This is a genomic window from Ruegeria arenilitoris (assembly GCF_013035425.1).
GTDB classification, from domain to species: domain Bacteria; phylum Pseudomonadota; class Alphaproteobacteria; order Rhodobacterales; family Rhodobacteraceae; genus Ruegeria; species Ruegeria arenilitoris_A.
This window is the reverse complement of record NZ_WQHX01000003.1, coordinates 1-57,671: the sequence shown is the minus strand read 5'-3', so window position 1 is coordinate 57,671 and position 57,671 is coordinate 1. Positions and strand designations below refer to the sequence as shown.

At 52.1% G+C, this 57,671-nt stretch carries 41 protein-coding genes and 1 tRNA gene (1 of these 42 running past the window's edge); 26 read left to right on the top strand and 16 right to left on the bottom strand.

Going from position 1 to position 57,671, the window contains the following annotated elements:
- The 3 genes from GOV45_RS09250 to GOV45_RS09240 form a co-directional block, all read left to right on the top strand.
- Positions 1-110, top strand: the 3' portion of a protein-coding gene (locus GOV45_RS09250; protein ID WP_170476712.1) for an extracellular solute-binding protein. The gene continues 907 nt to the left of window position 1, outside the view; 110 of the gene's 1,017 nt are visible here — the last part of the coding sequence; its start codon lies beyond the left edge, outside the window; its stop codon occupies positions 108-110.
- A 116-nt stretch (positions 111-226) separates the two neighbouring features.
- Positions 227-781: a helix-turn-helix domain-containing protein gene (locus GOV45_RS09245; protein ID WP_170476710.1), complete on the top strand. Its 555-nt coding sequence runs from the start codon at positions 227-229 to the stop codon at positions 779-781.
- A complete protein-coding gene (locus tag GOV45_RS09240; protein ID WP_170476709.1) occupies positions 778-1,296 on the top strand; it encodes a GNAT family N-acetyltransferase in 519 nt (172 codons plus the stop codon). The genes GOV45_RS09245 and GOV45_RS09240 overlap by 4 nt, the downstream gene beginning before the upstream one ends.
- Positions 1,297-1,338: 42 nt before the next feature.
- On the opposite strand, the gene GOV45_RS09235 is transcribed toward GOV45_RS09240, so the two are convergent.
- Positions 1,339-1,593 (bottom strand): BolA family protein, encoded by a 255-nt coding sequence (locus GOV45_RS09235; protein WP_170476707.1) that lies wholly within the window; start codon positions 1,591-1,593, stop codon positions 1,339-1,341.
- Between the two features lie 108 nt (positions 1,594-1,701).
- On the opposite strand from GOV45_RS09235, the gene GOV45_RS09230 reads away from it, so the two are divergent.
- Positions 1,702-2,328 (top strand): J domain-containing protein, encoded by a 627-nt coding sequence (locus GOV45_RS09230; protein WP_170476705.1) that lies wholly within the window; start codon positions 1,702-1,704, stop codon positions 2,326-2,328.
- A gap of 6 nt (positions 2,329-2,334) precedes the next feature.
- On the opposite strand, the gene GOV45_RS09225 is transcribed toward GOV45_RS09230, so the two are convergent.
- Together GOV45_RS09225 and GOV45_RS09220 are read right to left on the bottom strand one after the other, a co-directional pair.
- The gene (locus GOV45_RS09225; protein ID WP_170476703.1) at positions 2,335-3,225 is read right to left on the bottom strand and encodes a Hint domain-containing protein; all 891 of its coding nucleotides are present in this window, start codon (positions 3,223-3,225) and stop codon (positions 2,335-2,337) included.
- 652 nt (positions 3,226-3,877) lie between these two features.
- A complete protein-coding gene (locus GOV45_RS09220) occupies positions 3,878-5,413 on the bottom strand; it encodes a glycosyltransferase family 39 protein (protein ID WP_254447969.1) in 1,536 nt (511 codons plus the stop codon).
- A gap of 219 nt (positions 5,414-5,632) precedes the next feature.
- On the opposite strand from GOV45_RS09220, the gene cobS reads away from it, so the two are divergent.
- The 10 genes from cobS (at position 5,633) to GOV45_RS09170 (ending at position 24,572) form a co-directional block, all read left to right on the top strand.
- Positions 5,633-6,619: a cobaltochelatase subunit CobS gene (gene cobS / locus GOV45_RS09215; RefSeq protein WP_170476700.1), complete on the top strand. Its 987-nt coding sequence runs from the start codon at positions 5,633-5,635 to the stop codon at positions 6,617-6,619.
- Positions 6,620-6,631: 12 nt separating this feature from the next.
- Positions 6,632-7,333: an aspartate/glutamate racemase family protein gene (locus GOV45_RS09210; protein ID WP_170476698.1), complete on the top strand. Its 702-nt coding sequence runs from the start codon at positions 6,632-6,634 to the stop codon at positions 7,331-7,333.
- On the top strand, positions 7,330-9,207 hold the full coding sequence (gene cobT, locus GOV45_RS09205; RefSeq protein ID WP_170476696.1) for a cobaltochelatase subunit CobT: 1,878 nt from the start codon (positions 7,330-7,332) through the stop codon (positions 9,205-9,207). The genes GOV45_RS09210 and cobT overlap by 4 nt, the downstream gene beginning before the upstream one ends.
- 243 nt (positions 9,208-9,450) lie before the next feature.
- The gene (locus tag GOV45_RS09200; RefSeq protein WP_170476694.1) at positions 9,451-11,241 is read left to right on the top strand and encodes an aminopeptidase P family protein; all 1,791 of its coding nucleotides are present in this window, start codon (positions 9,451-9,453) and stop codon (positions 11,239-11,241) included.
- Between the two features lie 62 nt (positions 11,242-11,303).
- Entirely contained in the window at positions 11,304-11,648 is a 345-nt protein-coding gene (locus GOV45_RS09195; RefSeq protein WP_170476693.1) for a DUF427 domain-containing protein, read from the top strand.
- A 245-nt stretch (positions 11,649-11,893) separates the two neighbouring features.
- The gene (locus GOV45_RS09190; RefSeq protein ID WP_170476691.1) at positions 11,894-12,880 is read left to right on the top strand and encodes a glycosyltransferase family 2 protein; all 987 of its coding nucleotides are present in this window, start codon (positions 11,894-11,896) and stop codon (positions 12,878-12,880) included.
- Positions 12,881-13,076: 196 nt separating this feature from the next.
- Positions 13,077-14,402, top strand: a complete 1,326-nt coding sequence (locus tag GOV45_RS09185) for a nucleotide disphospho-sugar-binding domain-containing protein (RefSeq protein WP_170476689.1) — start codon at positions 13,077-13,079, stop codon at positions 14,400-14,402.
- Positions 14,403-15,019: 617 nt separating this feature from the next.
- On the top strand, positions 15,020-16,267 hold the full coding sequence (locus GOV45_RS09180) for a HupE/UreJ family protein (protein ID WP_170476687.1): 1,248 nt from the start codon (positions 15,020-15,022) through the stop codon (positions 16,265-16,267).
- A gap of 378 nt (positions 16,268-16,645) precedes the next feature.
- Positions 16,646-20,752: a non-ribosomal peptide synthetase gene (locus GOV45_RS09175; protein ID WP_170476685.1), complete on the top strand. Its 4,107-nt coding sequence runs from the start codon at positions 16,646-16,648 to the stop codon at positions 20,750-20,752.
- 1 nt (position 20,753) lies between these two features.
- Complete coding sequence (locus GOV45_RS09170; RefSeq protein ID WP_170476682.1) at positions 20,754-24,572, top strand: non-ribosomal peptide synthetase; 3,819 nt, start codon at positions 20,754-20,756, stop codon at positions 24,570-24,572.
- Positions 24,573-24,589: 17 nt separating this feature from the next.
- Here GOV45_RS09170 and GOV45_RS09165 read toward each other — a convergent pair whose 3' ends face one another.
- The 3 genes from GOV45_RS09165 to GOV45_RS09155 form a co-directional block, all read right to left on the bottom strand.
- Complete coding sequence (locus tag GOV45_RS09165) at positions 24,590-24,973, bottom strand: carboxymuconolactone decarboxylase family protein (RefSeq protein WP_170476680.1); 384 nt, start codon at positions 24,971-24,973, stop codon at positions 24,590-24,592.
- A gap of 72 nt (positions 24,974-25,045) precedes the next feature.
- Complete coding sequence (locus GOV45_RS09160; protein WP_170476678.1) at positions 25,046-26,128, bottom strand: aromatic ring-hydroxylating oxygenase subunit alpha; 1,083 nt, start codon at positions 26,126-26,128, stop codon at positions 25,046-25,048.
- The gene (locus GOV45_RS09155) at positions 26,125-27,012 is read right to left on the bottom strand and encodes a MurR/RpiR family transcriptional regulator (RefSeq protein WP_170476676.1); all 888 of its coding nucleotides are present in this window, start codon (positions 27,010-27,012) and stop codon (positions 26,125-26,127) included. Before GOV45_RS09155 ends, GOV45_RS09160 begins: the two co-directional genes overlap by 4 nt.
- Positions 27,013-27,077: 65 nt before the next feature.
- On the opposite strand from GOV45_RS09155, the gene GOV45_RS09150 reads away from it, so the two are divergent.
- The 10 genes from GOV45_RS09150 to speB all read left to right on the top strand — a co-directional run bounded on the left by GOV45_RS09150 (position 27,078) and on the right by speB (position 40,802).
- Positions 27,078-29,531, top strand: a complete 2,454-nt coding sequence (locus GOV45_RS09150; RefSeq protein WP_170476674.1) for an FAD-dependent oxidoreductase — start codon at positions 27,078-27,080, stop codon at positions 29,529-29,531.
- The gene (locus GOV45_RS09145; protein ID WP_254447968.1) at positions 29,528-30,610 is read left to right on the top strand and encodes an alcohol dehydrogenase family protein; all 1,083 of its coding nucleotides are present in this window, start codon (positions 29,528-29,530) and stop codon (positions 30,608-30,610) included. Before GOV45_RS09150 ends, GOV45_RS09145 begins: the two co-directional genes overlap by 4 nt.
- The gene (locus GOV45_RS09140; protein ID WP_170476672.1) at positions 30,607-31,713 is read left to right on the top strand and encodes a mandelate racemase/muconate lactonizing enzyme family protein; all 1,107 of its coding nucleotides are present in this window, start codon (positions 30,607-30,609) and stop codon (positions 31,711-31,713) included. The genes GOV45_RS09145 and GOV45_RS09140 overlap by 4 nt, the downstream gene beginning before the upstream one ends.
- On the top strand, positions 31,710-32,816 hold the full coding sequence (locus tag GOV45_RS09135; protein ID WP_170476670.1) for a mandelate racemase/muconate lactonizing enzyme family protein: 1,107 nt from the start codon (positions 31,710-31,712) through the stop codon (positions 32,814-32,816). Before GOV45_RS09140 ends, GOV45_RS09135 begins: the two co-directional genes overlap by 4 nt.
- On the top strand, positions 32,813-33,916 hold the full coding sequence (locus tag GOV45_RS09130) for a mandelate racemase/muconate lactonizing enzyme family protein (RefSeq protein ID WP_170476668.1): 1,104 nt from the start codon (positions 32,813-32,815) through the stop codon (positions 33,914-33,916). The genes GOV45_RS09135 and GOV45_RS09130 overlap by 4 nt, the downstream gene beginning before the upstream one ends.
- A gap of 3 nt (positions 33,917-33,919) precedes the next feature.
- A complete protein-coding gene (locus tag GOV45_RS09125; RefSeq protein ID WP_170476666.1) occupies positions 33,920-35,191 on the top strand; it encodes an aspartate aminotransferase family protein in 1,272 nt (423 codons plus the stop codon).
- A 393-nt stretch (positions 35,192-35,584) separates the two neighbouring features.
- Entirely contained in the window at positions 35,585-37,474 is a 1,890-nt protein-coding gene (gene speA / locus GOV45_RS09120; protein WP_170476664.1) for a biosynthetic arginine decarboxylase, read from the top strand.
- A 24-nt stretch (positions 37,475-37,498) separates the two neighbouring features.
- A complete protein-coding gene (locus tag GOV45_RS09115) occupies positions 37,499-38,710 on the top strand; it encodes a saccharopine dehydrogenase family protein (protein ID WP_170476662.1) in 1,212 nt (403 codons plus the stop codon).
- Positions 38,711-38,793: 83 nt separating this feature from the next.
- Positions 38,794-39,963: a carboxynorspermidine decarboxylase gene (gene nspC, locus GOV45_RS09110; RefSeq protein ID WP_170476659.1), complete on the top strand. Its 1,170-nt coding sequence runs from the start codon at positions 38,794-38,796 to the stop codon at positions 39,961-39,963.
- Positions 39,960-40,802, top strand: coding sequence for an agmatinase (gene speB, locus GOV45_RS09105; protein WP_170476657.1), 843 nt, complete (start codon positions 39,960-39,962; stop codon positions 40,800-40,802). The genes nspC and speB overlap by 4 nt, the downstream gene beginning before the upstream one ends.
- On the opposite strand, the gene GOV45_RS09100 is transcribed toward speB, so the two are convergent.
- The 9 genes from GOV45_RS09100 to GOV45_RS09060 form a co-directional block, all read right to left on the bottom strand.
- On the bottom strand, positions 40,799-41,389 hold the full coding sequence (locus GOV45_RS09100) for an HD domain-containing protein (protein WP_170476655.1): 591 nt from the start codon (positions 41,387-41,389) through the stop codon (positions 40,799-40,801). The genes speB and GOV45_RS09100 overlap by 4 nt on opposite strands.
- Before the next feature lie 110 nt (positions 41,390-41,499).
- A complete protein-coding gene (gene lptF, locus GOV45_RS09095; protein WP_170476653.1) occupies positions 41,500-42,636 on the bottom strand; it encodes an LPS export ABC transporter permease LptF in 1,137 nt (378 codons plus the stop codon).
- Positions 42,637-42,705: 69 nt separating this feature from the next.
- A complete protein-coding gene (gene qhpG, locus GOV45_RS09090; RefSeq protein ID WP_170476652.1) occupies positions 42,706-44,112 on the bottom strand; it encodes a flavin-dependent monooxygenase QhpG in 1,407 nt (468 codons plus the stop codon).
- Positions 44,113-44,127: 15 nt separating this feature from the next.
- A complete protein-coding gene (locus GOV45_RS09085) occupies positions 44,128-45,438 on the bottom strand; it encodes a radical SAM/SPASM domain-containing protein (RefSeq protein WP_170476650.1) in 1,311 nt (436 codons plus the stop codon).
- Positions 45,435-47,198 carry a ferritin-like domain-containing protein gene (locus GOV45_RS09080; RefSeq protein WP_170476648.1) on the bottom strand — a complete coding sequence of 588 codons (1,764 nt, stop codon included), beginning with the start codon at positions 47,196-47,198 and terminating at the stop codon, positions 45,435-45,437. Before GOV45_RS09080 ends, GOV45_RS09085 begins: the two co-directional genes overlap by 4 nt.
- Positions 47,191-48,876, bottom strand: a complete 1,686-nt coding sequence (locus GOV45_RS09075; RefSeq protein ID WP_170476647.1) for a hypothetical protein — start codon at positions 48,874-48,876, stop codon at positions 47,191-47,193. The genes GOV45_RS09080 and GOV45_RS09075 overlap by 8 nt, the downstream gene beginning before the upstream one ends.
- 39 nt (positions 48,877-48,915) lie before the next feature.
- Positions 48,916-50,475 (bottom strand): FAD-binding oxidoreductase, encoded by a 1,560-nt coding sequence (locus tag GOV45_RS09070; RefSeq protein ID WP_170476645.1) that lies wholly within the window; start codon positions 50,473-50,475, stop codon positions 48,916-48,918.
- Between the two features lie 119 nt (positions 50,476-50,594).
- Positions 50,595-54,071 (bottom strand): adenylate/guanylate cyclase domain-containing protein, encoded by a 3,477-nt coding sequence (locus tag GOV45_RS09065; protein ID WP_254447967.1) that lies wholly within the window; start codon positions 54,069-54,071, stop codon positions 50,595-50,597.
- 65 nt (positions 54,072-54,136) lie between these two features.
- Positions 54,137-54,212: transfer RNA gene (locus GOV45_RS09060), tRNA-Trp, on the bottom strand.
- Between the two features lie 142 nt (positions 54,213-54,354).
- Between GOV45_RS09060 and GOV45_RS09055 the strand changes: the two genes are divergently transcribed.
- Positions 54,355-55,059, top strand: a complete 705-nt coding sequence (locus GOV45_RS09055) for a lysophospholipid acyltransferase family protein (RefSeq protein ID WP_170476643.1) — start codon at positions 54,355-54,357, stop codon at positions 55,057-55,059.
- Between the two features lie 92 nt (positions 55,060-55,151).
- Here the strand turns inward: GOV45_RS09055 and GOV45_RS09050 are convergent, their stop codons facing one another.
- Positions 55,152-56,018, bottom strand: a complete 867-nt coding sequence (locus GOV45_RS09050) for a transferrin-binding protein-like solute binding protein (RefSeq protein WP_170476641.1) — start codon at positions 56,016-56,018, stop codon at positions 55,152-55,154.
- A gap of 183 nt (positions 56,019-56,201) precedes the next feature.
- Between GOV45_RS09050 and GOV45_RS09045 the strand changes: the two genes are divergently transcribed.
- On the top strand, positions 56,202-57,458 hold the full coding sequence (locus GOV45_RS09045; RefSeq protein ID WP_170476639.1) for a tetratricopeptide repeat protein: 1,257 nt from the start codon (positions 56,202-56,204) through the stop codon (positions 57,456-57,458).
- Positions 57,459-57,671: the final 213 nt, after the last annotated feature.

The following is a 57,671-nucleotide window of genomic DNA, read 5'->3' as shown; positions in this document are numbered from 1 at the left end:
ACTCAGTCAAACAAATGGGCGAGTTCAAAGCTGATGAAGTAAGCTTGTCAGATGTTGCAAAGAACATCCCCGAAGCTCAGAAGATTTTCAACGAAGTTGGTTGGAAATGAACCAAAGGTAGTTATCAGTACCATTAGGGTGCAGTTTTCTGCACCCTTTTTTTGTTGTATATTTATTATTTTTAATCAATAATCTCGAATGCGAACATGATTCCCATTTTTGAGATATGCAAGATTCACTTTCTAATAGATTGGCCTCACGGCTTGGCGAATTACGCAAATCACGTGGCTGGTCACTCGAGCAACTCGCCGCACTTAGCGATATCAGCCGAGCTACATTGTCGCGCATGGAAAAGGGCGACGTCAGTCCGACCGCTGAAACTCTGGGAAGACTGTGCGCAGTATTTGAACTGCCAATGTCCCGATTGCTAATGATGGTTGAAGACAGCTTTGCCCCGCGCGTGCCTTTTGACAAGCAGCCTGAATGGCGAGACCCCGAGACGGGGTTCACCCGCAAGTCGGTTTCACCGCCAGCAACTGGGCTAACCGGCGAGGTTCTGGAATGTCACTTACCGCCCGAAACGGTTATTGCTTACGATGCACCTCCGAAACCAGGGCAAGAGCACCATCTGATAGTTCTGGATGGATTCTTGATTTTGAATGTTGATGGCATCGCCCATGAACTCGGTGCCGGAGATTGTCTGCGCTACCACCTGTCCGGTCCAACGAAGTTTGAAACAAACGCCTCCAGAGGCGCTAGATACATGATGGTATTGATATGATTACACAGCTCTTTGAAAAGTCTTTCGACGCCGCGTTGGATGATCTGACTGAAATTCTGCACGGGTGTGTTCATACCGGAGCAAGCATTGGGTTCGTTCTACCGTTTTCACAGGATGACGCCAGAACATATTGGGAAGCCACTGTTCGACCTGGCCTAGTGAGAAAATCGCTGGATCTTTTTGTTGCCTATGATAGCGGCGGAATCGTCGGCACGGTACAGTTGATCCCGGCCGGAATGCCTAATCAAACACACCGCGCAGATGTGGCCAAATTGTTGGTGAATCCCAACGCAAGACGTAGAGGAGTGGGGCGGTCATTAATGACGGCACTGATAAAGCGAGCATCCGAATTGAAAAGAACCCTGTTGGTTCTCGACACGCGCAGTTCAGATCCTTCGCGCATGCTTTACCAGACCATGGGATTCGAAATCGCCGGAGAAGTGCCGGATTATTGCCGAAATCCATTTGACGACAGGCTGGAACCAACAACTTTTATGTACAAGCGACTGGATTAATGCAGATCGTCGCCTTTCCGATAGAGTTTCTCACCCAGCCTCTCAAACATCGATGTCCAAGGCCAGCGCATGAATGCGCGGAACCACGTCCCCGAGCGCGGCGTGTACGGCTCGATGACGGGCGACACGTGATTGACCTTGAAACGCCTCAGAGCGAATGCGGACATTGAAATGGCTCTCGCCACCTTCTCGAAACCCTGCGTGGCCTCTGTGGCTTTCACTGTCATCGATCACATCCAGCTCGCTTGGGTCAAAAGTCGCCTGTAAGCGAGCGCGAATTTCGTCAGTAATGCTCATTTTTTTGCTTGGCAGCAAAAAATTTTGCCGCTTCCCTCTTCTACTCTCTGGCCCTTACGTTAAACTGCTGCCTCCGAGTCGAAAAGACGCGTTCTCAGGAGCAGGCCAATGGAAAAATCAGACCCGTTTGGATTCGATATGTCCGTATCCAGCGCTAAGAAAAAGAAACCGCGCGGGCGTCGGGGCATGTCGGGTGCGTCCGAGACTTCAACCCGAATCTGCGATCACGAGGGATGCGAAGAGGCGGGAAAGTTTCGTGCACCCAAGGCGCCGGATGTTCTGGATGATTTCTATTGGTTCTGCCAACAGCATGTGCGTGAATATAACCAAAAGTGGAACTTCTTTGACGGCACAACCGAGGCTGAGTTGAATGCTCAGCGATCAAAGGACAAAGTGTGGGAGCGCGAAACCAAGCCAATGGGAGACCCCGAAGCACGCGCTTGGGCCCGGTTGGGCATTGAAGACCCGCATCAGGTTTTAGGTGCAAATGCGACAAAAAATCCTGGGCGTACCGCCGGTGGAGGCGGCCGCCGGCTGCCCCCAACCGAACGCCGTGCAATAGAGATACTGGACGCAAACGACAGCTGGACCAAAGCCGAAGTCCGCAAAGCCTATAAAAAGCTAATCAAAGTTCTGCATCCAGATATGAACGGCGGCGATCGATCGCAGGAAGAACAATTACAAGAAGTTGTTTGGGCTTGGGATCAAATTAAGGACAGCCGCAACTTTAAGTAATCTGCTTTAGTGAGGGAGCATGCCTTGAAGGGCTATAACCTCCGGGCGCTTGAGACAGCGTAGCCGAGTACGTTGCGCACCAGTCTCTTGCCCAATTAGCTCTGGAAACAGCGCTCGTAATTCTTCGATGTCACAACGGTCAAAAGAATTTAAGGCCCTGCCACCTAAAAACAGACTCTCACTCTTTAAACCATGAGATCTTAATATCGCGTGCCGCGGGCATGCGATATGATAGTATTCCACCGGTGCAGCCGGCTGCACCTGCCGGATCGTATTGTCATTGACCAAATGAACCGCGGCTGAAAAAACCATCGGCTCACCAAACAAAAGTTCGGCCCGCCAGCCATCCAGCACGATCCTGTGCTGTGGCGATACAAATAAATCCCTGTTAGGAAGTCCTGGTCCGAGCGCATCACGCCGAATGTGAACAGGCCTGAATTTCGGATTTGCGCGTAGAACATCTGCGTTAAGGGTTTTCTTCCCGACCCAAACAATCGGCAAAGTTTCATCGTTTGAAACGCAGACCCTGTCACCAACGACCAAATCTTCGACCGCACGTGGGCCTGACTCCGTCTCGATCAAAGTTCCTGCTACAAAACAGGGTGGGTCCGTTGGATCAAGTTCAGTTTCACCAATTTGCCAGTTACCCGTGGTCATTGGGCCTGTGGGATTGTCAGTATCCCAAGCATAGATTTGACCACCTACCTGAATGAATTCACCGGATTCGCCTGATCCGCGGTAGTTGCCTTGCCCCAAATACGTATAAGGCTGGAAAGTTACGCCCCCATCAAACGACACAGTCAGACCGGAGATAATCGCGGGCGTAGTCGAGCCTTGTACAACCAGATCTCCGCCACCAGTGGTGTTCACAGTATGTAGCGTTGCGTCAAACGGCATCAGCTAACCCTTTTAGCATTCAGCAAAATTAAGCTGATAAACCCAGCGTAAGACTGGGTTGAGACACCGCTCATGACTTTGGCTTTCATGTACTCTTCACCCAGATTCTTTGCAAAATGCCTGCACCAACACCTTACGCGATAGGGTGCGCAATTCTATAAGATATATTATTTTATGAATTTTAATTCTCGTTGAAGAAAAACCATTCGATTGGAATTCTTGACTGCCTTTCATGTTACAAAAAAGCGACATGGCAAACTTCATGAGTCGATCAGAAGACCCCGTCGGTTTGCCTGCAACTCCATCACTTATCTGTTCCCATTCATTGAAAAATCGGACCGCCGGCTAAGGTTGGCGCAATATTTCAAGCGCGATAAGAGCTTTCAGAATAGGTGTTGTTGAGGTGGACACACTTCAAAGCATCACCTCGGCCGGTGGCTTTTTTCGGACGTCAGATATATCCTAAACAGTTACTTTTCCGAAGTAATTTTCCGCTTGGCAAGTTGCTTTGACGCGAACGTGGCGGTTTTCATTGGCCACACCAATTCCAAAGTACCACCAGAGGATTCAACGCCTCACTACAACAAACCTGCTTTTCCGTTCACGACTAAACTGCGGTATCTCTTGGCTGTTCAGCCATCAGAGTAATTTTCTAATTGGAAAATCCAAAACCGTTCTGATCACCGGATGATATTGCAGAAACACCCATAGACTTTCTTCGCTGCATCAGAATGCTGCGGGTCCCACGATGTTCTTTTGCCTCTATCTCATCAAAATTATCGCTCAAGTATTGCAGAAACACTGGGTTAGGCTTTCTGTGCGCGCTTATGTACCAAAACCGTTCAACATCCATTTCACTGAGCAATTGCTTGACGTTTTGAACGTCTCCAGCAGATCCGAATGGCCCAACCAACTTTTCTGCCAAATCACATTCATCGTCGTAGTATTCCAGATAGCGTGCCTCCAACGCATAAAAAAGCACTGGCTCTCTTTTGTATCTTTCACAAACAAATTCAATGGCTTCTCTAAATTGCGTCTTTTTTGTCTTGCTGTAATACCTACCTTTGAATCCGACGCTGTAGAATGCTGAAAGCAGAACCAAAACAGATAGGACAGTGGTGACTGATCGTTTGGGAAGCGACCAAATGGAAGCTGCAACCATTAAATAGATTGGTGGAACGACTATTATCAGATTTCGCTTATGCCAGACTGGCGTTATCAAATGAGAAATCACCAACGCCATAAGAAATGGTAAAACAAACCAAAGCACTAGGAGTAAGTCCCGGTAATTCGCTACAAATCCAGAAACTTCTGGACCTTCTGGTGTTTTCTGCGTCCACAACAATACTGGAAAAGACAGAATTGCCAGTACAGGTATCACAGAGAAAGCATTTGTCCGATCAAAGGCAAATTTCATAAAATCTTGCAATGCCGCCCAGGAATTCGGCGCGGCAAGATGCGACATTTCCTTGCCGCTATGCGATAGCATTACTGGAACCCAGGGAGCGAAAGATATCAAAACCACCAGCGATAAAGCAAAAGCAGAAAGTTGTAACTCTCTGTGTCTCCATCCGATAAAAAAGGCTCCTAAAACCTGTATACCAACAAGTAAAACGCCAAAGTAATGCAGGTAGACCATTGCAACGGACCACACGGCGAGACATACAACATCGTATGGCCGTACTTTTTGACCGCAGTAGCGTGTTTCAAAAAATACTTTCACCCAGTAATAGCTTGTCGCAATCGCGCCTAGCATCAAAAGGCTGTAGGCCCGGCCTTCTTGTGAGTAGTATATCGGGGTCCATGAAACTGCGAGCAATAATGCCGAAAGCCCGGCGACCTGTGGTGTGTAAAGGCGCCGACCCAACAATAGCAAAAACGCTACGGCCCACACACCAGCAATTGCAGCTGGCAACCGTAACGCGATCTCGGTGTCGCCAGCAAGTTTGATCCAAAAATAAAGAAAAACTTGATAAACCGGAGGGTGGACGTCTCTTTTTGTCAACTCAATAACTTGGCCCAAGGAGTCAACTTTACTGAACGCCCAGCTGGCAAGCTCATCATTCCACAAGCTTTCACTTCCCAAATGAAAAAGCCTCAGCGAGGTCGCAACAATAATCAATGCGCACCAAAAAAGAGCGTTGGAGTCGAAAGAAATCCTTTGTAAGGCCGCTTTTGTTGAACGCATAGAGTACACAGAAAATTTCCGTTTAAGTTGCATTACGGCAAAGAAAGCAATTTTAACAGGTGTTCAAGAGCAATCGACCCAAACGACGTAACTCGTGGATCAGGTCAGCTTACAGTCACTATGTCGAATGCGCCGCTTTCCCTTGCCCTTCCCCGCAATATGTTGCACCACACACAGGTTCAAACTCCCTGAACGGGCCAAAGGATAAGGACTAGGCGCATGGCTGACGGATCGATCGACATCAACGCAAAACCGACCGAAGATATCTCGGTCCGTGAGGTGTTTGGTATTGACAGCGATATGACTGTCAAAGGTTTCGCAGAAGCAAGCGACCGCGTGCCCGTCATTGACCATACCTATAAATTCGATCCTGAAACCACATTGGCGATTCTGGCTGGCTTTGCGCACAATCGCAGGGTGATGATCCAAGGTTACCATGGCACTGGTAAGTCGACCCACATTGAACAAGTGGCCGCGCGTTTGAACTGGCCTGCAGTTCGTGTGAACCTGGACAGTCATATCAGCCGTATCGACCTAATCGGTAAAGACGCGATCAAGCTACGCGATGGCAAACAGGTCACTGAATTCCATGAAGGTATTCTGCCTTGGGCTTTGCGCAATCCAGTGGCGATTGTCTTTGATGAATACGATGCAGGGCGCGCCGATGTAATGTTCGTGATCCAGCGCGTGTTGGAGCATGATGGGAAGCTAACCCTTCTTGATCAGAATGAAATCATTACGCCGAACCCGAACTTCCGCCTGTTCGCCACAGCAAACACGGTGGGCTTGGGCGACACCACCGGCCTGTATCACGGCACACAGCAAATCAACCAAGCTCAGATGGACCGTTGGTCGTTGGTCTCGACCTTGAACTATCTCAGTCACGACGCCGAGACGATGATCGTGCTTTCCAAAGCACCAAACTATAATACCGAAAAGGGCCGAAAAACTGTTAGCCAGATGGTGACCGTCGCTGATTTGACGCGAACCGCTTTCATGAACGGAGACCTGTCTACGGTTATGAGCCCCCGTACGGTCATTAATTGGGCGCAAAACGCCGAAATCTTTCGCAACGTGGGCTACGCCTTCCGTCTGTCCTTTCTGAACAAATGTGACGAACTGGAACGCCAAACCGTGGCAGAGTTCTATCAGCGATGCTTTGATGAAGAGCTGCCGGAAAGCGCGGCCAGCGCGAGCTTGGGGTAACAGGAGGCCGCCGTGCATATTGGCTTAATCGGCGGAATTGGAGTTGCAGCGACAGTAGTGTACTATCAACGGCTGAGTACTGCGGTGGCTTCGCGAGGTCGATCACTGGATTTGACCATTGTGCATGCGGACGTTCAAGAATTGATCCGAAACAGTTTGGCTGATGAAAAAGTCAAACAGGCCAAAGTCTATTCGGAGCTAATAAACCGACTCAAGGCTGCAGGAGCTGACTGCGTTGCAATTACCTCGCTGGGAGGACATTTTTGCTATGATGAAACCGTCAAACGCTCATCGTTGCCGATGATCTCAGCCGTGAAACCTTTGGACGGTTACTTTGCCTCAAAGGGTTATGACACTGTGGGGCTTTTAGGTACTCGTGTCGTGATGCAGACCAAACTTTATGGCCAGCTCCAACAAACGCGTGCTTTGACTTTTGAAGACGAGATTGAGACTTTGGGACAGATCTATCAGGATATGGCTGTTGAGGGTCGCTGCTCAGATCAGAATCGCGAGCTGTTTTTGGACGCTGGTCGTCGAATGGTGGATGATCTCGGAGCTGATGCGATTGTATTAGCAGGAACAGATTTGAATCTCGCATTTGATGGTCAAAAACCCGGATATAAGGTGATTGATGCGCTTGATGTACATGTCGATGTACTAGCGCGTTTGGCGACCGACGAAACAACGTTGAAAGAAGCAGGGGCCGACATATGAGCAAACCGAACGACAACCCTGCCGATCCTTTCAAGAGAGCGTTGGCCGAAGCCACCAAGGTCATGGCCGATGATCCCGAGCTTTCGGTCACATATACGGTTGACCCGTCTGGTATGTCGGGCGAGTCGATGCGCCTGCCCCAGGTTAGCCGCCGAATGACGCGCGAAGAGGTGTTGTTGGCCAGAGGAACCGCCGACGCCCTTGCATTGCAGCGTAAGTACCACGACGACGCGACCCATGCTCGCTATGCGCCTCCGGGTGACATGGCCCGTGATTTGTACGAGGCAATGGAAGTTGCCAGGTGCGAGGCTATGGGCGCCCGCGATATGCCCGGTACGGCGTCGAATATCGACGTCAAAATCGGCAACGAAGCGATCCGTCGAGGTTATGACCAATGCAAGCAGCCTGCCGACGCACCACTGTCGGTTGCTGCGGGGTATCTGATCAGGCATCTCGCAACAGGGCGCGATTTGCCTCCTGCGGCAGAAAACATAATGAACCTGTGGCGCGGCTTTATCGAAGAACAAGCCGGCGGCACTTTGGACAACTTGCAGGACATTCTCTCGGATCAGACCGAATTCGCGAAGTTCGCACGGCAGATGATCAAAGATCTGGGTTATGGCGACCAATTGGGCGAAGACCCCGATGAATTGGATGACGAGCAGGAAGACCAGGCTGAAGATGATGCTGAAGAGCAACCTGATCCAGACAGCACCGGTCAAGATGATCAGGACGAACAAGACGCCGACGCAAATCCAGAACAGACGCAGGAAGAGCAGCAAGATCAGTCTCAGGCTCAGGTCTCGATGGATGAGATGGCCGAGGATGAAATGGGAGAGGAAGCCGAGATGCCCGACGGTGAAGCACCGTTGGAACCGCCTGCTCCACCACCGGCTTCCGAAGCTGATCCGGACTACAAGGTTTATTTGAATACCTATGACGAAGAAATCGCTGCTGAAGATTTGGCAGAACCTGCCGAGCTAGAGCGGTTAAGGGCTTATCTTGACCAACAGCTTGAGCCGCTTAAGGGAGCCGTCAGCCGGTTGGCGAACAAGTTGCAACGCCGCTTGCAGGCTCAGCAGAACCGCAGCTGGGAATTCGACCGCGAAGAAGGTATTCTGGACGCTGGCCGCCTAGCCCGTGTTGTTGCAAACCCGACCACGCCGCTAAGCTTCAAGGTCGAGAAAGATACCGAATTCCGCGATACTGTCGTCACGTTGCTTTTGGACAATTCGGGTTCGATGCGTGGCCGTCCGATCTCGATCGCTGCAATTTGCGCCGACGTTCTTGCGCGGACACTGGAACGGTGCAACGTAAAAGTTGAGATTTTGGGCTTTACCACACGCGCCTGGAAAGGTGGACAGGCGCGGGAAGCTTGGTTGAATGACGGCCGCCCACAACAGCCCGGACGTTTGAACGACCTCCGCCACATTATCTACAAAGGTGCTGATGCACCTTGGAGGCGGGCGCGACCCAACCTTGGCCTGATGATGAAGGAAGGCCTGCTAAAGGAAAACATCGACGGTGAGGCACTGGAATGGGCGCATCGGCGAATGCTGGCACGTCGTGAAGCACGGAAAATTCTGATGGTGATCTCTGATGGTGCCCCAGTTGATGACTCTACCCTCAGTGTCAACCCGGCAAATTATCTGGAGAAGCACCTGCGGGACGTGATCGCTATGGTGGAAAAACGCCAAATGGTGGAATTGCTGGCCATCGGCATCGGCCATGACGTGACGCGGTATTATGACCGCGCCGTCACGATCACCGATGTCGAACAACTTGCAGGGGCCATGACCGAACAGCTGGCTGCACTTTTCGACAGCGACCCGCGTGCTCGAGCACGTGTCATGGGGATGAAACGGGCGAGTTGAATCTTTCTTGTCTGTGACTTATTTTCCTTAGTTTTGCTGCCTTTTTAACTGGTTGCGCGACTACAGGCGAACGATCTGTTGGCACAAGAAAGAAAGATGACCGCGAGCTTACCTAACATGGGTCAGGCGCTTATATTTGGCAGTCAAATACGCCCAAATTTTGATGCATGTCAGTATCTCAATCTGGACTTTTTGCCGAGTACCCCTCAGTTTCCAACACATTAGATTTAAAGGAGACCCCCAATGTTTCAGTCATTTGCGGCGACCGCGCGACCTGACCAAGGCCCCCCACGGCTGGCTGCATTGCGGGACGAGATTTCGAATGAGGAGCTTGACGGTTTTCTGGTCCCACGCGCAGATGCCCATCAAGGCGAATACGTTGCGCCAAGGGACGAGCGTCTTGCGTGGTTAACAGGGTTCACCGGATCTGCTGGATTTTGTGCTGTTTTATCCAAGGTCGCCGGGGTTTTTGTCGACGGGCGCTATCGAACACAGGTCAAAGCGCAGGTAGCGGGCGATTTCACACCTGTGCCTTGGCCCGAGGTCAGCCTGAGTGCTTGGCTGAAACAACATTTACCTGATGGTGGTAAAGTAGGATTCGACCCGTGGCTGCACTCGGTCGGCCAAATCTCGGGCGCACAGAAAGAGCTGGATGGCACAGGCATTGAACTGGTTCGCTGCAGCAATTTGGTGGATCGCATCTGGAAGGGTCAGCCGGCGCCACCGATGCAGCCAGTTAAGTCTCATCCCATCGAGTTTGCTGGCGAAACCTCGGAAAGCAAAATTTCCCGGCTGGCATCAAGCCTTCAAAAAGCAGGGAATGTCGCGGCCATCATAACTCTGCCGGACTCGATTATGTGGCTGTTGAACATCCGTGGCGCAGACATTGCCTACAACCCTGTTGCGCATGGATTTGCTATTCTACGCGCAGACGGGCATGTCGATCTGTTTATGGCACCAAAAAAACTCAATAATCTCGACGGAGCATTGGCTCCCCGCATTCATCTTCACGAGCCGGACACTTTCCTTGATGCAGTTGGTTCACTGACGGGTAACGTGCAAGTTGATCCGGGAACAGTGCCTCAGATCGTTGGAGATATTCTGGGAGATCGGATGGTGGACGGCGGCGACCCATGCGTTCTTCCAAAGGCGCGAAAGAACGAAGCCGAGATCGAAGGAACGGCAGAAGCACACTTACGCGATGCTGCGGCAGTGGTCGAGTTGCTGTGCTGGCTGGACGCGCAACCGCCCGGCAGCATAACAGAGACACAGGTGGTCACCCGATTGGAGGAAAGTCGCCGCCGCGACAATGCTCTGCAAGACATCTCGTTCGACACGATTGCTGGCACGGGTCCGAACGGAGCTATCATGCACTACCGGGTAACTGAGGATACAGACAGTCGCCTCGAAGATGGTCACCTGTTAGTGCTCGACAGCGGTGGTCAATATCTCGACGGCACTACGGATATTACCCGCACAATCGCAATCGGCGACGTCGGTCACGAGGAGAAAACCTGTTTTACTCGCGTTCTGAAGGGCATGGTCGCAATGTCAATGTTACGCTGGCCCGTAGGGTTGGCAGGGCGGGATATCGAATGTATCGCACGGATGCCTCTTTGGCTCGCTGGTCAGGACTTTAACCACGGCGTAGGTCATGGCGTTGGAACTTACCTGAGTGTGCATGAGGGCCCGCAACGCCTGTCCCGGATCAGCCATGTGCCGTTGGAACCGGGAATGATCCTATCAAATGAACCGGGCTATTACCGCGAAGGCGCATTTGGCATTCGTCTTGAAAACCTGGTTGTTGTGGAAAAGGCTCCTACCCTGCCCGGAGGCGACGTTGAGCGTGCGATGCTGAACTGGCGCACCTTGACATACGTGCCAATCGACCGTCGTTTGATCGTTGCCGATATGTTGTCGGGCGATGAACGCGCGTGGCTCAATAATTATCACAGTGACGTAGCAAAAAAAATTCGCCCAAGGCTGGGAGGTGACGCACAACTGTGGTTGGATGCCGCAACCGCAACTATTTGACACAGAAGTGACACATATACTGGGCATGGAGAACCCCAGAAGAAACGAGGGAAGGAGCAGATATGGCCAAGCACATTACAATCCGCAAGGCACCGGGAAAGTGGAGCGTGCGTTCCGGTGGAGCAATACTGGGCGAAACAACCGACGCGCTAGAGCTGGTAGAGGGCGACAAGGAACCAGTGATTTATTTCCCTCGCGCTGACATAGCGATGGCATTCCTTGACCGAACAGACAAAGTGACCCACTGCCCAAGTAAGGGCGACGCAACGCATTTTTCGATTGTCAACAAATCCTCTGTGACCGAGAACGCGGTCTGGAGTTATGAGGACCCAATTGCAGCAGTTTCCAGCATAAAGGAATACCTTGCTTTCTATCCAATGGACTCGGTCAAAGTTGAACAGCTTTAACCTCGCTTAGACTGCCCCAAACGCGTCGTAATAAGCCCTCTAACCTGTGTTGGGTATTGCGAGGAAAATATCGTCCAGACACTGCAAATGAACAGGTCCAATCGATTGTGCAGTGAGTGCTGGCGTGCTACCAAAGGGCCAATCTGCGTAAGGCAAATTTCGTTGGCCTAATCATTGATTGTACGTCCCAACGAGTGTCTCTGCCGCGGCCACATAATGGGATTTAGTACTCGCCAGGGATCTTAATGAAGATTGGGCTGTTTTCATGCGCCAAGGACGAAGGTCCCTTCCTGCTGGAATGGGTTGCCTATCACAAACTCGTCGGATTTACAGACATTGTCATATACAGCAATGACTCGACCGATGGCACAACTGAACTGTTGGACGCCCTGGACGCAAGCGGAGCTGTATCCCACGTTCTTCAAAATCTGGCAGATGACCAGGTACCCCAAAACCAAGCCGCAGAACTAGGCTTTGACCACGAGGCTTTTGAACATGCTGATTGGCTCATGTGGTTGGATTCTGACGAATTTCTGTTCTGTGCAAACGCAGAAAACAGCGTGGTTGAACTGATCAAGAAAATCGAACCTATTGCTGCTGGCATGGCGGTGAATTGGCTGAATTTCGGCGACAGTGGCTTCGCGCAATGGTCTGAAGGTCTGATCACGCAAAAGTTCTTGCATCGTAGCGAAACGAACAGTAGCCGCACCTTCCGTTTTAAAACGTTGTTCAAGAAAACCGACAAAATTAGGGGGTTTGGGTTGCACCGCCCCTTCTTTACGTGGGGCTATGAGGAAAATGATGGAAAATTCATCAATGCTTCTGGCCATGGAATGCACGAACTTTTTTATCGCGCCGTCAGGCGTGGGCGACACAGGTTAGGAGACTCCCCGCCGGAACTGGTTGCCCACGATTGGGCGTCTGTGTGTCACTATGCTGTAAAAACAAAAGACTGTTTCGAACTCAAAAAAAAGAGAGGTCAGGGCACTAAGCCAATCGGCGCCGAAAATCGCTCATCCAGATTTCGCGACAAGTATTGGGACATATTCAACCGCAACGAAGTTTATGATCCGCGAATGCTGGAATACGGGGGAAAGTTGAAGGCTAAGATCAGCGACCTGTTAGCTGATGAGACAGTATACAAAGCTCATGAAAATTGCATCGAGCATTACCGCAAAAAACTGGCTCAATTGAAATCTGAAAAAGCGACGTCTGAAAACCGAACCGCTTGAGCTTGCACCAACCTTAGAATTGCATTGATAGTAGTGGGACGCCTCGAGTACGGAGTTTTCAGCAAAGTCGTCAAACCGATGCAGCGTCGGTTTGGATCTGTCGATCTTTTTGCAACTCATGAATATCCTTAACCGATGCAAGAAACGCGATAGGTGCGAAGTTAATGAAAGCAAAAAGAAAATGGACTGAATAGTGATGGCAAGACGGGTGGCCATCATCGCAAGTGGTATCTACAGCCCGCTCAGCAGTGTCGTCGAACTTGCCAGACGAGCGCGGGCTGAGGGTTATGACATAAAGGTGTTCGCCCCAAAATCTGCGGCTGAGCTATTGTCGCTGAACGGATTTAGTCATCACAAAATCCGCAGGCCAAAAATCCATACTCTCACACCCTTGCTATCACCACTTAACACGGCTGAAGCGGACAGTAATGCATTCCAAGATAGATTGAATGCAGCAGTTACCGAGCTTGGCGTCGGTGGTCTGAAAATTGCGCTTAGGCAGTTTAACCCTGACGCGATCTTTGTCGATTGCGAGATGCATGCGCATATTATTGTAGCCCTGTCGATGGGGTTGCCCGTTGTTCAATACAGCAACATGTTCTTGTCACCGCCCGGGCTACGCGCACCTCCCTTGCATAAAAGGTCTTATCCCGGATCGGGATTGAGGGGCAGCAGATTGGCCGTAATGTTGACATGGGCCCTATACCTTTCAAGCAAAAGAATACGGTTTTACCGAAATAAGCGATCTGATCTAGGCGCGGACCACCCAACAGCCCTAACCGAACTTGCCCGCAGGCAAGGTGTACCAATCAAGACGATCCGGCGCATCAACTGCTGGCAAATGCCTTGGACCTACAAAATTCCGACCGTGTTGTTGCTGCCCCAAGCTTTGGACCTGCCGACGCGACCATACGCAGAAATGGAATATTTAGGCCCGATGATCCTGACAAGCCGTCCAGAAGGCGTAAGCGCACATTCCGCAGTTGAACGTTTCTGCAACCCAAAAGGGCAAAGGAAGCGAATTTTCGTTGGCTTCGGCTCAATGATGAAGCCAGACAGCCATTTGGTACGGCATTTGATGGAAATCGCCCGCCGCCGAACGGAATGGATTTTCCTCGGCGCGGCAGGCAAAAAATGGGGAGACATACCCCTAGAGGACAAACCCGACAATATCGACTTTGTGCCTTGGGTGCCGCAAACCCAAATTCTAAGACACGCTGACCTTGCTATAATGCATGGCGGGACCGGCGGTCTGGTCGAAGCGGTTGATGCGGCCACGCCGATGCTAATTTTCCCGCATGTCAATGATCAGAAAGGCGGCGCCGCCAGAGTGATCTTTCACGGTATTGGACGGGCAGGCCGAACCACGGATCCTGTCAATCTGATTGAGAAGAACATCGACGAGCTGCTTCGAAGTGACCGCGTCCTAAAAAACTGCAGGGCGATGCAGGCAGCCTGCCGCGTCGAAAAAGACGGACAAGTTCTTGAACGTTACTTGCGGCGATTGACCGAAAAACAATGACGCACACAAACAGACAAGCCCTGAAAATCTGCTGACCAACGCTTCATATAGATAAATTATGATCCGTTAAAGACAGCCCGGCGTAAATAGGTTAGGAATGACTTATTGACCAATGCCAGTGAACACATCGGGTATATCCACGTGCAGCGCTTCGCCGAACGGTTGCAAAGATTTTGCGATCTTCTTTCGCTTTGAGTGCTCAACAGACCCGAGCTCTGCCCGGCGACTGGAAGCACTTCGAGGATTGTCTTTATTTTTCCCTCCTCAGGGTGACGACGGAGCGTTGGATTCTACCGGACCCGTTTCAGTGTCTGATGTCTGCCAAGATAAGACCACAGCACATGTAACTGACCACTGCTATGCTTATGGTAAGACATCACAGTTTTCCTTTGTGCCTTTGGTAAGCAGTGCCAACGAGCAACCCCAAAGGCCAAGTACGGATGCCATGTGCACTTTTGGCGGGTGCCCGTACTCATACCAAGTTGCGGCGATCAACGGCCCCAAGTGTCCAGAAGATTGTCCGTTCTGTTCGGTCACTTCGGGCTTTCAACGAACGAGAATCGTCAAATTGGAAATCGGGCAATGGCCCCGCCCTTTAAAAATGGAATTCAAAGCTCATGAGATACGACTTTCCTGAACGCACCGAGAGCCGGTCGCCTATCAGTTTTCACAGCACATTTCTTGCGCTGGTAAATTGGTCTTGGATGTGGCTGTTGGTCGTATTTGCTTCGATGGCGCACGCTCACAGCTTTAACGAAAGCTATGTCTATTTTGACGTGACCGAAGACACACTTGCGGGACGTATCGAGGTAACGCTGACCGACCTGACCCGGATACAGCAAAACTCCAAAGATATCGAAACGTCTCTATCAGAAGACGAAGTGCGCGCCGCAGCAGACGAATTCTATGCGTATTTTCAGGAGCGGATGCAGCTATCGCATGAAGGACAGCCCTACCAAATTGAGTTTGACGACCTGACATTCTTTGGCACGAAGGTCGATAAATTTGCTCAGTTCCACTTCAATGTTCTGGGTATCGAACAAACCCCAACGACCATCGACATGTCATACGACGGTTTGTTTTCGGACGTTGACCCTACACATCGAGGATACGCGCTGATCGGCAGTAACACCCGCAACGATATGGATGAAAACGAGCGCTTTATTTCATTGATTTTTGCTCCGGGCGACGGTGTCAAAAGCCTGTATCTTAATGACGAGCCAACCAAGGATATTGCACGCACGTTCTTTGAACATGGTGTCTGGCACATCTGGTTGGGGTTCGACCACGTGCTGTTTTTGCTCACGCTTTTGCTCGGCGCGGTCATGCGCATCGAAAACTCTCACTGGGTTCCTTCGGAAAGTGTCCGAGAGAGCCTGAAAGAAACTGTCAAAATCGTGACGGTGTTCACCGTCGCTCACACTATCACTTTGTGTCTGGCGACCTTCGAAGTGATCACCCTGCCCATCACGCTGGTTGAAGCCATTATTGCAATTTCTATTGCAGTTGTCGCCTTGGGTAATCTGATCCCACGCTTCCACGCCAGTTCATGGAAAGTGGTATTCCTGTTCGGTATTTTCCATGGGTTTGGATTTGCCAATGTGCTGGAACCTCTCGGCCTCGATCCAGCCCGCAAGGCTTTGGGCCTGGCCACGTTCAACATCGGCGTCGAGGTTGGACAGTTGGCAATTGTGTTGGTGGTGTTTCCGATATTCTTTGCCCTGCGTCGGCTCACTGCTTACCGCGTCATCGGGCTTCAATTCGGGTCCGTCGCGTTGATTGCGATTGCTCTTTTCTGGTTTATCGAGCGCACGGTTGGAGGGTTTCCGGGACTTGGCATAGCGACGGCAGGATTGGTCAACTGATGCAGTGTACGAGTACCCTGAATCCTTCGCGTTCGCCCGGGATTAACGTTGGCGTAGTCGATACATTGTTCTTGGATCGGCCTAGCGTTTCGAGCGAATTGGATCCAGACCATGTGTCGGAGCGTAACGATCAGCCGATCAAACGTCTTACGGAGTTTTTCCATGTCGCCCGAATGGGTAGCGATTGCCTCCCAGCAACTTCGGGATCGATCACCCCAATCGGTTCCTCTAAGTTTATTTCACCGCCGTTGGTTATCGAACATATATACAGAATGGAAAGACCGTTTGAGGCAGGGACACCCGAAAATTTTGGATTAGAAAAAATAGCTGCCCGTGCCGGCGCCCACCGCGCAATCCCAAGCTAGGTGGATCGTACTAATGCACCGTCTTACCGAGAGCCAAAAACGTTTCTGGAGAGGGCACCAATTGAACCCAGACGTGCCGCTGTACAACGTGGCATGGCGTTTTGATCTGCGGTTCGAAGTAAAGCCAAATGTGTTCTATCAGGCGTTTTTAGAGACGCTGCAACAAAATGAAATATTAAGAACCGTTTTTCGGGATGACGGTGACGGCCCATTTCAAATTGCTAGCGAAGCCACAATGGATTTGCTGGAGATTGGGGATCTAAGCAGTGAAGCCGACCCAAACAAAGTTCTAGAGCAAACCTTACCAGCATGGGTTCAGAAAGCATTTGATCTGGGTCGGGCCACGCTAAGAAGTAAACTGGTAAAACTGAGCGACAATCATTGGGTCTGGACCGTGTGTCAGCATCACATTGCCTGTGACGCCCAATCTGGGTCAGTGTTGTTCGAGCAGGTTTCTCAACGTTATAAAGCTCTGACAGAAACTGGTTTCAGCGACGTAGAACCGGCACCAAGCTATTTCGAAAGTGCCGTATACAGAGACGCTCAGACAAAAAGTCAGCCTGCATCGACGCCAAACCCATCCTCGCCGCCATATGGCAGCCCAGCACAACGCACCTCTTTTTCGACCCGTATTCGCGTTCCGTTCACAGACATAAACGCAGAGATGTTAGAGGCCGCTATAGGCCAGCCCGAATTTCGACTTTTCACGCCGGACTTGTCACGCATGGCCCTGTATTTGACGGCCTATTTCGCGTATCTGCACAGAGTTACTGGCGATGAGGTAATCACTATTGGCCTGCCGTCCCACAACCGCGCATCTGACGCAGATCGCAGAAGCCTGGGTTTGTTTGTAGAGGTTCTGCCATTTCGGATCGAAATAGAGCCTTCAGACAGTTTGCTGACATTGCACGGTAAAATCAAAACTGAACTGGGCGAATTTCTGCGGCAGGTTCGTTCATATGCCGCCTCCGACCGGCAGGATGGTGGCATCAGTGCTGTCTGCAATTTTATCCAGTCTCGGTTTGGAATGTTTGCCGGTCATCCGGCTTCCATACAATGGCTGCACAGCGGCGCGCATGACGCCGCTCATGCCATTCGGTTCCACATTACCGATTTCGAGGGAACAGGCCGAGCCGATCTGTTTTTCGACGTACACAACGAAATTCTGCACGAAGTTCCAGCAGAACGTTTAGTTTCGCATTTCGCAAAGATGCTGACGGCGACACTATCCTGTGCCAATTCGAAAATTCCCGAAGTTGATCTAGGCGGCCCACGGGATGATCGCGCAATCCTTTACGGTCCGGCCGAAGCCCCAAGTCCCGTCCGAACGATACTTGATGCCATTGAAGAGCAAGTGAAAAACACGCCGGAAGCCGTGGCAATCATCGACGGTTCTTTCTCGATGACATATGCGCAGGTGCACAAGCACAGCAATCAAATTGCTGCGCACATCACGCATCTTGGTGTTGATACAGGATCCCGGATCGCAATTCACTTGCCACGTTCCCCAGAATTTGTGTTGGCAGCATTGGGCATCCTCAAGGCTGGTTGCTGCTTCATTCCAATTGCGGCAAATACGCCCAGTGCCCGTGTCGAACGAATTTTGACCGAGTCCAAATCTGCCGCTGTTGTAACCGCTTCGGATTTGCCGCCAGTTCAAACCTGCCAAAGCATCACAATTGACTCCATTACGGAAATCAGTGAGGCAGCATTACCGACGGTTACCAGGTATGACATTGCGTACGTTCTGTTCACTTCAGGTTCGACAGGAACGCCAAAGGGTGTCGCGGTCGATCATGGCAATTTTCATCGATATATCCGTTGGGCCGGTTCCACGTTCAGCAAAGATCGTCCCGCCCATTATCCATTTTTCTCGTCAGTATCTTTCGACCTGACACTTACATCGTTATTTGTGCCTCTATCTTCTGGCGGTTCGATAACAGTTTATCCAGAACGCGGGGAGCCAGATTTGGCAGTCCTGGATGTCTTTAACGATGATAAAGTGGATATTGTTAAACTGACGCCATCTCACCTTGCTTTGGTATGCGCACAAAACCGCCCCGTGCGCAGAATCAAGACACTTGTTTTGGGAGGCGAAAATCTGACCAGTCGGCTATGCCGATCGGCTCTGGACGTTTTGTCGACTGATTTGAGTATATTTAATGAGTATGGCCCGACCGAGGCAGTTGTCGGAGCCATGCAACATCTGTTTGACCGTGAAATCGACATTGAGCCATCGGTGCAGATCGGCTGTCCAGCCTCTGGTGTTTCAATCAGTGTGCGTGACAGTGCACTTAGCATCTGCCCGTTTAGTGTGACCGGCGAAATTGTAATTGGGGGCCGGTTGGCCCAAGGCTACCTCAATGCATCTTCTGGCATGGATCATAAATTCCCGGATCAATCCGAAGATGAGCAGGGGCGCATATACAGAACTGGTGATCTCGGGCGCATCAGGCGCGACGGTTCGGTTGAATATCTCGGTCGGGCAGACGAACAAATTAAGCTTGGCGGGGTTCGCCTTGAAGTCGCCGAGTTCGAACACGTTCTGCAGAAACTGCCGGGGGTGGACTCGGTCCACGTCGCATTTGAGGCAACAAAACAACCGTTGCAAACCCGCAATTGCCGTCAGTGCGGGCTACCCGACAACCTGCCAGAACTTGAATTCCCAGAACCTGATCTCTGCGCAATTTGCGAAGAGTACGACACGTACAAAGACCGCGCTCAGGCATATTTCAAAGATGAGTCCGAGCTAGATAAACTGATTTCTCGTGCCGGCCAAGCGCGCACCGGAGATTATGATGCCATAATGCTTCTTAGCGGTGGCAAGGACAGTACTTATGCAGCCTATCGCTTGGCAGAATATACTTCTCGCGTACTCGCCGTGACGCTCGACAATGGCTACATCTCCGACGGCGCAAAGGCGAATATTCAAAGAGTCACAGAGGATCTTGGCTGGCCGCACCGCTATCTGCACACCGACAAGATGAACCAAATCTTTGTTGACAGCCTCAAAACTCACTCCAACGTTTGTCAGGGGTGTTTCAAGGCTCTGTATACGTTGGCGTTTCGAACGGCGCTTTCAGAAGGCGCTCCGATGATTGTAACCGGCCTGTCGCGGGGGCAATTCTTTGAGACCAGGCTAACACCTGACTTGTTTCGCTCAAGCGCTCCGACATGCGCCCAACTGGATGCAATGGTAACGCAGGCGCGAAAGACTTATCATGCCGAAGATGACGCATTGTCCAGACTGCTTGAAACGCAGGACTTACAGGATGGTCAATTCCTAGACCAGATCGAAGTTCTAGACATTTACCGGTACATTGATGTGCCCGTATCTGATATTTACAATTTTCTAAAAATGCGGACTGCATGGGTGCGACCGGACGATACTGGCCGATCGACCAACTGCTTGATCAATGACGTCGGAATTCACCTCCACAATGCCCGGGAAGGTTTTCACAATTATGCGCTGCCGTATTCGTGGGATGTGCGCATGGGGCATAAGACGCGTGCGCAAGCTCTGGATGAGTTAAACGACGAAATTGACGAACAAAAGGTGTCTCAAATCCTGGACGAGATCGGTTTTGACGAGCCACTGGATCGTCCACCAACCCTTACCGTTTATGTGGCCGGGCGGAACCTGAGGGAAAGCGATGTATGGGAAATGCTTGCCGCCCATTTTCAGCGCGAAATGTTACCGGATAGCGTGGTTATACTGGATGAAATGCCGCTGACGACAAATGGCAAAGTCGACAATGCCCGTCTGCCAAAAGGCAGCAGGCGGGCGGCGGAAGACACAGTGATCGTCGCCCCTTCGTCAGCAATGGAACACCACCTGACAAAAATATTGTCACTCATTCTAAAGAAAACCCAAATCGGAATAACACAGGACTTCTTTGATCTTGGGGTCGACAGCCTGACGGCAATTCAAATCGCAATAAGGGCAAATGAGGATGGGCTGCCGCTGCCGCCATCTTCGGTATTTGAACACCGAACCGTAAAGGCTCTTGCCGCTTATGCAGAGGGTTTGGCAACCGCCGAACCGGACCAAGATGATTCTGCCTCTCTGATTGATTTGGACCACGAAGACTTGGCCGCAATAACGCAGGCGCTACGCTGACATGGGACATCCCAAGGGCATAGCGGATATTCTGCCTTTGACCCCATCACAGAAGGGTATGTTGTTTCATGTTGTCGATCCCGACAGTGTCCCCGGTGCTTATGTAGCTGTGGTATCGTGCACTCTTGAAGGTCCGCTTAACGCCGAACGATTGCGTTCCGCAATGCAGAAAGTTCTGGATGCACGTAACGCGCTGCGAACAGGTTTTGTGTGGGAAGGTATCAAACAACCCGTTCAGATCGTTAAAGAAAATTCCGCCTTGCCTTGGCGCCAGCTGGATTGGCGAGGTTTTGATGATACTGATACCCGACTACGCGATCTGGTACGGTTGGAACAGACCCGGCGGTTCGACCTTAAGTCTCCACCGCTGATGGCAGCGACACTCATTCGTGTTACTGACACCTCTTGGCGACTTTTGTGGACAGTGCATCATCTAATCAGTGATGGCTGGTCCACCCAAATCGCACTTCGAGACACCTTAGAAAATTACAATGGTATCCCCCATTCACGCACGCAGCCCCCTGGGTTCAAAAATTATCTTAGCTGGCTGAACAAACATCCGAACCTGACCGACACAAGCTTTTGGACCGAACAGTTCAAGGGTCTAGAAGAACCTTGTCTTCTTCCGCAAAGCGATACATCCCAAAGTGGATTGGTGCAAGAGTCCAAATCTGTGTTCCTGGGTGATGACCTGCTTACACAGGTCAACAACGTTGCACGCAAATTGAAAGTTACCAGCAACACGGTCTTGTCAGCGAGTTGGGCTTTGGTAATGCGCCACTTGTTGCAGCAGGACGATGTAATATTTGGCACGACTACCGCTGGCAGACCTGTGGATATCCCCGGAATTTCCGAAGCCGTCGGTCCATTCATTAACACGTTGCCAGCGCGCGTGAAAATTGACCCATGGCAAGCTGTAGAAACTCTGTTGCAAAGTCACGCCAAGGCAGAAATTGCGCGGCGCGAACATGAGTTTGCTTCGTTGGCCGAAGTTCAAGCCTGTGCCCCGTTTCCAGCGGGGACAGCTTTGTTCGACACGTTGTTCGTCAATGAAGGTGTTGCCCAGGAAAATTTTGATGTTGGTGATATTCGATTATCCAACCTTAGAACTGTCCAGCACAGCTCTTACCCTCTTGCTCTTTTGGTGACACCCAACGGACAGTTCAGAGCAGAAGTATATTTTGACCCAAACAGGTTAAGTGTCGGGGTCGACGAACTACTTTCTTGGTATGAACATGTACTGTCTGAAATGGTACGCGACCCCAAGCTCCGTATCAGAGAAATCTTCCGTTCCCGACAGGTACCTGAAATCGTACCCTACGATCCAAACTATCAAGACGTTGTACAGCGGATTTTGAGTCATGCGAAGGCAGAACCCAACGCCGCGGCCGTTTCTGATGAAAAGGGGACCCTAACCTACTCCGAACTTTCCTTTCGGTCCCGGCAAATCGCCTGGGCCTTGAAACAATCCGGCGTGGGCCCTAGCGATATTGTTCCTGTTGCCGTCTCTCGAGGGTTCGAAGCGATAGCGGCTTTTATCGGTATCATGATGACAGGCGCGGCCTATGTTCCGTTGGACATGAACTATCCGACGCGCCGTATATCGCAAATACTTGAGGCTACCTCTCCACGTTTCATTGTCACCAGTTCCACTTGTCTCGAAAACCTGCCGTCGAATACGGCAAGCATAATATTGTTTGATGGGTTGAATACAGCGATTGACGACACCGAAAGTGTTATTGGCCAGCGAGCCTACGTCATGTTCACATCTGGTTCGCAGAACCGCCCAAAGGGCGTCGAGATCACTCGGAACGCGTTAGCCATCTCAACATCTGCGCGCGAAGCTGTTTATAGAGCCCCGCCAGAGTCGTATTTACTTCTTTCATCTCTAGCATTCGACAGCTCGGTAGCAGGCATTTACTGGACACTGTCTACTGGTGGGCACCTTGTCATTGCGCCCCACCGAGTTGAACAGAACCCGACAAACTTGGGCAAATTGATCCGACATCATCGAATTACTCATACTTTGTGTCTTCCGAGCTTGGCACAAGCCTTGCTAAGCACAGTCGAAAGACGAAGCCTTCACAGCTTGCGTGTTTTGATTGCAGCGGGCGAGGCGGTACCTGCTGCATTGGTCGCCCAGTGCAAATCCGTGTTGCCAGACTGCCGAATTGTCAATGAGTATGGACCGACCGAAGCAACCGTGTGGTGTACGTCTTACGACACCACCGAGTGGAACGGGGAGGATAACGTGCCGATCGGCACCGCTATTCCCGGTACCTGGGTGGGCATCGTGGACCAAGACGACAACACGATCCCAGAGGGTAAAGTAGGAGAAATCGTTGTAGCTGGCAGCACAGTGGCAAAAGGTTATCTTGACGACCCGGCCCAGACTCGAGATCGGTTCTTTGCATTGGGTCCGGACGAAATACCGGCCTATCGAACCGGAGATCTGGGTATCGCGGATTCGTCGGGAAGCATTACGTTTCTGGGTCGAAAAGATAAGCAGGTCAAAATCCGGGGACACCGTATCGAGTTGTCTGAAATCGAAACTGTCGCCCGCTCGGTCGCTACGGAAACGCGCATGGCAGCACTGGTATTGGACTATGGCGGAGTTCAGGCAATTTCTGTTGCAGCCGAATGCCCTGATGGTGACCCTTTGTGCAATCAGGTCAAACAGACAATCGAAGAGACACTGCCCGCGCAATTTCATCCTAGATCCGTCAGGGGGGTTGCGTCGTTCCCCAACTTGCCCAATGGGAAACTGGACGAACGTGCATTGGCAGAGCTACTAGAAAATTGGTCTGAAGTACCTTCTGGCGCACCTCCCCAAGATGACTTGGAAAGAAAGATTGCTGACCTTTTTAGTGAAATCCTAAAGGTGCCCTACCCTGCGCGGGACGCAAATTTCTTTGATCTGGGCGGAGACAGCCTCATAACACTCAAAACTGCTGCCGAGGCGAAAGAACGAGGCATTACATTCGAGCCGATGGACTTGTTCAGCTTTCCAACTGTGGCCGAATTGGCAAATCGCGTTCGAGTCGCAGATGCAGGTCGACCCAGCCAAGAAAAATGGAAAGTTTATCACGCAGCCAATCAAGGTGGCGACAAAACCCCTGTGGCTCTTGTTCATTGTCTGATGCCGTTTTTTAAGTATGTCGCGGAAAACTTAGGGCCGGATCACACTGTTGTTCACATGCCCGGCCACCGCCTGCCGAGAATGCCGGTACCTTTTGACAAGTCGCTCGAAGATTTGGCGGATGAGGCTATCGCCACGCTCAAAGATGTTACCCCGGACAAGCCAATCGTGTTGTGCGGATTTTCGGCTGGATGCGCTTTGGTTTTGGCGGTTCTCAAACAATTGGGTCCCGACAAAGTTGCGGGATTGGTATTACTCGACCCTCCTTACAAAATGATAGGGGCCGAACCCTCGCTGCAACCATTGTATTACCGGACATACAAGCGGTGGAGGTACATGTTCCGTCGCGCAAAGCATGCCCGAAAAGCCATAAAATCGGTACCTCAGGCGAAGGCGCTGATGGCCAGTGAAAATTGGACTGAAGAGCAGAGAATCGAAGCTGTTTCTTTAGCTTACGGCTTAGCAATCAACGATTTCGAGGTGCCACGCTTTGATGGAAAGACCCACGTTTTTCTGACGCCGGGCAATCCTGCAATGACCAAGGGCGACGCCCTTGATACCCATCTGACAAACAAGACATTGCACCGGGTAGAGACAAAACACCGGCAGCTGTTGCGCCTGCCAGAATCCCAAGCCCTCATTTCTAAGTGCATCAAGTCAGTGATTGCCGAAAACTTCTAAGCTTCGCGCGCGGCATTCTAACTCGTTTCCTCAATTACCTTTCGAGCCACTCGAAAGCACTCCAGCGCCTGTGGGACGCCGCAATAGATTCCGATGACATGAATTATTGCTCGGATTTCATCAACGCTGACGCCATTGGTAATGGCACCCCGGCAATGGGTTTCCCATTCGGTCATTTTTCCCAAAGCGCCGATCATAGAAAGGTTCATCATCGACCGCGTCTTTGCGTCAATGACATCGTCGCCCCAACCAAATCCCCAGCACCAGGCTGTCATTGCTTCTTGAAAGGGTCGGGTGAAATCATCTGCTGCGGCCAGGTTCTTTTCGACGTATTCGGCACCTAGCGTTGCCTTGCGTTGTTCAAGACCTGTAAGGAACAGGTCTTCGTCAAATAAGCTCATTTCTTATTCCCTTTTTCCCGAAAGTTACCCGATCCCATAGGCACACTAGGTTTGATAGGTTTTTGCGAGATATCATACGCCATCGACAGCTTCGCGCATCCACTTCTGTAGGTGCATGACCGGATGTTCAGAATTTACGCCGCCCTTGGGATCGATCACAAGCGGACCCGGTCGGTACCCACGCGAATGCAGGCCGCGCTGAACGGATTCCACAAGGCGAATGTCCTCTTCAACCGTCGTCGCCCTGTCCTGTGCCGCCAGTTGCCGTATCTTCGGATCGTCGATGCCGTCGACCGAGTACCAACCCCGCCAGACCACGACATGATCGGCGTCCACCGCCCGCCAGTGATAAGTGTTTAAAACATTCCCAGGGTAGACTTGAAAGGAAAACATTGGCCATAGAAACCAACTGGAATATTCGTCGAAATGTTTAAAACCCGACCTGATATCGTATGTCATGTTTTCAAGGCTTTGGCACTCAGTCGTATGACGCAAGCACATCCCCTGAGGTTGAATGTCGTAGGTTTCCGGCTTGACCACTCCATTTGCGAAAGTCGGGTGGTTTAATGAACAATGGTAGCATTCTGAATAGTTTTCGACCGATACTTTCCAATTGCAGAGTTCAGGAATTTCCACCCACTCCAGCGGCTTTAAATCTGCCCAGTTTGGAACCCATTCTTCAAGCTCAGCCCGCGCATTCGGAAACCAATCATCCATTGGCGATGCGTTGGGGTCAAGATTGACAAATACAAACCCCAAAAACTCTTCGGTCCGAACTTCGTTCAAGCAAACAGTTGATTTGTCGAAACCTTCTACGGCTTTGAGGTTTGGACCGGCACGCAGTTCGCCCGTTAGTTCGTAAGTCCAGGCGTGATAGGGGCATACAACAACGCGAATAGTTCCGGTGCCACTGACCAGTTGATGTGCCCTGTGCTGACAGACATTGTAAAACACCCGTATTTTGGAATCACGCCCGCGAATAGCAAACAGGTCCTGCTCCGCCACTTCGAACGATACGTAAGCTCCCGGCTCGGCCAGCTCAGAGGCGTGACAACCGAACTGCCAGGTACGTGCAAGCAGACCATCATTTTCAGCCCGGAAAACAACCGGGTCCGTGTAGTAACGGGCTGCAAGAGATTGAATTGGTGCAGTCACGTTTCCTCCGAATGATAAAGGCCTAATTGGTGGCGGCGCTTGTGAAAAGTTTCGACCCTCTCGACGATCTCATCGCTCGAAACAGCGATCACAAAGGACAACAATGTTTCCAGCAACGCTATCGTGCTAACAGAGGATGGGAAAAACTGCGGCGTGTCAGCCGAAATGACAAAGCCATGTTGGGTGTTTCGCAGAACAGGGCTGGCCGGACTGTCAGACAAGCCAACTATAGTCATTCCCTGCTGGCGTGCTACCTCAACCGCTTTAACGACCTCATTTCGATATGGCCTGCAGGTCATTGCAATCAGCACATCACGTTCGTCAGCCCAAGCCAGATCATCAATCGGATTGGACCCTGGGCGAGGGATCGCGTGGAATTGCACCATTCCAGTCGAAGCCAAGTAAACAAAGTTTCTCGCGTTCGAGTTATTCACACCAACGCCCAAAACGAAAACATTGCGCGAATTCCAAATATCCTCTGCCGCGGCCCTGAGTTGTTCGGCAGATATGCTGGCAAAGGTTTCTTCGACGTTGCGAAGGGCGTCCTGAACCATATCCGCGTACAGACCACCCATGTTTCCAGACTTTCGAATGTCTTGCAGCCACCGGGCGCGCTCTGGGAAATCCGCCTGCCCTCTCCGGATCGCTTCGCGAAACGGAACGCGGAAATCGTCGTAACCATCAAACCCTACCTGCCGAGCCATGCGAACGATGGTGTTGGGCTTTACGTTTGCGGCTTCGGCAATTTCCCGCACGGTAGAAATGCCCACATCCCGTGGATTCTCTAGCACGTATGTAGCTGCTTTACGGGCTTCGGGCGTCAGCTCCGGCAGTTCGTCAGCTAACCGTTCGAGAATCGAATTTGATACATTTGTCCCATTCATGATTGACGATGGTATTTTTGTTTGCTTACGGTGTCGAGAGAAAATCGACTCGAAGGAGTGATCCGATGACATCTGAATTCCCGACCCACGCGCGTGTGGTTATCGTGGGTGGCGGCGTCATGGGTGTCGGCCTTGCCTATCACCTCGGGCACGAGGGCTGGGGTGCGGACACCGTCCTGCTGGAAAAGGCAGAGTTGACGAGCGGAAGTACATGGCATGCGGCAGGCCAGATCACGCATTCCACATCCAGCTTTGGTTTGGGAAAGTGCGTAGACTACAACATTGATCTCTATTCCGGCAAACTCGAGTCCGAGACGGGACAAGCAGTTACTTGGCATGGTTGCGGTTCGTTCCGGTTGGCCTATACCGAAGACGAAATGGACTGGTTGCGCCACACGCTTTCCGTAGGTCGATCTCTTGGTTTCAACATTGAACTGGTCGGCCCTGAACGGATCGCAGAGTTGCACCCATTCTACAATCTTGACGGTGTGTTAGGCGCGCTGCACACACCCGACGACGGCCACGTCGACCCAACCAATGTGACCATGGCGATGGCCGCTGGCGCCCGCCAAAAAGGTGTTCGTATAATCCGCAATTGTCGTGCCACGAATATTACCCAGTCTGCAAACGGCGAGTGGATCGTAGAGACGGAAAAAGGCACGATCGTATGTGAACATGTGGTCAATGCAGGCGGCACATATGCGCGCCAGATGGGCGAATGGTCCGGGTTGCAACTGCCTATGACATCGATGACCCACCACTACTTTGTAACCGAACCGGTGCCCGAGTTTGAAGGTCTGGACAAGGAACTTCCTGTAATCCGAGACGACAAAAAAGTTTCGGGTTATATCCGGATGGAACAGAAGCGCGGATTGATTGGGATCTACGAGAAAGAAAACCCGAATTCAGTCTGGCACGATCATTGCCCTTGGGACTATGAAAACTGGTTATTTGATGCGGATTACGATCGCGTAATGCCGTGGCTAGAAGAAAGCCTGAACCGCATGCCCATCTTTGCTGAACTTGGCATTCAACGAGAGGTGCATGGCGCGATCAGCCACCCGCCCGACGGCAACCCGTTGATAGGCCCAGCGCCCGGCGTACGGAACTATTGGTGCTGCTGTGGCACTCAAATTGGCATAGGCTGGGGGCCGGGTCTAACCCGCGAATTGGCCAGATGGATGGTTCACGGTGCCGCCGATATTTCCATGCGCGAATATGATCCGCGCCGCTTTGGCACCTACGCAGATAAAGAATGGCAAGTGACCAAGGCGCACGAGGACTATTGCCTCCGCCACGAAATCCCGTTCCCGCATTTTAACCGGCTCGCCGGGCGGCCGATCAAACCATCTCCATTGCATGAGCATTTGAAATCCAAGGGCGCTGTGCATGAGGAGGTCTATGGGTTCGAACGACCCCGATGGTTCGCGCGTAACGGCGTGCTTCAACAAGATAACTATTCCTTTCGGCGCAACGTAGTTGACGAAATGGTTGGGCGAGAGGTCAAAGCTGTGCGTGAACGGGTCGGAATAATGGACGTGACCGCGTTTACCAAAGTCGAATTATCAGGCGCCGACGCATATGCTCTGCTAGATCGTCTAACGGCTAACAGAATGCCACAAAAAGACGGGTCAATTACATTGACGCATATGCTGAACCGCCGGGGCCGTATCGAACTAGAGACTACGATCGTACGTATGGCTCACGACCGGTATTACCTTGTTTGCGCAGCCTTTTTCGAGCAGCGCCTGCTAGATCATTTGGAGCACAATCGCGTGGATGAGGAAGTGACCGTCAACTCGCTGTCCGCCGAATGGTCGGCCCTTTCATTGAATGGACCAAGGTCGCGCGACGTCCTAAGCGCCTGCACTGACGCAGACCTTAGCAATGCGAGCTTCCGGTGGCTCTCAGCGCAGGAAATCAAAATCGCCGGTCACACTGTGTGGGCGTTTCGCATGTCCTACGCGGGTGAGTTGGGTTGGGAACTTCACATGCCAAATGCGTTGTGCATGGATGTTTATTCAGCTTTGCATTCTGCTGGGCAAGCTCACGGAATCGTGGACTATGGCAGCTTTGCCATGAATGTTATGCGCATGGAAAAAGGCTTCAAAGGCGCCGGGGAACTAACCAACGAGGTCACATTGGCAGAAGCTGACGTGCTGCGATTTGCACGCACGGATAAGGACTATCTTGGGCGAGACAACACTCTGAACACCAATTTGCCGTGGGTCTGCGCCTATCTGGAAATCGAACCTGACGGAGCGATTGACGGTCATGGCGGCGAGGCTGTTCTTTTCAAAGGTCGTGTTGTTGGTTCCACTGCTTCAGTAGTCTATGGCCACAGTGTCGGTAAGATTCTCGCCTTTGCCTATATTCAGCCCGAAGCGGCCAATGCGGACACCGAATTGCAGGTTGTCCTTCATGGAACACCCAGATCGGCAAAGGTATTGGCGCAGCCAGCTTACGATCCTGAAAGTCTTATACCCCGCGCTGATGCAGCGATGGAGGTTGCTCGATGAACTTGCCAAATACGATGCGAGCTATGGTCACGATGGGCCACGGAGACCTGGGTCAAATGGTCTGGCACGAGGATTGGCCGCGTCCAACCCCGGGCGCGGACGAGGTTTTGATACGTGTCGGAGCTTGCGGACTGAACAACACGGATGTGAACACCAGATCAGGTTGGTATTCTAAAACTGTCAGCGACGCGACAACCGGTGGTGCCTTTGAAACCGTCGGTCAGGATGATCCCACGTGGGGTGGCGCTCCTTTGACATTTCCAAGAATTCAAGGGGCAGACGTGTGCGGTGAAATCGTAGACGTCGGGGAAGGCGTTGACGCTGAACGGATAGGTCAGCGCGTTATCACCGACTGCTGGCTTCGCGACCCTGCTGACGTTTTGAACAAGGACAAGACCGGATATTTCGGTTCCGAACGAGACGGTGGTTTTGCCGAGTTCACCACAATCCCGGCGCGCAATGCGTTGGCAGTTAATTCGCCTCTTTCGGATGCTGAATTGGCGACGTTTTCGTGTTCATACTCCACGGCAGAGGGCATGTTGACCCGCGCTCGTGTATCGAATTCTGACACAGTCCTGATCCCCGGCGCATCAGGTGGCGTTGGTGGGGCGTTGGTGCAACTGGCAAAGCGGCGCGGCGCTCGGGTCATTGCAATGGCCTCCGAAGCCAAGCATGCCGACGTGGCGCAATTGGGTCCGGATCACATTCTGCCCCGTGCTCCCGCCGACTTAAGGCATGCGTTAGGCGACGAAAAAATCACTGTTGTCGCCGATGTCGTGGGCGGTCCTTACTGGCCAAATCTGATCGATGTGTTGGAGCGCGGTGGGCGGTACACCTGTTCGGGCGCTATCGCTGGTCCAATCGTCGAATTCGACCTAAGGACATTCTATTTGCGAGACTTAACATTCACAGGGTCCACCGTGATCGATCAAGAAGTGATGCAGAACTTGGTAAAATACATCGAGGCCGATCAGGTCAAACCTGTTCTGGCCGCGACATACCCTTTGAAAGACCTGAAAGAAGCTCAAACCGAATTTATCGCAAAGAAACATACGGGAAACATTGTGGTGCTCCCATGAAAATAACGCGTATCCGCATTTATCAAACGGGGTTACCTTATGTTGGCGGGACCTATTGTTGGGGTGCGGGGAATGCGTTTGATACTGCCACTACTTCAGTAGTCGTTATTGATACTGATGCAGGTCTTCAAGGTTGCGGAGAGTTTACACCTTGCGGCGAAAATTACATGGTTGCTCATTCAGAAGGTGTCGTCGCCATCGCACGTTTGATCGCTCCGGCACTGCTGGGTGAGGACCCGCGACAGGTTGGTCGGATTGAGCAACTGATTGACACACTGGTTCAAGGCCACGGTTATGCAAAATCCCCATTTGATGTCGCCTGCTGGGACATCTTGGGGCAAGCCTGCAATCAGCCGTTATGGATGCTGTTGGGCGGTAAGCTTACGGATGGCGCTCCGATGTACCGAGTAGCACCCCAAAGAGAGACGGCACAAACGATAAAAGAAATGAACCTATATCGCGATCTGGGATACAACCAGTTCCAGATAAAAGTGGGTGGCGATTGGTCTAGTGATATCGAACGTATTCGCGACATTGTACCACTGCTTGAACCCGGAGAAAAAGCGATGGCGGACGCCAACCAAGGTTGGCGTGTGGACAATGCGATCAGGGTCGCCCGCGCGACTAAGAGTCTGGACTTTATTCTGGAACAACCCTGCCGCACCTATGAGGAATGCCAACAAGTACGCCGCGTGGCCGAACAACCGATGAAACTGGACGAATGTCTTACCGGCATGCATGTGGCGCAAAGAATTGTCGCGGACCGAGGCGCTGAAGTCTGTTGCCTTAAAATATCGAACCTTGGTGGGATCAGCAAAGCCCGACGAGTTAGGGACTATCTGATCGAAAACCGCGTACCCGTGGTCAGCGAGGACACATGGGGCGGAGAGATCACGACTTCGGCAGTGGCGCATTTTGCGGCTTCCACTCCACCGGACTACCTACAGAACACGACCGACCTCATGAACTACAATACCCGCTCCACCGGGATTGGCGGTCCAGTTGCGCGCAAGGGAAAGCTATATGCAACGGACACTCCCGGTTTGGGTGTTCGACCTGATTTCACCAGTTTAGGCGCTCCGGTGGCGGAGTATGCAGCATGAAGATCAAGAGTATCTCCGTATACCAACTCGACCTGCCCTTGGAACATCCTTATTGGCTGTCTGGAGGGCGACTGAAATTTGAAACCCTGGATGCGACACTGGTAAAGGTCGAAACAGATTCAGGGCTGATCGGTTGGGGCGAGGGCACGCCATGGGGCCACACATATGTCCCGGCGCACGGACCGGGCATTCGAGCCGGAGTTGAAACAATGGCTCCGTTTATCCTTGGACTCGATCCCCGTAAGGTCCTGCAAGTTGAACGCGCGATGGACGCCGCATTGCCGGGCCATCTTTATGCCAAAAGCCCCATCGATATGGCTTGCTGGGACATTGCCGGGCAGGCGGCGAACCTGCCGATTGCCGATCTGATGGGAGGCGGGTCGCGGACCCCGCGCCCTATTGCTTCGTCTGTCGGAGCAAAAACCATTGACGAAACGCGAGCGGTCATCGAGCGATATCGTAAGCGTGGCTACGTCGCCCACTCGGTGAAAATTGGAGGCGATGTCGAGCGTGACATTGCCCGCATTCGTGACGTCGAATGCATCCGCAACCCGGGTGAGATTATACTTTACGACGTGAACCGAGGCTGGACCCGTCAGCAAGCCTTGCGGGTTATGAGTGCCTGCGCAGATTTGAACGTTATGTTTGAGCAACCCTGTGAAACGTTGGACGACATCGCCGCCATCTCAGGCCATCATGCGTCGCCCGTTTCAGTGGATGAAAGCCTCGTGACTTTACAAGATGCAGCTCGAATTGCTCGTGATGGTTTGGCAGAGATATTCGGGATCAAATTGAACCGCGTTGGTGGGCTGACCAAAGCGGCCCGGATGAGGGACATCGCCCTCGCCCACGGGATCGATATGTTTGTTATGGCGACAGGCGGAACCGTTCTGGCCGACACCGAGGCCTTGCATCTGGCGGCCACTATCCCTGATGAAAACTGTCATGCCGTTTGGGCCTGTCAGGACATGATAACGGTTGAAATTGCTGCAGGGCTCGGCCCCCGGAACCGGGATGGGCATTTGCATCTGCCGGAAACACCGGGTTTAGGTGTGCATCCTGACGAAAACACCCTGGGCGATCCGGTTGGGGTTTATCGATGAAGATTAGCAAAATATCCTTATGGTCTTTGAATCTGACAAGCCACGAAACCTACTACATGGCCGAAGGCAAAACTTGCGACACTGTCGAAAGCCACGTCCTGTGCCTTGAGACTGACACAGGCCATCAGGGGTGGGGAGAAGTGTGCCCAATCCCACGTTATTTGCCAGCCTATGCCAAAGGTGTGCCTAGCGCAGTATCCGAAATGGCCGAAGGCTTGCTTGGAGTGGAGCCGTTAGGTGTCGACGCCGTAATGCGTTCGCTTGATGCTTTGCTGCCGGGACATTTCTATGCCAAGTCGATCGTCGACATTGCGTTGTGGGACTTGTTCGGACGTTTGACAGGGTTGCCGCTGTACACCCTGTTAGGAGGTCGCACACGAACGGACATGCCGGTCTACCATTCGATCACCTGCATCGAACCAGATGAAATGGCAAAGATCGCGGCATCCGCATTTCAAAGCGGAGTACGTCAATTTCAGGTAAAACTTGGAACAGATGCAAACTGGGAAGCAGATGCGGAACGCCTGATCAAGGTTCGTGAAACAGTTGGTTCTGCGCCGTTGGTTTATGGCGACTGGAACTGTGGCGCCTCTCGACTTCATGCAACACGTACCGGCCGAGCGGTGGCTCATCTGGACATCATGCTGGAACAACCTTGCAAAACTCTGGAAGATTGCGCTGCAGTGCGTCAGGCCACCGGTCTGCCCATGAAGATCGATGAAAACGCCTTTGATACTGCCTCTTTATTGCGCGCATCGGAATTAGGATGTCTGGACGCGGTTGCATTAAAACTGTCCAAGTTCGGTGGCCTATCCGTCATGCGTCGCGCCCGCGATCTCTGCGTTCACTTGGGCGCTGAAATATGCGCTGAGTGCACCTGGGGTTCCGATATCGTTACCGCCGCATCATTGCATTTTGCCGCCTCAACACCGAAGGACTCGTTGCTCAACACCTGTGATCTTTCCTCGTATGTTTCGCCCCGTCTTTGCCCAGACGCGCCCAGCCGCAATATGGGCAGAATAGCACCGCCCGAGGGAGCAGGGTTGGGTGTTACTCCTGACCGCGACCTTTTGGGGTCGCCCATAATTGAATTGGTCTGACAAATGCAGAAAATCAGCACACAAGCCGAATGGACCACGCGGGCTCAACATGTTCTGCCTGCAGGCGGCTTTGGTAATTTCGATCCCGAGATCATTATAGCGAAGGGCGAAGGCAGCCGCGTCTGGGATGAAGATGGGCAGGAATACATCGACTATCTCATCGGATCAGGGCCGATGCTTTTGGGTCACGGCCACCCGGAAGTGATGGAAGCCGTACTAGAGCAACTGCCGCTGGGCATGACTTTTTTTGCCAACAACCGTAAAGGGATCGAATTGGCCGAGGCGATCGTTGAAGCCGTTCCATGCTGTGAGCAAGTGCGATTTGTTGCTTCGGGCGGTGAAGCAGACATGTACGCAATCCGCCTAGCGCGTGCCTGTACCGGGCGCGACAAAATTTTGAAATTCGAAGGTGGGTATCACGGGATGAGCGCTGAGGCGCAAATGAGTCTGGCCCCAGCTGAGCGCGTAAACTTCCCTCAAGCGGTGCCCGACAGCGCCGGCATACCGCAGGGCGTCGCGGATCAAATGTTGATTGCGCCTTTTAACGATCTCGAAGCAGTTGCAAACTTGTTATCCGAAAACACGGACATAGCAGCCATTATCGTTGAGCCGCTGCAACGAATTGTACCTGCTGAAGCCGGCTACTTGCAGGGTTTGCGCGCGCTGTGTGACAAACATCATGTTCTGCTTATATTTGACGAGATCGTCACTGGATTTCGCTTGGCTTACGGCGGTGCGCAGGAGCGGTACGGTGTGATACCGGACATCTGCACTCTTGGTAAAATTATTGGTGGTGGCTTCCCGCTAGCCGCTCTTGGCGCAAGTACAGAGATCATGCAACATTTTGATAAAGCTCAAGTTGGGGCCGACAAGTGGTTGATGCAACTTGGCACTCTTTCAGGCAACCCAATTGCAGCCGCAGCCGGCATAAAGACAATGGAGGTCTTAAAGCGCGATGGAACCTATGACCGATTGCGTGCGGTTGGAGGGGCGTTGCAGGATATGCAGTCCGATATTCTGGCGAGTGCAGGTATCGCACATCAAATTTGTGGCGACGAGACGCTGTTTGACGTTTATTTCTCAGACACGCCGTGCCGGGATTACCGATCAGCCGTTCACGATGACCCCGCCAGGGGCGCTCTTTACAACAAGATTCTGCGCGAAAACGGAATTTTCAAGTCGCCCGGGAAATTATACCCCTCGCTTGCAATCTCGGATGACGATTTAGAACAAAGTCGCGAAGCATTTGAAATCGCAACAACGGCGCTGTGCTAGACCAATCGATACGGAATTAGAAACCCTTGAGCTTTCGTCTGGTTGTGTTGGCACACTGCTGAAGCGGCCTTCGTTGGAGCCAAGCAAAAAGAGTATTTGATCCCGCCTGTATGTCCGGCCAGTCGTGGGTTCGCCGTATACCCAGCTGCATTCTGATGTGACCGCCGTCGGCGAGAAGGGCCATGCAGAGATCAAAAAGTACGGTACCCACGCGAACTGGACGCAGGCTAATTCGTGGTTTTGGCTGAACCCGAGATTATAGCTGACGTGGTCGATCTCAGCGCCTTGAGTTATAGCATTTAAGCACACCACGTAGATTATACTTGGAAGAATCAAATCGCTGTCTTATTGGCGGGCGCGAAATCTGCACCTTTTTTGCTAGGATTGAATTGATTGAAACAGACACCTGACGCACCGCATTCCGTCTACGGGGTTGAGAAATGGGGCAAAGGTCTCATCGAAGTGACCGAACAGGGTGAGATCGGGCTTCGCAATCCCATGGCACCTGATGCAGATGCGATCAGTCTTCCGGGGATACTTCGAGATTTGGACGAACGCGGTATCAAGGCGCCGATGATCTTGCGTGTCAGTTCGTATCTGGAAAGCGAAATCACTCAAATAAATGAGAGTTTCGCTGAAGCGATAAATCGCTCGGGCTATTTGGGCAGTTATCGTGGTGTATTCCCGATAAAGGTAAATCAACAGGCGCAAGTCGTCGACCGGATCGTTGAATTTGGGAAGAAATACAACTTTGGGCTTGAGGCCGGGTCCAAACCCGAATTGGTGATCGCGCTGGCGCATCGCCTGGCAACTGAGGCTTTGATCGTTTGCAATGGCGTCAAGGATGCTGAGTTCATCCAGCTTGCCATTCTAAGTCGTAAGCTGGGCTTCAACACTGTAGTTGTTTTGGAAAGCCCGAAAGAGGCCGACACGGTGATAGAGGTCTACGGAGAATTGGGCATCAAGCCCTTGCTCGGTGTTCGGGTAAAGCTGACCAACCAGATCAGCGGTAAGTGGGAAGAAAGCTCGGGTGACCGATCAGCGTTCGGGATGAACACCGATCAACTGGTGGCTGTTATTGACAAGCTAAAAAACGCTGACCTGCTGGACTGTCTCAAGCTGCAGCATTCACATTTGGGCTCGCAGGTTCAGGACGTCAACGACGTACGACGCGCAGTGGGAGAGGCATGTCGTTATTACTCGGAACTGGTGCGCGAAGGCGTGCCGTTATCTCATCTCGATCTAGGCGGCGGAATGGGCGTGGACTATACGGGCGAGAAAAAAGCGGCCGAGAACTCGATTAATTATTCAGTTTCGGAGTATTGTTCCAACGTAGTCGAAACCGTCGCTTACGCGATGGATGAAGCAGGGATATCGCACCCTACCTTGGTGACCGAAAGCGGACGTGCGGTGGTTGCAACATCTTCAATGCTGATTTTCAATGTATTGGAAAGCACCCTTTATGATGCGCCAGATAGTCCTGAAGTAGAACCCGAAGATCACCACATGGTTTCGGATCTGGCGGCTGTTCACGGGTATATTAGCACTGAGCGCCTGCAAGAATGCTGGAACGACGCGACTTTCTATCGTAACGAGCTGCGCGCACTTTTTCGCAGGGGTTACGTCGATCTGCGCCAGATGGCCCGCGCCGAACGTATCTACCTATCGCTGATCGCGCGCCTCAAGGCGCTTGCTGCGTCCGATGAATTGGAAACGGATTTGGGTGATCAGCTCGAGAAGGTGGCTGACATCTATCACTGTAATTTCTCGCTTTTTCAATCACTTCCCGATGCTTGGGCTATTGGTCAGTTGCACCCGATCGTCCCCTTGCAAATGCTGAACACAGATCCCAATCGACGGGCTGTCTTGTCAGACATAACTTGTGACAGTGACGGCAAAATAGACCGTTTCATTCTGGCAGACGGCGTCTCACCCAGCCTTCCTGTCCATAGCCTTCCCGAGGATGAAGAGTATTACATGGGCGTCTTTTTTGTTGGCGCATATCAGGAAACGCTTGGCGATCTGCATAACCTGTTTGGTGACACCAACGCAGTCACCATCGATCTGCGTCCGGATGGCGGGTTCGACCTCTTGCATGAACAGGAAGGCGATACGATCAGCCAGGTTCTGGCCGCTGTCGAATTCGATCCCGCAGATTGTGTCGCAGCATTTCGCAAAATGGTAGACGAAGCGATCTCGACCGGTACTCTGAAGGCCAAGGACCGAAAAACCCTGATGAACGCCTACCGCGACTCAATTAACGGATACACCTATTACGAATAATCCCCAGTGAAAGGAGAATTTCCTATGGGCAAAACACTGGTTGTCGGCGCTGGCGGCGTGTCCCACGCAGCCGTGCACAAAATGGCAATGAATTCCGACATCTTCACCGAGATCACTTTGGCCAGCCGGACGAAATCGAAATGCGATGCCATTGCCAAATCGGTAAAGGAGCGGGTCGGAGTTGATATCGCCACCGCGGAACTGGACGCATACAAAGTTGATGATACAGTCAAGCTGATCCGGGAAACCGGTGCCGAGATACTGGTGAACCTTGCCCTTCCCTATCAGGATCTGGTGCTTATGGACGCCTGCCTTGAGGCCGGAATTCATTATCTGGACACAGCGAATTACGAGCCCGAGGATGAGGCCAAGTTCGAATACCACTGGCAATGGGCCTATCAGGACAAGTTCAAACAGGCCGGCCTGACAGCCATACTCGGTTCAGGTTTTGATCCGGGCGTGACAAGCGTTTTTGCCAAATGGCTGAAAATGCACAAATTGGATACGATCCGTCAGATCGACGTGCTGGACGCAAATGGCGGTTCGAACGATCAGGAATTCGCCACCAATTTCAATCCGGAGATCAACCTGCGCGAAGTTCTGGCCGAAGTACGCCACTGGGAAAAGGGTGAGTGGAAGCACAGCCCCGCCATGACTCACAAGGTCGAGTTTGATTTCCCTGCCATCGGCCCGAAAAACATGTACCTGATGTATCACGAGGAATTGGAGTCGCTGTCGACCCACTTCCCCGAGATTGAGCGCGCTCGGTTTTGGATGACTTTCGGGGACGCGTACATCACACATGCCAAAGTGCTTCAAAATGTGGGCATGACCCGCATTGACCCCGTTATGCATGACGGCAAGGAAATCATTCCAATCCAGTTCCTGAAAACCCTTTTGCCTGATCCGGGTGATCTGGGTGCAGAAACCAAAGGAAAGGCCTGCATCGGTGACATAGCAACCGGTCAGGCCAAGGATGGTTCGGGCGAGAAAACCTATTACATCTACAATATCTGCGATCACGAGGAATGCTATGCGGAAGTCGGATCGCAAGCTGTCAGCTACACCACAGGCGTTCCAGCCATGATCGGGGCAGCGCAGGTATTAAAGGGCAACTGGAATGAGCCGGGCGTCTGGAACATGGAGCAACTTGATCCAGATGACTTCATGGACATGCTCAACGAACATGGCCTTCCTTGGCAAGTTCACGAGTTGAATGGCCCGGTCGATTTTTGATCCATTCAGCTTCGTTGACCTGAATTTTACCGCAGGTCCGGGAACGGTATCCCCGGACTTTTCACCACGAGGAGAAGCAGAACATGTCCGACATGATGGCTACTCAGGCGGGCGACGCTGGTGCTTTTCGTAACTTCGACCTTAGTCGCGTGCCCACCCCCTGCTTCGTGGTAGACGAGAAGGCTGTTGAACGTAACTTGCGCATTCTTGCCGATGTGGGCACCCGATCAGGAGCGCACGTGCTGAGCGCTCTTAAGGCCTTCTCTATGTTCTCGCTTGCACCGCTGGTTCGCCAATACCTCGGCGGCACCTGCGCAAGTGGGATATACGAGGCGCGACTTGGCCGGGAAGAATACGGCGGTGAGGTCGCGACATTCTGTGCGGGTTACAAAGACGCGGACATGGCCGAGATCCTGTCGCTGTCCGACCACGTCATCTTTAACTCTCCTGCGCAGAAAGTGCGCTTCCTGAACCAGGCAAAAGCCGCAGAAGTTCAGGTAGGTCTTCGGATCAACCCGGAACATTCCGAAGGTGAGATTCCAAAGTATGACCCTTGTGCTCCATGCTCACGCCTTGGGACACCGGTCAGCCAACTGACCGCCGATGCATTGGATGGTGTCGACGGACTCCATATGCACACTTTATGCGAACAGGGCTTCGCGCCCCTTCACAGCACTTGGGAAGCCGTGGCACCGAAGCTGAAACCGTTCTTAGCTCAACTCAAATGGCTGAATTTTGGTGGCGGGCATCATATCACTCGTGACGATTACGACCGGGAAGGATTGATTGCGTTTATCAAAGGCATCCGAGAGACATACGACATCGAAGTATATTTGGAACCTGGCGAGGCTGTGGCACTGGACGCGGGCATTCTGGTCGGTGAAATCCTCGACCTGCCAACGAACGGCATGAAACTGGCTATCACTGATATCTCGGCCACCTGCCATATGCCCGACGTCATCGAAGCACCTTATCGTCCTGCCCTGATGAATGAGGCCAAGGCGGGTCATACCTACCGGCTGGGCGGTCCTTCTTGTCTAGCAGGAGACGTCATCGGCGACTATACATGGGAACAGCCGCTTAAGATTGGACAGCGTTTTGCCTTTCTCGATCAAGCGCACTATTCGATGGTGAAAACCAATACGTTCAATGGCGTCCCTCTGCCCACAATCGCATTGTGGAACAGCGATACTGGCGACTTAAAGATCGTGAAGAAATTCGGGTACGAAGATTTCAAAGAGCGCCTCTCATGAGTGTTTTTCTTGATAGTGAATTGACAGAAATAGAACGAAGTGAAAATGCACGCTTTCGGGTGATCCCAGTGCCGTTGGAACGCACCGTTTCCTATGGGGCTGGCACAGCAAATGGCCCAAACGCCATAATTGAGGCCAGCAACGAGTTAGAACGCATAACCGGCCATGCCGAACCTTGCGTTGAGGGAATTTTTACCGAACAGCCGATCGACTGTGACGCAGACTTGCCCACTGTAATGGAAAACATAGCCAACCGCACCGAAGCAGCCGTGCGTTCGGGTAAAGTTCCGGTAACATTGGGTGGGGAGCACTCACTCAGCTATGGTGCTGTAATGGGCGTTGCCCGCGCGTTGGGACAGCCATTCGGGATGGTTCAGATCGATGCCCACGCCGATCTACGCGAAGCCTACCAAGGTGAGAAGCATTCCCACGCCTCGGTAATGCATTTATTGACCGACAAGGGTATCCGACTGGCCCAGTTCGGAGTCCGCGCTTTTTCAACCGAAGAGGCGAAAAGCCGGTTGAAAAACAATATTTTCCACGTCGATGCCGAGGAACTTGTGACGGGGAATATTCATGCAGTTGACTTGCCCGACGATTTTCCCGAACTCATCTATGTCAGTTTCGACGTGGACGGCCTAGACCCATCATTAATGCCTGCCACGGGCACACCGGTGCCTGGCGGACTCGGTTACTACCAAGCATTGCGACTGGTAGAACACTCCCTGAAGGGTCGCAGATGCGTCGGATTCGATGTGGTCGAGTTGGCTCCGAACGGTAGCACAGCCTGGGACTTTACTGCCGCTCAGATCGTCTATCGCTTGATGGCCGCCTGTTAGCCTTTACTGGTTTCATTCAGCTCCAAATGCCCCTCGCCCTTGTTTAGGACGCGACGCAACATTGGCTCAAAGAACTCCAATGGCTTGGTCGGATAGTCGGGGTCAAACGCCTTCTGATCATATTCGTGGCAAAAATAGCGGCAATCTTCCCAATATGGGCTGTCACGATACTTGTCGCGCGCGTTCCGATCACCTCCAAGATGGTGGTTATAGTAGTAACCCTGAAATACGCAGTGGTGTTTCAATATCCAGTAAGTTTTCTCACTGACATAAGGTTTCATCATCGCGGCTGAAAGTTCACCGTGATTGTAAGGCGAAAGAATATCCCCAGTGTCATGGATCAGGGCCGCCACGACCAACTCTTCGTCGGCTCCATCCTCATAGGCGCGGGTCGCTGCCTGAAGACTGTGCTGATATCGGTTCAATGGATACGGTGTCCAGTCTTCGTCCAATGATCGAATTGCATCAAGAATACGATCAGGAAGAGCCGCGTTATATGCCTCTTCGTACTCCATAACGGCATCCCAATCTTCTTTGGTCGCCTCTTCGAAACTTGTCCAGGTGGGTTTATGATTTTTGTCCAGCATGGCGAATCCCTTCCGCGAACTTGGCCAGACAAAATTAGCGGTTTCGCCTATTCTGGCAAAAGAAAATCGTTGCAACGCACCTGATTTTTCTTACTGACCCCGAAATGGTTTCAGGGCGTATTTGCGATCTGTGTTACTCTGCCGCGCCTTCGCAAAATTGGCCGCCCGGCAATCAGCAGAAATACCACGGAAATGCCAATGCCGATGCCCGAAGGTAAATATAGTAAAAGCCATAGCGCAGGATCGGCAATGACAATTGGTGAAACCGTGCCGCGAAACCCTTCGAGCAGTACTAGGATGGTAAATGCGGAAAAAATCTGCGGCCAAAGGCCAAACCGCGAAAAACTACCCAACATCAGAGCCGAGTACCCGACAAGAGCAACGGCAATGTTGATGGTAATCCAGGAAAACCGCTGGTGTAACTCTTCGATAACCTGCCCCTCTGAGTACCAACCAAGCGCAGTTGCATCTTCCTGGGCGTTCAACAGTTCCGAAGTTGGGGTAGCTTCTAGACTGCGTCTACCGATTTCGGTGTTTTCGGCCATGCTTGAAATGTCATATGAAGCGTCTTCAAACAAAGTGGAAGACAACGTGTTCCCGCGTTTGTCCAGCCGCAACGCTATGCCATCTACCATAACAAGGTTCATGTTGCCGCCAGAATTAACCAAATAGGCCGTGTTACTGGAATAGCTCGCCGGGTTTTCGCTGTCCCGGGCATCTGAAACAAAAACTTGGTGCAATGTGCCGTCCAGATCAACGCGCCCAATATAAACCGTTACGCCTTCCGTCGGGTGCATGAACTCACCTTCATTCAACAGCTGTGCGGTCACATCGCCTGCAACTTCGGCTTGCCTCCGTTCAAGTTGCTCCAGAGAGGCCGGACGCAAGAAGACACTTATGACCGCCATCATCAAGCCGGCACAAACGCCAAAAATCACTACTGCCCGTGCCAACCGCCAGGGGCTGGAACCGGTGGCCAACATCACGGTCAGTTCACTTTCCCGGCTTAGGCGATTGGTTGCATAGACGGCGGCGGCAAAAACCGCCATGGGCATGACTGTTCGGATAAGGGTCGGGAGGGTCAAAGCCGTGAATTCCAGAAACACCATTGCAGATTGGCCGCCGCTTATGACCCTGTCGAACAGGCTAACAGAGCGAGTGATCCAGAAGACACCTACAAGCACCAGAGTGAAAAAGCCGAACAGGACAAGCAATTGCCGCAGGAAATACCCATCGAATCGCGACATGTGACCTCTTTACGGCTACTTCGAACGTGTCGGAACATTAGGCCATTCGACTAGGAGAGGAAACCGCGATTAACGAGCTGCTACCAAGATGCGATTGCGCCAAAGCCACGCCAAAATTCTTTTGGCCTTTTGCGCGTCAACAACGCCGGACCAACGGCTCAGGATATCTTGAGCGTGTGCTGGCTTTTTCAAAAGTCCGAGCAAGGGCGCAAGCGGAATGCCCTCAATATTGGCAACAGGGCGCGGAAGATTGTGATGAACCACAACGATGCCGGGCTGAATGAAGGTGTCCGTTTGAATGCCAGCTTCCTCTATACGTGTTCTTCTGGACAGTATCAGGTGTTCTGTACGCGGCAGTTCGGCTTCTTCGAAATTTTCCGAATGACACCCCACCCAGGAACAAGCGGTTGCCCGTTTAGCCCAAAAATCTGTGTCACACACTCTTTGCTGGCGTGCGTAAAAATCGGCTGCCAACCCTGCATGAGCGCGAACTCTCTCTAATTGACGATTGTTATAAAAAGTCAATGCAATGCCCGTATCTTCGGGTCGCAAAAGCAGAGTATTCACCACCGTTGCGGCCTGAACCGCTTGCCCCATTGCAAGTTGCACGCCTTGAGAAGATAAAGGATCGACCGTCAAGCTCGCCTCTCCCACCCTCAACAGATCGGGGGCTGGCGGTGCAACTTCACACAAGCTGGTGGCGTCGCTGCGCTGGACAGGACCAATCCGACGATGTTCCAAACAGGGCGACAGCAAGGTCGATTGCGCCAGCAAATTTAGGTACAGGTCGCGCCGGTCTGAAGGAGACAGGCCGGTGCAAGTCACTGGGTCAACAAAAACCATCGCGTTTACAATTCCATCCGGCAGTAATGCGCTCCAATACCAATGGCTATGCCCTGCCTCGACCCTTGCCTGAGCACCAAATCCTGTCGGTGCACGCCAATAAGCATAAAGGCAAAGTAGTGGCGCAGATGCAGACCGATAGCTGCGCCCCAATCCGGCTTGCCTGCCTGCTGCATCTACAAGGAAATTAGAGACGATCAGCGATGGACCTTCGTCAGTTTTTAATTGGATATTCCAACCTTGGTTGTTTCGAACTGGCCGATAGGCACGGACTGGCTGCAACACTCGAACCCCGGCTTCCTTGGCCGAGTTCAACACTATGCTGTCAAACCGACCACGATCGATCAGTAACCCCGCCTGTCCTTCCCCAGTTCCACGACGTTCAAATGTGCCGCCCCAATGCAATACTGAACCATTTGCAGGCAAAAAGCCCGCTTGTTGAATCCGACCAGACAGACCAAGCATTTCCAAGATTGGCCAAATAGAAGGTGCCAGCGACTCTCCAACATGTTGTCGAGGAAAACCCGCCCTTTCCACAAGGCACACCCGACGCCCTAAATGCGCCAAACGCATTGCTGTGACCGCACCCGCTGGACCGCCACCGATCACGCAAATTTCTGTCTCGATTGTCATATTTGGGGCTCAGAGTCAGGCTGTCGCGTGCGTAGCTGTTTGGCCAAAGTAGCCGGGCCGTGCCTCTGACAGTCGGACATAGGCTTGAAGGCAATAATGCAACCAGCCGCGAATGTAATCACAAGCTGGACGGCCTCTATGAATAACTTCGTGGTGGCAGCCACCTCCACAAAGATAACGCGCCCAGCAAATATTGCACGGCGATTGACCATGTACATGCCGATCTTCCAGCCATTGGTTGCGGCGCAGGTCAGGGCCATCAAAAACGTTGCCCATAGCCCCTGCATCGTCTTCGACAAAACGGTGGCAGGCAAACAAACCGCCATCTGCAGAAACGCCAAAGTACCCGGCACCCGCACCGCAGGCATACGGCCTGTGCGTTCCACGATGAATTTCCTGCATAGCTGCTGACATGTTCGAAAACGGATACCGCCGACCAATTTTCACCGCGGTTTCAAATGCCTGTCCGCATAGGATCATTTGGTTCAACATCTCGCCAAAATCATCCCGTTCCAATTCATTTCGTCCGTTAGGAGACGCCAACATCGGAGAGAATCCGACCGAGTGGAGCCCCATCCTAACAAACTCCTCAAGCGTTTCAGGAAGATTCATATTATGCGGTGTGACAGTCACCCGTGCACCAACCTGCATATTCTGCTGAAGTGCCAGCAATGGTTCGATGCGTCGCAGGATCATATCGTAACTACCTCGCCCCCCACGGTTTGGGCGCAAACGGTCATGCACCTGCCCGATACCATCCAAGCTGATCGTGACCGCAAAACCGTTTTCTTCAAAGAATTCAGCGTCCTCGGGGCGCAGCAAGGTTCCATTGGTGGTGATTGAAAAACCCACGCGCAGGTCGTTGCTTTGTGCCTGCGCTGTTGCGTATTCCGTGACCCGATGAACCAGCGCACGATTGATCAAAGGTTCGCCGCCCAAGTAGGCCAGATTGATCCGTGTGCCGGGTTCTGCCTCAGCCACCAATCGGTCGACTGAGGCTCTGGCCACTTCCCATCCCATGTTGCGGGCCGGTCCCCCAAAATCTCCGCCAGACGCGTAACAATAGGTGCAGGCAAGATTACATTTCTGCGCCACCGCCAGCGACAGGGATCGTACCGGCATATTCGTAGGCGGCGTGTCATCTATAAATGGCTCACCATCCAAACCCATGCTGTCCAGATATGCGCGTTGGCCGGACTCATCTAGTCCGGCAAACCGGGCCGCCGCGTCTATCGGAACATCAAACACCCGTGAGCCGTCCACAGCCAGCATATGATGCCCGTAATCAGTTTCAAAAAAATGCACCTCGGCAGTCGCGGGGATCAAACCTCGACCTCCGGCCAGAAGGGGATACCAATCTTTTCGGAAGCAAGTCTTTCACCCTCGACCCTAAAGAGTTTCATGGTGTCGCGAACCTGCTGGATATACGCCTGAGACTGTTCATACTTATCCTTGGACTCAAGCAAATACGCTTTCCGAAGACCCTCTTTGACCTCGTCAAACAATTTCAACGCCGTTTCCGCCTGTGCTTCCGTTCCTATTTTGACCCGGCGCAAATATGCAGGTTCACCTTTAGCGACATCGTACTTGGCCAAAACCTCTCGCATCTGCTTGAACCGAAGAAAATGCTCATCACCGTCGGTGTCGATGCGCACCGCAAGGGCATAGAGGCGGCGATCAATAAAGGTCTTACTTTCCAGCGTCTTTACGCATTGAGCATATGCCCGGTCTATAAACCCTCCGGGGCGTTCGATTTCGATAAAATCATCAATCGCTTGGCTCGTCAGCGGACGCAGAGAGCGCGGAAAGATTTTGCCATCGCCAGGCCCAAAACGCAGCGTTAGCGCAGGCGTCAAAATTGGTTCGTATTTGTCGTTTTGCAGTTCCCACAACAGCTGGTTTGCCCACCGCATATGTGTCATCTCGCCAATTGCAACTTCAAGAAGCGCACGGCGGGCAAAAATCAGATCGTCTCTGAGCGTCGGCCAGCGACCACGGTCGACGGTTTCGGGATCTGCCAGCGAGAAATACGCATAAAGATATTGTAGACTTAGGGTCATCTCCATTGGTGCAAGCCGATGTTTGATATCCTCGATCATCTTGTCCGTCGACTCATAAGGTTTTACGTCCGAGAGTTCGGGATCAGCCCTGTAAACCTCGCCCGTTTCGCGCCCTTCGACTACGATAGGCAGATCACTCCACATCTGGTTCACCTGATAATGGTCGATCTGGAAGGGACGGTTCTGCTCAACTGTGTTGAGCGCCGCCACGTTGCCCGAAGGCGACTTATCCGAGCGCAGCCAATCCAGATAGGTCTCGGCCCTGACAGGGTCATTGGACGCTCCGGTTGGCAGAGCTGCGTCGTGCGGGACCTCAGCCATTACAACGTCAGGGTGGTTCGACGGCCAATAGTGGCACCCACAATCGCGGAAGTCATGAGACCAGGGGTTACAAAGGCTTTGTGTCAATTCGCCGGGGTCATAAGCACCACTGAAAACGCCCGCCTCTGTCAGGTACTTACGTCGATACCCCTTTAAAACCACTTGGTCAGGATCGGGAACGCCTTCGTGATCTCTCTCCTCCAACGCTATGGTAACTGGTTTGTCGTCTCCGCATTCAAGGCTGCGAATAAACCGCCATATCATGAGGCCGTCGTAAGGCGTTCCCTTGTCATCGCGGAAGATGATCTTTTTGCCATCCTGCTCGACCCACGCGAGAAACCATCGGCCCTGGCTGAGTCTTTGGCCCACAGCGCCACTGTAGTCGTTCAACAAGCTCTGGACCCATTCCTCTGGGCTATTGTCTGGCAACATCGGGTCATAGAAGTAATCTACATAGATCAGATGAAAGCCCTGTGTGTTTTTGGGCGCTTCAGGAAAAGGGTTCAGCGGCACGCGGGCTGCATTAAAAACAAGGCCGGGAAAGAACCGCCGGTCCAGATTGCGCACGTCCATTTCCAAACCCGGAAAGCAATTGCCAACCGATCCGTCCAGTCGCGTGTTGTCCGGGTTGCCCGGCACTTTGTAAGCAGCCCGTGCAGTCATGTTGCGCGGTTCGACACGGATAAAGTCAGGTTGATCAGGCATCGCGAACCTCCGTTTCCTGAACCGAAGACTGCGCGACCAAATAGTCGATGAACGAAATCACCAGATGATACTGCCTGCGTGACAGCGACAACGGATAATAGTTTGAATCGCGCATATAAGGTGGCATCCGGGCATCATGCATCATGTCCCGTACGATACGTGGGTCACGAAATTCCGGGTTCGGAGCCTGCTTTGGGTTCGGATCGGTTTCCATCTCAGACAGAGTGCCAAATGGAGGCCGCAACAGTGTTTTGACGAAATCCGGGCGACGACGCAGGAAGTCCAGCAGGTTTTCTTCGTCAATCAATTGCTCATGCACGAACTTGGTCGCCACTGTGTATGGCAACCTCTCATGTTGTACCGAGTTTGAAAAAACCGACACCGACTGAGGACGGATTAAATCAGGAATTTTGTCTGGCGGTCGCGCGTCCTCTTCTGTCATGGACCGAGCATCCGTAGAAGGTAAGCCGGGCGTTGCTGGGATGTTCTTTTCCGCCTGAAGCTTGGCATTGTCTTTCAAACCCTGAGCTCTGATGTCATCCAAATTGATTAAGCTATTGGTTTCAAAAGCACGCCGGAAGATATCCACTACTTCTTTCTTGGCCTCATGATAGTTCTTTCTGTCCACCAGCATGAGCGACAAGTCGCGATCAAACAGGTCGTCCTCAAGGCTGTAGAAAGGGCGACAGTCCGGTGCATAATCAGGAGGTCCCGTCATTATAGTGGCCCGTGCAGTCAACCGTTCCCCCCGAACGGCCAGCGTTGCCTCGACTATGCCGTCGCTGGTATCGTCTGCCACACCCCAAGACTGGTCATTGCCCACACGGGCTCCGTCATAGCTGTCATGTGGCTCGGGGTCATCAGACATTCCCGACATCATGATCCATTTCGACCAAGGCGTATCAGGGTTCAGAATCCGGTTCTGTTCAGGCACAATCTCGTGAATGCGGCCATATTCCGATTTTGGCGGGTCGTTTTGATATCCCGGCACGGCAAGGGTCGCTGGGCCGAAAGCCGCATCGGGCGGCCCGTACACCTCGCCCTTAGGTGGTGTAAATCTGAGGCGCAGAACGCTTCGGTCAACTTTCTGCCCATTGGCCGGCTCGTCCACACCCTGAACGGGAAGGATTGCGCGCACCGATCCCAGTGGGATGGGGCTGTGTTCGTACACCATAGGCTGTTGTTCCGAGGTGTGCGGGCTAAAGGCCAGCAACGGCTTTGGAGAAAAGTCACTACCAGCTATCTCAACCCGCGCCCGAAAACCACAGGCCGCGTCACCGGTTCTACGCTCTGCTTTCTGGTTTCCTACAGCGACGGTGTAGCGGACATTATCCAGAGAAAGACCCTGATCCTTTAGGAATTCCAGCGTCACTGGCGTTTCGTATTCGGATCCATCCCTAACGTCATGCATTCGAGCCCACAGTTCAAAGAAAGGCGCCACTGGACGTAAGGCCCCTCCTTCATCACGAAAGCGGATGCTGTTCGGCTCTGGAAGATAGGCAGATACGCTACCGTCCTCGTCCTCACGCAAAGTTACATTCGATCGGATGACCGTCTTATTGTTGCCATGGGCGTCCAAATCCTGTTGCCACTCATAGCTTTCCAGCGGCGTCTCGCCCGGACCAAGCCGGGCCACCGCAATTGGCGGCAAGAAAAAAATTTCCTGAATCGTGTCCATAGTTGGCCCTCCCCTGCTCGGCATTGGATGCCCCTTCTTTCAGGGGTTTGAATAGGTTTCGTATGTTATTTTGGGGTCGTCGAAAAAAGACTCTGACTTGTCTACAATTATATCTCCTGGCGCATCTTTCGGCACGGGCGATATACTTTGCTGATAGTGAAAGAAATTATGTGGGTCGAATTTGTTCTTAACAAAAAGAAGAGAGTTGAAGTTGTCGCCCCAATATAGCCAACGATAATTTAGCTGCGTGCGACGAGGATAATTCTGGTAACAGTGGTCGTTGAAGAAACCATTTTCTGTCATGAGATTCATGAAATCATCCAGCCACTGAACAACGGTTTCCCTTTCCTCCTCGGACAGCCAGAACACATCGACATAGAAATTCAACGAGACATTGCGGTGAATAAAGGAATTTCCTTTCTTACCGACTGGCACCTTATTGATTGCGCCGCCATAGGGTTCGATCGCAACCGCGCCATATTCATTGGGCGTGCTATCAAGGTAATCAACTATGAGCTGCCACTCTTTCTCGTTGAGTCGTCTTTCGATGTAACCGGCCTGTTTATCCTCTCGCGCCTGATCGGGCACCACAGGGATGTCGTATTTTTCATCATAAAGCCACGAGTTGATTGCCTGATACGTGCCGAATTTTTCATTCTCAAGCCGGCCACCGATTTCTTTGTCCAGCAGCGGCGCAATCACTTCCATACCTTCTTCCGGGGGGCCATTATACATACCTGAAACAAGCAGAACCTTGTCATCTCCCTGATATGCAAGAAAAATATAAGCGCCGAAATTATCGTATTTACTATCTTTCATGTAGTTGGCCTGAAGAAATTCCAGCGCCTTTGCAGCTTTACGAAGTGGCCATTTGATATGAAAACCCCAAACTTCGTAGAGGTCATGCAGCTTAAAGCGTATTTCTAGCAAAACACCGAAATTGTTCCCAGTGCCGCCACGAATAGCCCAGAACAAATCAGGGTTGGTTTTTTCGTCCGCGATTACAACACTGCCATCCCACAACATGACAGTAACGCCCAGCACGTTGTCGCAGGCCATTCCGAGCATTCGGGACGTGAAGCCGTAGCCGCCACCCATCATGAACCCTGCCACGCAAACATCCTGACATGCACCACCTGGTACATGTAAATGATAAGTGTTCAGAACCGAATTCAGCATCTTGAAAGGCGTGCCCGGTCCTACGTAAGCCATTGGCACATCAGGGTCGACGGTGACATACCGCAATCCGCTGGTGTCCAGAACCATCGAGTTGTTGACCGAGTATCCTGCGGTGCTGTGACGCCCCGAGCGGGTAACGACCCACAGATTATGTTCATGAGCAAAGGCCAAACTGGCCCGGACATCCTCTATGGTTTCGCAATAAACAATGATTTCAGGAAAATCCTGAAACGCCGGGTTCCATACCTGCCTATCGTTGTTGTAGTTCGGGTCCGTAGGAAGGACCACCGAACCGATCAATCCTTTTTCGAATTCGCGTATTTGGTCAGGTTTGATGGGGTGATAGCCTTGCAAGGCCATATCCGTGCGGCTGTTTGCAATACATTCTTTGGCCAAAAGTGTTTTGGGGATCTTACGCATGGGCGCTCCTCAAATAAAAAGCGAAAAACCAGATGCGGAAATCCCGAACCCGGACATCAAAATTCAGGTATCAACCCATTTCTGCCCCTGTCCAAGCTGGCAGCAATTGCCCCCGTTGGTCAAGACATCGTTTCAATCAGCGCACGTGCAGCAAGAACATCAGGGAGATCGACGCCAGTATCCAACTTGTTCAAAACTGAATCCAACTCATCCCCACCGGACACGCCTTTGGCGTGTCGCGCTTTGACCAAATCAATTGCCGCGCGCAGTTCAAACAAAACCGCACCTTGAGTTCGGGCCGTCGCGATTGCATTCATCAGCAATGGTTCAGGGTCACCGCCTTTACCCGCGACTATCAAAGCCTGAACACGCTGCTGCTCTGACTCTGCCCACTTTTCTTCTGTCTTGGCGAGGAAATGATCTGCCTGATGAAGAGCCTGCTGCGCCGCCGAATGATCACCAGTTTCAACCAGCAATTCAGCTATCAATGACGGAAAAAAGCTCTTGTAGTTTCCTGCCCCTATTGACCACCAGTCTTCCGCAGACTGACGTAACTTTTCGATATTTTCTTGATCGGGCGCCTTTGTCGCTTCGGCCCAGGTAGTCCAGAATTTCACGATCGTGGCCATAAACGGAAGGGAATGTTCCTCGGCCAATTCTGTCAGCGGCTCGGCAACATCAAACAAGGCAGGAAGATCGCGATAAAGTAGTTGCACCTTACACATGTAAACCATGATCTGGGCGACGCTGTGCACATGTTTCAACTGCTTGGCCCAGTCCAACGCGGTGCGTTGAACCTTTGCAGCTTCGTCAGGCAGGCCCATCAGACAATAGCAAGTTCCAAGAAATGCGGAGGTGATTGCGGCATGGTCGGTGCCGTAGACATAAGCCAGCTTGCTATGCTGATCGAAATCATAAAGAGACCAAGCTTTTTCCAGATGCTTCCGAGCCTCCAGCAAATTGCCCAAATGCAGTTGCACCGCACCCATGGCTCGGTGCCCTACCATCCGGTGCTCAGTCTTTCCGGTGTCCGCAGCCAAGTCTAAAATCTGCGCGGCAACCTCTTGCGCAAGCCGATACTCAGCCCGCACCAGATGAAATGCATAAAGACCATTGAGAACGGGAAACAGCCGCTCGGTCTCGTCCGCACGATGGCACAAATCGCGCAGTCGGCCGTATGCTTTACCCGTTGCTTCCCCTGAAATACCGCTGGTCGACCTCAGGACACCCGCGCGCAAGATCTGAATGTCTATCTCTTGGAGATCACGCTCCCTGCTTTTGGGCAGCTCTCCCAGTTGCTCCAATGCAGTCGACAAATGTGTCAGGGCTTCGGCCTGTGCCGAGCGCTCAATCGCCCGTCTTCCGGCCTTCTGCCAATGTTCAACCGCGTCATCTGGGCGCTTTGCAAGGGTAAAGTGCTGCGCCAGAACCTCAGGCTGAGTCTGAACCATCTGCGGCTGGTTTTGCAGTAACGCATCAGCGGCTCGATCGTGTAATTCCTGACGCTCTGTCCGTAGCAGGCTATCGTAAGCCATATCCCGGATCAGGGCGTGACGAAAAACAAACTCATCCTTGGCAGCGTCCGGAGCCTGTAGGATGATCCCCGCCGAAGATAATTGATCCAGCCCGGCCTGCAAAACCGAGGGAGACAGGATCGACATAGAAGTCAGCAGGGCTATGGAAAACTGACGTCCGAATACAGCACCGGTTTGCGCCACATCCTTGGCCATACCAAGCCGGTCCAGACGCTCCATCAAAGAATCTTTGAGCGTGTTAGGCACGGACAGCGACGGTAAAGTGCCCTTCAGGACATAGCCGTCATCCGTCAACATCAGCTGACCAGACTCCAAAAGGCCGCGCGTGACTTCTTGAACGTAAAGAGGAATGCCATCAGTTTTGGCAGCGATCAGGTCGCATACATCCGCAGGTACTTTATTCCCACCTGCCACATCAGTCACAATTGCTGCGACATCCTTATGCTCCAGACGTTTGAGGGGAATGTGCAAAGTGTTGTGATAATGGCCCCAGCCCGGATCGAAGCCCGGCCGCGCTGTTACAACAATAAGGACTGGCAAACCCCGAATTTTTTGGATCACCCGGTCGGTAAGCGACAAAGTAGTCGGATCCACCCAGTGCGCATCTTCCAAAAGCAATAAAACAGGTTTGTCCCGTGCTAAAGATGCCAACTGATCAGTTATGGCCTCGAGGGTCTGTTCGAGTTTCACCTGAGGCGGAAGGTCAAGTGGCCCCAACACATCATCCGCTTCGACGCTCAACAAATCGGCGATCAGCCTGAGATGCCCCTTTGGTTGATGTCGCAAGATATGCGCCAACTTCTCCAGCTTCTGCGCGTCAGTATCGCCAGGAACAAATCCAGCTGCACGTTCCAGATGTTGAATGACGGGGTAAAGGGCGCTGTTTTCGTGAAAGGACGAACATTGAAAGTTCAATTGCCTTGCATCGTCTTCGGTAACTTGTTGACCCAATCCCTCGATCAACCTCGATTTACCAATACCGGCTTCGCCAGTTATCAGGACTGACTGACCCGCGCCCTGACTGGCCTCGTGCCATTTGTCGCAGATTTTCCGAAATTCTGCCTGACGCCCCACCAAACGACCGGCACCCGCGTCAGTCATAATATCAAATCTTCGTTCGATGTGCGCCTGACCAGTCACGACCCAAGTCTGGACTTTCTCGGAAATCCCTTTGAGAGAGAACTGCCCAAGTTCCTCCATCTCAAATGCTTTTCCAACCAACCTGCGGGTTGCTGGGCTAATCACCAACATGTCCGGCTCGGCCAGAGATTGAAGCCTTGCCGCGAGGTTTGGCGTCCGGCCCATAACAACATCATGCTCTTTGAGGCCTTCACCGTGGATCGTACCGACAACAACCAAACCCGTCGACACGCCGATACGGGCCCGAAGACGCTCCTGACCTTCCATTCGTTTAAGGCCCTCAAGAATATCGAGCCCTGCGTGAATTGCTCTGGATGCAGCATCCTCTTGCGCGTGAGGATACCCAAAGTAAATCATCGCGCCGTCGCCCATAAAACTGGCTACGTGACCACCAAACCGTGCGACTGAAGTGGTACAGATTTCTTTGAACCGTCGGATCAATTCGCCCAGATCTTCCGGATCAAGACGTTCGGACATGGCAGTCGATCCTACGAGATCGACAAACATTACGGTCAATTGGCGACGCTCTGCCACAATCTTACCGTCTCCGCGTGAAGCAGGAGAAGTGGCAATATCTGTTTTTCCCAACGCCGCCATCAAACGTCGTCGCGGGCCCAACGGAAGACCCAGATCGATCAAATCATGTTCCGACAGATGCGCCAGATCGGAAAAAGTGATTTCGTTTGAGGCAAAAACAGGCGCATATTTTGAAAGCCCAAGCTCTTCAAGATATGCGCCAATCTCTGTCATCGTCCCAATAGTCCCCGATCCGACCACGATCCCATAGGACCGATCGACTCCCCTGATCCGAAAAAGAACGAGCGTCAGTCTGCGACCCGGCCGCCATCCCGGATGTCTTCGTCGGCTTTCCGTAGAAGTTTTTTCCTTCTTACCCGACGCGTCAAGTAAATTGCGCGACATGGCGCGGCACACTACCGACCTTGATTTCAGATCAATACCATGCTGCTTGTGAACGGCGTGAGGATTGGCAGGGGCAGCAGGGTTCGAACCCGCGACCTACGGTTTTGGAGACCGTCGCTCTACCAACTGAGCTATACCCCTGTAGTGCGCCTTCAGATATGCCAGTGTCGCAGCGGACTCAAGAGCCTTTTTAATAGTGCACCCAGTTTGATCAATGACAAAACCGTTGCACGTAACGTCAAGTTCAGTATGACAAGCGTCGCCCCGCACAAGGATAGACATCTTGAGTATCCGCACGAGAATTGCTGACAGCGAATCCGTCCTGAATTGGGTGGCCCGTCGGATCGCGTCGTATATCAGGATGGTTTATCGCAATACGCGATGGCAACGGATCGGGTATACTGAGCTGGATAAATTAGTCGACCAGGGTGAACCGGTCATCGTTGTCTTATGGCACCAACGCCTGGCGCAATCGCCATATTTCTTTCCGCTGGACAAAGGTCGTATCTGCTCGATCACTTCGTCCGCCCGGGCTGGCAGCATGGTAGGCAGGGTGCAGGAATTGTTCGGCATGGATACGATCGCTATGGCCAGCAAAAAGCGCCACGTGGCACTTTCCCGGGAAGTTTTGGGCAAGATGAAACAGGGGATTTCGATTGGCATCGCCGCCGACGGCCCCCGTGGCCCCGAACGGATCTCTTCCACTGTGCCGTTAATTTGGGCGCGGACGTCAGGCAAACGGGTATTTGGCATCACTTTTTCAACCCGCTACGGGCGCGAGGCTGGCACCTGGGATCGGTTGCTTATGCCTCGCCCATGGAAAAACGAAGGCGTGTTTCTTTGTCGCGAGTGGACAGAAACGGTGCCGCGCAAAGCGAACGCAGAACAGATCGAAGCCTTAAGACTGAGCCTCGAGCAACATATGAATGACATTACTGCCGAGGCAGACCAAATGGTCGGACGAGAGCCTTGGGCACCGAACGGCTGAAGACATAGGTAAAATCGAGAAAAACCCCACCACATTGGCGGCGGGGCCTCTTAAATTATTGATTTTGTGACATATTGCTCTGGAGACTGAGGTCAGTTCGCTCCAAACGATCCGATGTAGGTAATGCCAGTTCCTTCGGTCCGGAAGGTACCGCCAACTTCTGCCGCATTGGGGCCATAGAAGATTCCATTCGCAGTACCAGTGACGTCCTCACCGGAAACACTTGCGGCGAACGAATTCCCAGAAACGTTCCCTGTACCAGCGAAATTCAATTCCGATGCGCTACGCTCTTCCCCGTCATCCAAACTACCCACAACTGTTCCAGTACTATTGATCGTAGCCGTGCTGAAATTAGTCGACACACGGATTTCCGAGGCCGTTACGTAAGCATTACCATCATCAAGACGAGCAAATCCCGTACTTATACCTTCGTAGGTCGCCTCTCCACTTGAGGGAACATCGCTGGCTGCTGTACGCACCCCATACGATCCGACCCCGGCAGTTCCTGACGACTCAGTTGCGCCATTGAGCCACACACCGAAAGTTTGATGCTCAAACGTTGATTCAGTTGGGTCGACGAACACGATTACTTCGTTTGCATCGGATGACTCAAAACCAATTAGAGGTGCATCTTGATCAAGGGTATCACCATCCCGAGAATCCAAAGCGAGATTTGACCCCGGCGCAGTGACACGGGCTGCTACAATCTCACCATCTTCAGTGGTCAAGCGGAGCGACGAATCCTGCGGCGCGTTAACGCCATCTACGTCCACATCAATTCCGTCATTTGAAAATTCCGCGACAACGGCGGTGCCATCCAGCTCTAATGTCCCATCACGCGGTAATGTTACGGTATCGGCACCACTGCCGGATGACCCACTGCTGCCCCCTGACAGGCACGCACTTAAAGAAAAACCCGCAACCAACAGCGTGGCGCGTCCTAACAACCGAACCTTCATGTCATCTCCTGTGTTTTATTTCATTGCAACCTATAATATATTTAAAAGGGTTCAATAATTATTTTATTCTATTTTAACGTGTTTACTTTTTGCATGTGACATTCATTAAATCACCAATCTGTTCGACCGTGAATCAGAGCCGAACAAGATTGGCGTCAATGTATGAATTCAGGTTCTCTTTCAATGTTTCGAAATTACTTGCTAACTGCGTGCATAATCGCTGCCATTCATTGCGGGGGCGAGGCTGACGCCCGACCAACCGGTACCAACAAAGCAGAACCCTTTACTGAAAGCACATTGATTGAGGCAGTTTTCCAAAGCGGCCTTCGGGACTTGAAGCTGGGAAACACCGATGCAGCCATTGAAAAGTTCTCTTCCATCTTGGCCGAGAATCCCAATCTTGTCCGGGTTCGGCTTGAACTTGGACTTGCATATTTCTTAGCTCGACAATGGAACCGTGCCCGGAATGAATTCTTTACTGCCCTGTCCGGTGACCTGCCCGAACCCGTTCGAACCAAAGTGCTGGGTTTGATCCGCGAAATTGATGCCAGACGTGGATTTGACTGGGATTTCAGCATTGGTGTCACCAATGTCGGCAACCAAAGGAACTACGACACCGATCAGATTATTTTAAATTTTTCAGGTATTGACCTGCCCTTTACTCTCAACCGTGAGCGTGCGACTGAGCTCGGGCTACGTGCCACAGGATCTGCTAATTTTCGGCGCCCCATAAGCAAGAAGCTCCTTGGCGCTGACGCGGTGGCATTTGCGTCGCTTTCTTTTGATGTAACCGAAGCGCGGAATTCCCAATATGACGACTACATTTTCGGCGCTCGTTTTGGTTTGAGGGCGCTCACCCGAAACACGACAAGCTCCGTTGGTCCCGTGATTACAACGCGATTAATCGGCGGCAGTATCTTTGAAAACCGCGTTGGACTGCAAGCCGCTTTCGAGGGGCGCAACCAAAGTGGCGGTTCAGTATTTGCAACACTAAGTGGCGCACAATTGCACAATCCAACGTCTGCCTCATTGGACGGCCACGAAATCGACGCAGAAATCGGAGTGCGCAGGTCGTTTGGCGGACGCGGGACAATTGGCGCCAGCGTTTTTTTCGAAAATAAAGAAGTAGACGATAACCTGGAAAATTTTATTCGCCAACGTTTTACAATCTTTGGTCAAATAAATACAACTGGAGGCTTTACACTTCGACCAACAGTTTTTGTCGAGAACAAACGGTTCAGGACGCCGAGTGTTCTTTTCACGGGCAATCCGGACGAAGAGTCCTGGGGCGCGGTTCTTCGCGTGGAAAAGAACGATGTGTTTATTGGAAACGGGTTTTCACCCTTTCTTCTAATGAACTATCAACGCACGAACTCGGGCATTGAGGCATTTAGCTATTCCGAGTCGGGTTTCGAACTTGGGCTTGAACGCCGGTTTTGATTTTTGGCGCGCGACTCTAGTTACGCTATCGAACTTGGGAAGTTGACCGGAATCAAAACCTCCATTCTTAATCTGACAGGCTGATCTAACCTTGGTTAGTTCATTGTGAACTCTCCATAGGTCTAACCGAGTTCAAGTTTACCAGTGACATTTACTGTCGCCTGATTTGTTGAAATTGAAAAAAAGGGCGCCTTGGAGGGCGCCCTTTCTGTC

Coding starts and splice junctions, on each gene's coding strand:
- speB (WP_170476657.1), top strand. CDS start 39,960: ATGAGTGTTTTTCTTGATAGTGAATTGACAGAAATAGAACGAAGTGAA.
- GOV45_RS09175 (WP_170476685.1), top strand. CDS start 16,646: ATGCACCGTCTTACCGAGAGCCAAAAACGTTTCTGGAGAGGGCACCAA.
- GOV45_RS09185 (WP_170476689.1), top strand. CDS start 13,077: ATGGCAAGACGGGTGGCCATCATCGCAAGTGGTATCTACAGCCCGCTC.
- GOV45_RS09245 (WP_170476710.1), top strand. CDS start 227: ATGCAAGATTCACTTTCTAATAGATTGGCCTCACGGCTTGGCGAATTA.
- GOV45_RS09065 (WP_254447967.1), bottom strand. CDS start 54,071: ATGTCGCGCAATTTACTTGACGCGTCGGGTAAGAAGGAAAAAACTTCT.
- qhpG (WP_170476652.1), bottom strand. CDS start 44,112: ATGACAATCGAGACAGAAATTTGCGTGATCGGTGGCGGTCCAGCGGGT.
- GOV45_RS09190 (WP_170476691.1), top strand. CDS start 11,894: ATGAAGATTGGGCTGTTTTCATGCGCCAAGGACGAAGGTCCCTTCCTG.
- GOV45_RS09170 (WP_170476682.1), top strand. CDS start 20,754: ATGGGACATCCCAAGGGCATAGCGGATATTCTGCCTTTGACCCCATCA.
- GOV45_RS09135 (WP_170476670.1), top strand. CDS start 31,710: ATGAAGATCAAGAGTATCTCCGTATACCAACTCGACCTGCCCTTGGAA.
- GOV45_RS09225 (WP_170476703.1), bottom strand. CDS start 3,225: ATGCCGTTTGACGCAACGCTACATACTGTGAACACCACTGGTGGCGGA.
- cobT (WP_170476696.1), top strand. CDS start 7,330: ATGAGCAAACCGAACGACAACCCTGCCGATCCTTTCAAGAGAGCGTTG.
- cobS (WP_170476700.1), top strand. CDS start 5,633: ATGGCTGACGGATCGATCGACATCAACGCAAAACCGACCGAAGATATC.
- nspC (WP_170476659.1), top strand. CDS start 38,794: ATGTCCGACATGATGGCTACTCAGGCGGGCGACGCTGGTGCTTTTCGT.
- GOV45_RS09235 (WP_170476707.1), bottom strand. CDS start 1,593: ATGAGCATTACTGACGAAATTCGCGCTCGCTTACAGGCGACTTTTGAC.
- GOV45_RS09240 (WP_170476709.1), top strand. CDS start 778: ATGATTACACAGCTCTTTGAAAAGTCTTTCGACGCCGCGTTGGATGAT.
- GOV45_RS09230 (WP_170476705.1), top strand. CDS start 1,702: ATGGAAAAATCAGACCCGTTTGGATTCGATATGTCCGTATCCAGCGCT.
- GOV45_RS09195 (WP_170476693.1), top strand. CDS start 11,304: ATGGCCAAGCACATTACAATCCGCAAGGCACCGGGAAAGTGGAGCGTG.
- GOV45_RS09125 (WP_170476666.1), top strand. CDS start 33,920: ATGCAGAAAATCAGCACACAAGCCGAATGGACCACGCGGGCTCAACAT.
- lptF (WP_170476653.1), bottom strand. CDS start 42,636: ATGTCGCGATTCGATGGGTATTTCCTGCGGCAATTGCTTGTCCTGTTC.
- GOV45_RS09180 (WP_170476687.1), top strand. CDS start 15,020: ATGAGATACGACTTTCCTGAACGCACCGAGAGCCGGTCGCCTATCAGT.
- GOV45_RS09100 (WP_170476655.1), bottom strand. CDS start 41,389: ATGCTGGACAAAAATCATAAACCCACCTGGACAAGTTTCGAAGAGGCG.
- GOV45_RS09220 (WP_254447969.1), bottom strand. CDS start 5,413: ATGCGTTCAACAAAAGCGGCCTTACAAAGGATTTCTTTCGACTCCAAC.
- GOV45_RS09075 (WP_170476647.1), bottom strand. CDS start 48,876: ATGGACACGATTCAGGAAATTTTTTTCTTGCCGCCAATTGCGGTGGCC.
- GOV45_RS09200 (WP_170476694.1), top strand. CDS start 9,451: ATGTTTCAGTCATTTGCGGCGACCGCGCGACCTGACCAAGGCCCCCCA.
- GOV45_RS09150 (WP_170476674.1), top strand. CDS start 27,078: ATGACATCTGAATTCCCGACCCACGCGCGTGTGGTTATCGTGGGTGGC.
- GOV45_RS09070 (WP_170476645.1), bottom strand. CDS start 50,475: ATGCGTAAGATCCCCAAAACACTTTTGGCCAAAGAATGTATTGCAAAC.
- GOV45_RS09165 (WP_170476680.1), bottom strand. CDS start 24,973: ATGAGCTTATTTGACGAAGACCTGTTCCTTACAGGTCTTGAACAACGC.
- GOV45_RS09115 (WP_170476662.1), top strand. CDS start 37,499: ATGGGCAAAACACTGGTTGTCGGCGCTGGCGGCGTGTCCCACGCAGCC.
- GOV45_RS09050 (WP_170476641.1), bottom strand. CDS start 56,018: ATGAAGGTTCGGTTGTTAGGACGCGCCACGCTGTTGGTTGCGGGTTTT.
- GOV45_RS09130 (WP_170476668.1), top strand. CDS start 32,813: ATGAAGATTAGCAAAATATCCTTATGGTCTTTGAATCTGACAAGCCAC.
- GOV45_RS09080 (WP_170476648.1), bottom strand. CDS start 47,198: ATGCCTGATCAACCTGACTTTATCCGTGTCGAACCGCGCAACATGACT.
- GOV45_RS09145 (WP_254447968.1), top strand. CDS start 29,528: ATGAACTTGCCAAATACGATGCGAGCTATGGTCACGATGGGCCACGGA.
- GOV45_RS09155 (WP_170476676.1), bottom strand. CDS start 27,012: ATGAATGGGACAAATGTATCAAATTCGATTCTCGAACGGTTAGCTGAC.
- GOV45_RS09140 (WP_170476672.1), top strand. CDS start 30,607: ATGAAAATAACGCGTATCCGCATTTATCAAACGGGGTTACCTTATGTT.
- GOV45_RS09045 (WP_170476639.1), top strand. CDS start 56,202: ATGTTTCGAAATTACTTGCTAACTGCGTGCATAATCGCTGCCATTCAT.